The organism is Paracoccus salipaludis, from assembly GCF_002287065.1.
Classification (GTDB): Bacteria; Pseudomonadota; Alphaproteobacteria; order Rhodobacterales; family Rhodobacteraceae; genus Paracoccus; species Paracoccus salipaludis.
On the sequence record NZ_NSJZ01000001.1, the window covers coordinates 110,189 to 164,910 of the forward strand.

Consider the following 54,722-nt stretch of genomic DNA (forward strand, 5'->3'; position numbering starts at 1 on the left):
CAACCTGATCCCGCTGATGGCCGAGACGGCGGCCACGGGAACGGGCGTGCTGCCTTACCTCGACATTCCCTTCCAGCACGCCCACCCCGACGTGCTGAAGCGCATGGCCCGCCCTGCGGCGAGCGCCAGGACGCTGGACGAGATCGCCGCCTGGCGGGCGGCCGCACCGGGAATCACGCTGCGCTCCACCTTCATCGTCGGCTATCCCGGCGAGACCGAGGCCGAGTTCCAGCACCTGCTCGACTGGCTGGACGAGGCGCAACTGGATCGCGTCGGCTGCTTCCAGTACGAGAACGTGCAGGGCGCGCGGGCCAACGACCTGCCCGGCCACGTTCCGGACGAGGTCAAGCAGGACCGCTGGGACCGCTTCATGCAGAAGGCGCAGGCGATTTCCGCCGCGAAGCTGGCCGCCAAGGTCGGCACCCGCCAGCAGGTCATCGTGGACAGCATCGACGCCGACGGCGCCACCTGCCGCACCATGGCCGACGCCCCCGAGATCGACGGCAACCTGTTCATCGACGAGGGCTTCGAGGCCCTGACGCCCGGCGACATCGTGACGGTCACGGTGGACGAGGCCTCCGACTACGACCTGTGGGGGACACTGTGACCGACCTGCCCAAGTGGGACCCCGAGGGCGCGCCGAAGAAGCCGCAGATCGTCGGCATCGGCGCGCAGAAGGCCGGGACCACCTGGCTGGGGCAGATGATCTCGCAGCATCCGCAGGTCTGGCTGCCGCCCTTCAAGGAAGCGCAGTTCTTCAACCACCGCTTCGTGCCGGAACACCGGCAATGGCTGCCCTGGCATTTCAAGCGCGCCCGCCAGAACCAGGAAAAGCGCTATGCCGCGAAGGGCGAGGCAATGCCCCCCGCGCTTGACGCCTATCTCGACCGGATCACCCGGGGCGAGATGTTCACCAACCACTGGTACAAGCAGGTCTTCGCCCCGGCGCCCGAGGGCACGGCCCCCTGCGACATCACCCCGGAATATTCCACCCTGCCGGATGAAGGCGTCGAGTTCGTCACGGAGTTCCTGCCGCAGGCGCGCTTCATCTACATCATCCGCCATCCGGTCGATCGCGCGATCAGCCAGCTGAAGATGAACCTGACGCGCAAGAAGAAGACCCCGAAAGGAGTCGAGGCCTGGCTGGCCGAGATCGACGACCCGGTGCTGTATGACCGGGGCGACTATGCGACCTATGTGCCGCGCTGGACCTCGCGCCTGCCTGCGGATCGCCTGCTGATCCTGCCCTTCGGCCTGATCGCCAGGGACCCGGCCGGCGTCATGAGCCGGGTCGAATCCTTCTGCGGCCTTGCCCCCCACACCTATCGCGGCCTGAACGCCAAGGTCTTCGCCGCCAATGCCGAGCTTTCGGTGCCCTCCGAGGCGCGCGCGAAGATCCGCGAACGGCTCGAGCCGCAGTTCGCCTTCCTTGCCGCGACCTTTGACGCCGAGTTCAACCGCCTGATCAGGTGACGTTCCCGACACGCTGCTTCACCTCGGGCGGGCGATGGCCTACATGACCTGTCAAATCGACAGGAGCGGATCATGGCCTCGTATCAGTATGTCTATCACATGGACGGCGTGTCCAAGACCTATCCGGGCGGCAAGAAGACCTTCGAGAACATCCGCCTGAACTTCCTGCCGGGCGTCAAGATCGGCGTCGTCGGCGTCAACGGCGCGGGGAAATCCACCCTGCTGCGGATCATGGCCGGCATCGACAAGGACTTTTCCGGCGAGGCCTGGGCCGCCAAGGGCGCGACCGTCGGCTACCTGCCGCAGGAACCCCAGCTTGACCCGCAACTGAACGTGCGCGGCAACGTGATGGAGGGTGTCAAGGCCAAGCAGGCCAAGCTCGACCGCTACAACGAGCTTGCCATGAACTACTCGGACGAGACCGCCGAGGAGATGGCGAAGCTGCAGGACGAGATCGACGCCGAGAACCTGTGGGATCTGGATTCCCAGGTGGACGTCGCGATGGAGGCCCTGCGCTGCCCGCCCGACGACGCCGACGTGGAAACGCTTTCCGGGGGCGAGCGCCGCCGCGTGGCGCTGTGCAAGCTGCTGCTTGAGGCGCCCGACATGCTGCTGCTGGACGAACCCACCAACCACCTCGACGCCGAAACCATCGCCTGGCTGCAGAAGCACCTGATCGAATATCCCGGCACGATCCTGACTGTCACCCACGACCGCTATTTCCTGGATGACATCACGAGCTGGATCCTGGAACTCGACCGCGGCCGGGGCATCCCCTACGAGGGCAACTACTCCGCCTGGCTGGAACAGAAGGCCAAGCGGCTGGAACAGGAAGCCCGTGAGGACAAGGCGCGCCAGAAGCAGCTGGAACGCGAACTCGACTGGATCCGCGCGGGCGCCAAGGCGCGGCAGGCCAAGCAGAAGGCCCGGATCAACGCTTATAACGAGATGGCGTCCAAGTCCGAGCGCGAGAAGATCGCCAACGCCCAGATCATCGTCCCGAACGGCCCGCGCCTGGGCGGCCGCGTGATCGAGGTGGCGGGCCTGACCAAGGCCTTCGGGGACAAGCTTCTGATCGAGAATCTCGACTTCAACCTGCCGCCGGGCGGCATCGTCGGCGTGATCGGCCCGAACGGGGCGGGGAAATCCACCCTGTTCCGGATGCTGACGGGCCAGGAAAAGCCTGACGCGGGCGAGATCACCTTCGGCGACACCGTGCAACTCTCCTACGTGGACCAGAGCCGCGACGCGCTGGACCCCAACAAGACCGTGTGGGAGGAAATCTCGGGCGGCGCCGAGCAGATCGACCTGGGCGACGCGCAGATGAACAGCCGCGCCTATTGCTCGGCCTTCAACTTCAAGGGCGGCGACCAGCAGAAGAAGGTCGGCCTGCTCTCGGGCGGCGAGCGCAACCGCGTCCACATGGCGAAGCTGCTGAAGTCGGGCGGCAACGTCCTGCTGCTGGACGAACCGACCAACGACCTGGACGTGGAAACCCTGCAGGCGCTGGAAGCCGCGCTCGAGGATTTCGCCGGCTGCGCGGTCATCATCTCGCACGACCGCTTCTTCCTCGACCGCCTCTGCACGCATATCCTCGCCTTCGAGGGCGACGCGCATGTGGAATGGTTCGAGGGGAACTTCGAAGCCTACGAGGAAGACAAGGTCCGCCGCCTGGGCCCGGACTCGATCGAGCCGAAGCGGGTGAAGTACAAGAAGTTCGCCCGGTGAGCAAAAAGGGGCCTGCCGGCCCCTTTCTTCTTCGGATCAGGTTGTTGAACAGAAGAAGGCGGGCAAGCTGTGCGCTTCTCTTGATTGAGCGCAAGCGGCCAAGCCGTTGAAGCCTGCATAGAGTGCATGCTTCACAAGCACCCTCCTGAGTCGGATGCGATTCCGGATTACCGGCGAGGCACTTACCTCACGACATGACCTGCCGCGCCTTCATACCGCATCCGGTGCGGCCGGCGGGCTTGGCGGGCGTCGCGCCCTGGTCCGGGGTCGTGACCACCGGCTGGGGGGCGGGCGTCGTGGTGGCGGCGGATTGGGCCAGGACCGGCGAAGCGGCGAGGACGCAGGCCGAGGCGAAGCTGATGATCGTCAGGCGGGGCATGGCGGTTCCTTTCCGGCAGGAGAGGTCCGATGGTGCACCCGAATCACTCATTCTCCAAACGCTGAGCCGCGCAGGCGGGCAGGATGACGCGGCTGTGATGACGTCGCATGAGACGCGCCGATGACCCGGGCCGCATCATGCATGGGCTGAGGCCGCTTTTCCCAAGATCGCCCGCACACAGCACGACCTCCCACAAGGGCGGAACGGCGCGTGCCGGGCACGCAGCCTACGCCTCGCCTCCGTAGGGTGCGTGCCTGGCACGCACCGCCTCACCGCACCTTGCCCTTCCATCCCGGCGGGCGCTTTCCCACCCAGTCGAAGAAGCGCCGCAACTCGGGATGCCCGCGCAGGGCCTCGACTGTGGCGTAGTTCCGCGCCAGTTCCGTCTCGCCCAGGGTGCGGTGGATCGTGGAGTGGCAGACCTGGTGCAGCAGCACCGTCTCGCCGCCCTTGCCGCCGCGCAGCTTGGGGATCAGGTGATGGCGGCTCTGCGGTACGCCCGGCGGGATCGGGCGCAGGCAGAGCGGGCAGGTGGGCACCGCCTCGGGCTCTCGGATCGGGGGGGGCGGCGGATCGGCGCGGCATCTGTCCTCCGGGGCGCGGCCCCCGACACTGGAGGCTTCGTGATTTCCCTCTGCCCCCCAACGTTCCTAGCGTGGCGGCGGATCACGGAAAGGACGTTTCATGCCCAGCCGCCGCGCCACGATTGCCCTTCTTGCCGCCGCGGCGGCCTCGCCCGCCTTGGGGCAGGGGGCCGACCGGCCGAACCCGATGCCCGCCGAACTGCGCGAGGCGCTGGAGCGGGACCGCAATGCCGTCGTGCTGGGCAATCCGGACGGCAATGTCACGCTGACCGAGTTCTTCGATTACAACTGCCCCTTCTGCAAAAAGCTGGTCCCCGCGATGCAGCGGCTGATCGGCTCGGACCCGCAGTTGCGCGTCGTCTTCCGCGAATGGCCGGTCTTCGGCGAAGGCTCGGACTTCGCGGCGCGGGCGGCGCTGGCCGCGCGCGAGCAAGGGAAATACTGGCAGGTCCACGCCGGGCTGATGGCGATGAAGGACCGCGCGGCCGAGCCATCGGTGATGCGCGTGGTGCGCCGCCTGGGGCTGGACGAGGCGAAGCTGCGCGAAGCGATGCAGTCCGACCCGGTCGAGGATCACATCGCCCGCTCGTTCATGCTGGCCGATCACATGAGCCTGATCGGCACCCCGACGCTGATCGCGGGCGACGAGGCCCTGTTCGGGGACCAGAGCTTCGAGGACCTCACGGCTCTGGTGGCGCGGGCGCGCAAGACCCTGGGGGTGGCGGCAGGGTGACGAAGACCGGCCCCGCGGGCGTCGGCACGAAGGCGCCCGAGACGCCGAAGACCTGTTCCAGCCGCGCGGGCGTCAGCACGTCGGACGGGTGGCCGTCCGCGACCAGGCGTCCCCGGTCCATCAGCACCAGCCGGTGGCAGAAGCGCGCGGCCAGCGCGAGGTCGTGGATCGAGGCGATGACCGTGCGCCCCTGCTGTGCGAGGCGGGCGAAAAGCTCCATCACCGCAAACTGGTGCGAGGGGTCGAGCCCCGCCACCGGCTCGTCGGCCAGGATCAGCGGCGTGCGCTGCGCAAGCAGCCGGGCGATCAGCACGCGGGCCAGCTCACCGCCCGAAAGCTCGGTCGCGCGACGGCTTGCCAGATGGGTGACGTCCAGCGCGGCCATGGCTTCGGCCACGGCAGCCGCGTCGGCGCGACGGTCGGGATCGGCGCGGCGGCCCAGGCGCACCAGCGCCTCGACCGGGATGGGCCAGGCGATCTCGCGCGCCTGCGGCAGCCAGGCGGCACGGCGGGCGCGGCGAGCTGGCGGCAGGGTGGCGAGGTCCGACTGCCCCTCGGAGGGGATCAGCCCCAGCGCGGCCTGCATCAGCGTGGTCTTGCCCGCGCCGTTCGGGCCGATCAGCCCGACGAAGCTGCCCGCCGGCACCGACAGCGTCACGTGATCGACGGTCGGGCAGCCGTCCCGCCGCACTGTCAGGTCCTGAAGGATCAGGCTCATCGTCCGGCCTGCGTGCGCCAGATGAGATGCAGGAAGACCGGGGCGCCGACCAGCGCCATCATCACCCCCAGCTTGAGGTCGCGTTCGGGCAGGATCATCCGCACGGCCACGTCCGCCGCCAGCACCAGGGCCGCGCCTCCCAGGCCCGAGGCGGGCAGCAGGCGCGAGGGCATCGCCCCCACCGCGCCCCGCAGCAGATGCGGCACCACCAGTCCCACGAAGCCAATCGCCCCTACCACTGCGGTCGCCGCGCCCACCGCGGCGGCCGAGCCCAGCACCACTGCCAGCCGCAACCGTGGCAGGTTCACGCCCATCGAGGCCGCGGCTTCCTCGCCCAACGACAGCGCGTCGAGGTCGCGCCCCGTCCGCGCCAGCGCCAGCCATCCCGCCAGCATCAGCGGGGCCGCGGTCAGCACATGGCCCCAACTGCGGTCGGCCAGCGAACCCATTGTCCAGAACATGATGTCATAGGCCGCGAACGGGTTGGGCGACAGGTTCAGGACCAGCGCGGTCAGCGCCCCCGCCAGCGCCGAAACGGCGATGCCGCCCAGGATCAGGCCCAAGCCCCCGGCGCGGCGTCCTGCCAGCCCCAGGATCAGCGCGACGCCCCCCAGCGCGCCCCCCAGCGCCGCGAAGGGCACGCCCAGCGCCAGCGCCGAGACGCCTGCCTGGATCGCGATCACCGCCCCAAGCGCGGCCGAGGCGGAAATGCCGATCAGCCCCGGCTCGGCCAAGGGGTTCCGCAGATAGCCCTGGAGCGCCGCGCCGGAAAGGCCGAGGCTGGCGCCGACCATGATGGCCAGCACGGTGCGCGGTGCGCGGATCTCGCGCAGCACGATGCCCAGCGGTCCCTCGCCGGTCCACAGCGCCTGAAGCCCCGCGCGCGGTCCGGCGCCTGCGGGGCCTGTCAGCAGCGACGCCAGGGCCAGAGCCGCAACCAGCGCGGCGAGGACGACCAGAAGGCGCGCATCCCGCCTCATCGCAGCGCCTCGGCTTCGGCCGACAGCATCGCCAAGGCTTCCAGCGAGCGGGGCAGGGCGCAGGTCCACAGCGCGTCCGGCACGCGCAGGACACGGCCGTCCAACCTGTCCAGCGCGGGATGGTCCAGCACCTCCTCGGCCCGCGAGTTGCCGGGATAGGGGGTGCCGGTCACGATCAGGTCGGGCTGGGCCATGACCAGCACTTCCAGCGGGACATAACCCGAGGTGTCCATGCCCAGCCGGTCCGTCACCAGCGAAAACCCCGCCCGGCGCATGATGTCCCCCGCCAGCGTGTCCCCTGCGACCGAATAGCCGTTGGGACCCCAGGTCGCCGCAGTCGGCACATCGGGTCCCACGGGCCGGGAAAGTTCAGCCAGTTCCCGGTCGAACGCGGCGATCATCGCCGCCGCCTCCTCGCTGCGGCCCAGGGCCGCGCCGACCTGCGCGATCGCCTTGCGCGCCTCGTCCAGCGAAGTGGGAGGCGCGACCTCGACCACCGGGACGCCCAGCCGGTGCAGCATGGCGACGGCCGGTCCGCCGAAGCTGCCCGCCAGCACAAGGTCGGGATGCAGCAGATAGACTTCCTCGGCCCGCCCCCGGTTGACGGGGTAACGCAGGGCTTCCTCGACCATGGCCGAGGCGCGGGGATCGCGTGCGATGTAGGACACCGAGATCAGCTGCCCTGGCGCCGCCAGCGCCATCGCCAGCTGGTCGGTGCACAGGTTCATCGACACGACCCGCTTGGGCGGCTCGGCCCCGGCGGGCACCGCAAGTCCCGCCGCCAGCGCGAGCACCGTCAGGGCGCGCAGGCTTACCACCGCGTCTCGATCCCCAGCCAGGCCTCGCGGCCGGGGGCGGCATAGCCCCAGGTTTCGGAATACTCCTCGTCGAACAGGTTGGTGACGCGGGCGGACAGCCGCGCCTGGTCGGTCAGGTCATAGCTGGCGGCAAGGTTGACGCTGGTGAAGTCGGGCAGGTCCTCGATGGCGTAGCTGCCCCAGTACTGCGTGTCGGCAAGGTCGCGGACATGGCGCAGATCGGCCGCCACCCAGCCCCGCCCGCCGAAGGTCTGCAGGCTCACGTTCGCCGCAAGCTCGTGCCGGGGCCGGCGCACCTCGACCGAGCCGTCGGAATTGGTCGCATCCAGATAGGTATAGGCCGCGCCGAGTGTCAGCGTCTCTGTCACCTCTTGCCGCAAGGCCACCTCGACCCCCTCGCGCCGGCTGGTGCCGTCCTGGTTGTAATAGTTGGTCCCGTTGGGCAGCAGCACGCCGCTGAAGGTGATCTCGTCCTCCAGCCGCTCCTTGAACCAGGTCACGTCGATGACCCCGCGCCCGTCCGGCAGGCTGTATTCGAGGCCGAAGTCGATGCTGCGGTTCTCCTCGGGCTTCAGGTCCGGGTTGCCGATATAGCCATAGCCGCCGAGGATCTCGAAATACTGCGGGTTGCTGATGCCTGTCCCGGCCGAGGCGTGCAGGCGCAGGGGCGTGCCCTCGATCCGCCAGGACAGGCCCGCGTTCCAGGTGGTCTTGGATTCGAACTCCGAGCTGTCGTCGTGGCGCAGGCCCAGCTGGATATCGAGGCCGTTGGCATAAGCGCCCCGGTATTCCAGTGCCGTCGAGCGCGTCTCGCGCCGGTTGTCGGCCACGCCCGTGGCCTCGTCGGTGATCCAGTCCTGCGCCAGTGCGAGGGTCTGGTCCGCTTCGGCCACCGGGCCGTCAAGGCCAAAGGTCGCGCGATACTTCAGCGCCCGCGTCCGCGCGCGCGAGGTGGTGCCGTCATCCGATTCCAGCCGGTAGCGGGTGTCCTGCCAGGCCAGCCGGTGCTCGAGCCGCCCGTCAAGCGTGTCCAGGGTGGCCCAGACCGTGCCGATCCGCTCGTCGCGCTTTGCCTCGTCGTCGCTGTCGATCAGGTAGTCGTCGGGGCCGGTGGCGGCCCAGTTGGTGGCGTCGAAACCATAGCGTTCGTCGGAACGGCGGGCCGAAAAGCCGAAGGTCAGCGTCTCGGTCGCGCGGTAGTCGCCGGACAGCGCCAGGGTCCCCCGGCGGATGCCGTCGTCGTCGCCCCCATCGCCCGCCGAGACGTCGAAGCCCTTGTCGTCGCGCCACGACCAGTCGCCCTGCAGCCTCCAGCGATCGCCCACGATGGACTGCCCCAGGGCGATCGCCTGGCCATTGCCAAGCTCGGCGCGGGCGAGGCCCCCGGTCCTGTCGGCCTTGCGGGTGATGATGTTGACCACGCCCGAGGCGGCGTTGGAGCCGTAGAAGACCGACTGCGGCCCGCGCAGCACCTCGATGCGCTCGACATCGGCCAGCTCGAGGCCGGAAAGGAAGTAGGGCTGATCGCCCGCCGCCGCGCTGACCCCGTCGATCAGGACCAGCGTGTGCCGCGTTTCGCCGCCGCGGATGCGGATCGCGGTGATCGAGGCGCCGGTGCTGCTGACCGAAACGCCCGGCAGGCCGCGCAGCGCATCCTGGACGCTGCTGACGCCGCGCCGGCGCAGGTCCTCGGCATCCAGCACGGTCGCGGCACGGCCATATGCGTCGGCCTCGACCGACGAGAAGCCGCCCGACAGGATCACGGGGTCCAGCGTCAGGGTGTCCTGCGCAAGGGCAGGGGCGGAAAGGACCAATGCGGCGGCAACGGGCGCGGCGGTCAGGCAAAGGATGCGGACGGGCATGATCGGTCCCAAGGGGCGGGCAACGCCCGCGAGGTTGGCGTGGGTCCGGGGGCATGGCGGCCCCGCAGACGGCTGACGGATCACCGCTGCGGTCAGGCCGCTTCGCTGGCGCGCCCCGCACCATCGAAAGGGTGTCGCCGAGCAGGTCTCCTGGCTTGCGGGTCATCGCGTGCGCCGGCCTTCCCGGGGCCGGGGCCCCAGTGGCGTGTCGGCGCCGCTCTCCGCGCACAGTTGCGGGGGCAGCCACGGCCTCGGCCTGTTCCGGCCGTCCCGTGTTCCCTTTCAATCCGGCGGGGCCGGAACTCGGACAGCGGCACATACGCGCAGGGCCGGTGCCGCGTCAATGGCCGGGACAGGGCCGCCGCTGCCCGCCCTGCCGCCACAGCCCGCGAGACGAGGGACGCCCCCCGGACCGGCACTCGGCAGACCGCAATGCTCTTGCGCGCCTTTGTCGGTCGGCCCGGCGCTTTTCGGTGGGCCGATGCCTCCGTCGGGTCGCTTCGGGAAACCGCCCCGAGGATGCGGGGGAAGGCGAAGGGACCGCGCCCGCAGCGCAGGGCTGATCCCCAAGGCCCGGTTTCGTCCGGGTGCCTCCGGAGTATGTCCGTCGATGGGCGGTTCTGGCCCTTTCAGCAGGCGCCGCCCGGGCCCGATCCCTTAGGGCGTCAGGTCCATTCCCAGGGGACGGTGAACTCGCCCAGCCGCTTTGCCACCTCGGCCTCGTCAGTGCCCGGTGCCCGGCTGACGCGTGCGGTCAGGCCCTTCCTGCGATCCTCGGCCACCTCGGCGACCGAGACGCCGGTGCCCTCCAGCGCCGCCGACAGGACGCGGGCGATCGCCAGCTTGCGCAGGGCGGGCTTGAAGACCTTGCCCACCGCGGTCGTCGGCAGTTCGGGCAGGATCTCGATATGCTTGGGGACGGCGGCGCGTTCGTGGATATGCGCGCGGGCATGTTCGGCCAGCGCCCCGGGGGACACGCTCGCGCCGTCGCGCAACTGGACATAGACGCAGGGAAGCTCTCCGGCGAAGCTGTCGGGCTGGCCGATGGCGGCCGCGCCGACCACGTCGGGGTGCGACAGCATCCCTTCCTCGATCTCGGCCGGGTCGATGTTGTGGCCGCCCCGGATGATCAGGTCCTTGGCGCGCCCCGTGATCCACAGGTAGCCGTCCGAGTCGATCCGCCCGAGGTCGCCCGTCCGCAGGAAACGGTCCTCGGCGAACAGGTCGTGGTTCTTGTCCGTCTCGGTATAGGTCGACCCCTCGAAGACGCCGGGGTTGGCCACGCAGATCTCGCCCACCTCGTCGGTGCCGCAGTCCTTGAAGCCCTCGGGGGTGCGCCGCAGGATGCGGACATGGGTGTAGGGCAGGGGGATGCCGACCGAGCCCACCTTCTTCAGCCCGTCCACCGGGTTGCAGCTGACAAGGCAGGTGGCCTCGGTCAGGCCGTAGCCTTCGGCGATCTCGACGCCGGTCGCCTGCTTGAAGCGGTTGTAAAGCTCGATCGGCAGCGCGGCCGAACCCGAGATCGCCGTGCGGAGGCTGGACACGTCGGCGTTGACGGGGCGCTGCATCAGCGCGGCGATGGCCGTCGGCACGGTGATCAGGAAGGTCGCCTGCCAGCGTTCCACCAGCTTCCAGAAATTGTCCATCACGCCCTCGCCCCGGTATCCGGCGGGCGTCGGCATCACCATCATGGCGCCCGACTGGATGCAGGACATCAGGATCGGATAGGCCGCGAAGACGTGGAACAGCGGCAGCGGGCACATCAGCACGTCGCTTTCCCCAAACAGCAGCGAGCCGCCCAGGAAGCCGTTGTAGATCATGCCCGAATACTTGTGCTGGGCGATCTTGGGCATCCCCGTGGTGCCGCCCGTGTGGAAATAGGCGGCGACGCGGTCGGCCTGCACGTCCTCGAAGGTCAGCCGGTCATGGGGCTGGGCCGAGGCCGCCGCCTCGAAGTCCAGCACCCGCGCCTTGTGCTTCGCCACCACGCGCGGACGCAGGAAGCGCACGATCAGCCGCTTGAGCCCGCCAAGGTAGCGTGCCAGGTCGACCTCGAGCAGGGTCTGCACGTTGGGTGCCAGCTCCAGCGCCGCCGCCGCCTTCTGGGCCACGTCCGACTTGGGCATCGACTTCAGCGTGACCAGCACCTTGGCATTGGTTTCGCGCAGGATGCTGGCGATCTGTTCCGGTTCCAGCAGGGGGTTGATCGGGTTCACGATCCCCGCCGTCGCCCCCGCCAGCAGAACCACGGGCGTTTCCAGGCAGTTCGGCAGCAGATAGGCCACGGTGTCCGTGGGCCCCACGCCGAGGCTGCGGAACAGGTTGGCCGTCTCGGTCACGCGCTCGTGGAACTCGGTCCAGTTCAGCGTGCAGGCCCGGCTGCGGGGGTCGGACAGCAACTGGAATGCCAGGGCCGGACGCTGCGGGAAACGGTCGCGCGCGGCGGAAAGGAAGCCATGGATCGTCTTCGGCAGCGGCCGCTCGGCGTAAGGCATCTCGGCCTCGACCCGGTCACGATCCGCGATGCTGACAAAGCGCGACATCGGCTCCCCCTCCGTAATTCCCGCAAGGGGAAGATGGGCTGAAATCTGCCCAAGGGGCAAGTTTCCGGCGACGGACCCGCACAGGAACGCGGCGTCAGGCCTTGGATCAGGCGAAGGAATAACAATCTATGGTTGATTATGACAAGACGTGATGCCTGCTTGCGCGTGTGCGTGATCGGGCGGATCGCCAGCCAGTTCAGAGATCGGAAGCCAGGATGAAAACACGCCTTTCGCTCGCCGTCGCGGCCCTTGCACTGGCCCTGCCAGGGGCGGTCCTTTCGAATCCGCTGCGCGTGCAGGCGGCCGCACCCGGGGCCGCAAGCTGCCCGGCGACCAGCCGTGGCGAGAACGAGGCCGCCGCCCGCGTGACCAGCCAGCAGCGCGCGGCCGCCAACCTGCCCCCGGTCCGCGCCAATGCGCGCCTTGCCCAGGCGGCGGCGAAGCACGCCTGCGACATGGCCCGGCGCGGGGTCATGGCCCATCAGGGCAGCCGCACGCAGGGGCCTGCGCAGCGGGTCAAGGGCGTGGGCTATCGCCCCATCGTGACGGCCGAGAACATCGCTGCCGGTCCCTTCGACCTCGGACAGGTGCTGACGGTATGGAGCCGATCCTCGGGCCACGCGCAGAACATCATGCTGCCGCCCGTGGCCGACTTCGGCATCGGCCGGGCGATCGGGTCGGACGGCAAGACCGTCTTCTGGGCCGCCGTCTACGCCGCCCCCAAGGGCTGAGGCCCATCCCGGAAAAGACAGCGCCGCCCGGCAGGGGCGGCGTGGCAGGCGAGTGAATGGAAGTGGTGCCGCAGAAGGGACTCGAACCCCCGACCCCATCATTACGAATGACGTGCTCTACCAGCTGAGCTACTGCGGCGTGCGGGGCGGATTAGCACCATCCCGCGGGCAGGGGAAGGGGGTCAGCGCATTTCCTGCCCCGGTGACGTCACAGGTTCGACATCGGGCCGCACCGGGGGCTCGCCCGCCGCGGGTTCGATCACCTCGACGGTGACAACCGTGGGGGGCTCGGCCGCGCCGGGTGCCGGGTCCACCGGCGGCTGCGGACCGGCCTCGGCGACGGTTGCGGGACCCTCCGAAGCCGGCGCGGCTGCGCCGATCATTCCGGGCGCCGAGGGCTCGGCCCCCGAGGCGCCGCGCCGCGATTTCCTGCCCGAGGGCTTCTCGCGGTGGGTCACGGTCGAGGAGGGCTCGTAGTCCGAATCACGCTCGATCATGCCGGGCTGGACGGGACGAGGCGCCGGGCGCTGCGGCTTGGGCGCAGGCAGGGGCGGCGAGACGCCGGCCACGGCGGCGGCATCGGCATCCTCCGCCGCATGCTGCGGGCGGCCGACGATCAGGGGCAGCATCTCGATCCCGTTTCCGGCCGTCGCCATGCGCGAGGCCACGGGGGGCTCGCGCCAGGTCAGCGTGTCGAAGCTGTGGCAGCTGTCGCAGACGGGCGACCATTCGGGCATGATGTTGTGGCAGTTGTCGCAAACCCACTGCGGCCCGCGGCTCGCGTTCATGGCGCGCGCCAGCCAGCCGCGCACGACGCTGTCGTCGGCGCCCGAGCCGCGTTCCACCGCCGCCATGATCGCGATGGACCGCACGGTCGGATGCGTTTCGGCCAGGTCGCCCAGCGCGCGGCGGGCGGCGGGGAAGTCCTCGGCCGCCAGCGCAAGTTCCGCCCGCAGCAGGCGCGATTCCTCGTGGTCGGGGTTCTGGCGGATCAGGTCCTCGAAGCGGCGCATCCGCTGGGCGGGCGTCTCGTCGGGGACGATCTCGGCATAGGCCGCGGCCAGCGAGGGGTGGGGCTGCGCGCCCCAGGCCTTCTGCAGCAGGCGGCTGGCGTTGCGGGTGTCCTTCTGCGCCAGGTAGCTGCGGGCGGCCAGCACGGCGGCCGGCACCAGATCGGGCGAGGCCTTGTTGGCGCTGATCGCGGCCTCGCGCGCGCTGATGGAATTGCCGTGGGCCAGCACCTCGGACGCTTCCTGCAGGGCCAGAACGGCGTCGCGGCGGATCGCCACGTCCTTGGGCAGCGCGCCCTGCCGGCGCTTGTCCTTCAGGGTCGAGCGCGCCCCCTTCCAGTCATGGGCGCGGGTCTGCAGCGTCAGCAGCGTGTCCTGAAGGCCCGCGTTGGTGGGCTTGATCGCATAGGCCTTCTCGGCCAGCCGCAGCGCGGTCGAGGTGTCGCCCATGGCAAGGCGCTGCTGCATCAGCCCCCGGATGCCGACAAAGCGGGTGCGGTTGTCGGTCAGCATCTCGCGGTAGACCTGTTCCGCATGGGTGGCGTCGCCCGCCGTCTCGGCCGCCTGCGCGGCCAGCAGGTTGGTCAGGTGCGGCTGGTCCAGGTACCTGGCGGCGCGCTTGGCGTGGTCCTGCGCCAGGCGTCCCTCGCCCGAGGCGACGGCGAGCATCCCCTCGGCCAGTGCCTGGTAGCCGCGGCGTTCGCGCGTGCGGTCGAAATAGCGGTGGATCGCGGTGCGGTCGCCCGCGAGGAACCGCAGGAAGGCCAGCGCCAGACGCAGGATCTGGACCGCGAGCCAGGCCAGGAACAGCGCCACGAGGGCGGCGATGGCGGCCTGCACCGGCCCCAGCGTGTATTCGACGCCGTTGAACTGGATCAGCAGAGGCTCGCCATGTTCGGCCAGGTACATCGCCCCCAACGCCGCCGCCAGCACGACGGCGAAGAAGAACGTGACCTTGAGAAGCGTAAGCAGCATCGGCGGGAACCTCAGTTGGACGGGGCTGCGGCGCGGGCGTCGGCCGGCGGCGTTTCGGGTTGGTGCAGGGGCACGGTGGCCGTGATGACCGGCGGCGTGGGACGAAGTGCCGCGCCTGCCGCCGCCGGTTCGGCGGCGGGGGCGGAGGGTTCGGCGGGCGCGGGCGCTTCAGCGGCCCCGCCCTCGGGCGCAGGGGAAGCCTCGGCGGCAGCTTCAGCGGCGGCGGCCGGGGCAGGCTCGGCAGGTGCGGGCGCTTCAGCGGCCCCGCCCTCGGGCGCAGGGGAAGCCTCGGCGGCAGCTTCAGCAGCGGCGGCCGGGGCTGGCTCGGCGGGGGCAGCGGCCGCTGCGTCCCCGGCGGCAGGGGCAGGTTCCGGTGCGGGCGGCGCCTCGGGCGCGCCGGGGGCGGCGTTAGCCGCGTCTTCTGTCGCAGGGGCGGCCGGGGCGACCAGCGTGCCCAGGGCGGCCTGCGCCTGGACATAGGCCTGCGCCTGCGCGGTCCAGTCGGCCATCGCGGGGCGCGCGGCTTCGGGCAGGGCGGCCAGTTCGTCCAGCGCGGCCTGGATGTGGCCCCGCTCGACCGCCGCGCCCGAGCGCGACAGCACCGCGTCCGCGTCCGAGCCTTGCCGCGGCTCGACCGAGCGCGCGCCGGTCTGGGCGCGCAGGAAGTTCCCCAGGATGCTTCCTTCGCCCTGCGCCGATTCGGCCTGCAGGGACGCGCGCACACCGGCGCGGGCGGCAGGGGGGAAGGCCGCGACCAGCTCGTCCAGCGTGGGAACCCGGGCCGTCAGCGCGGGCGGCGGCGTCACGCCCGCCTCCTCGAGCTGCGCCAGCGCGGCCGTGGGGGGCGCGCCGCTTTGCAGCGCCTCGCCGATGGCCAGCGCGGCCGAGGCGGCCTGGGCGCGGCGCGCGGCGTCCTCGGCCGACTGCGCCAGCGTGGTGGCGCGCGTCTCCGCCTCGGCCAGCCGCGCTTGGGCCTCGTCGGCGGCAGTGGCGATGCGCTGGGACAGGGCATCCGCCTCGGCGGCCAGCGCGTTCAGCCGCTCGACCGCGGCGGGATCGACGGCGGGGCGCTGCGCCAGTTCGGCGATCCGGGCCGCTTGCGCGTCAAGCTGCTGCTGAAGCGGGGCCAGATCGACGGCCGGGGTGTCCCGCAGCGTGGCAGCCGCCTCTTCCAGCGCCGTGAGCCGCCCGGCCTGCTCGTCTGCCGCCGATTGGAGCGGGGCAAGATCCACGGTCTGCTGGGGCGCGCTGCGCAGGGCGGTCACGGCCTCGTCCAGCGTGGCAAGCTGCTGCGCCTGGGCCGCGAGCGTCGTCGCGACCGAGGGGTCTGCGCCCGGTGCCGCGGGTGCCTCGGCCAGCAGCTTGGCGGCCGCATCGGCGCCCGCCTGACGGGCCTGCTCGACCAGGGTTCCGCCTTGGCCGGCAAGGCTGGCGCTCGCGGCCTGGGTCGCGGCCTCCGACGCGGCCTGGCGGGCGGCCTCGACGGCGCGGGTCTCGATCTCGGCCGCCTGCCGCTCCATCTCGGCGCGCAGCGCGTCCGTGGCGGCGGTGCTGGCGACGGGGGCAGGCTGCCACGCGGGGGGCAGGCGCGGGACGGCCCACCAGGCGGCGCCTGCTCCCAGCGCCGCTGCGATGACCCCGCCCAGGAACAGGGGCATGAACCCGCCTCGCCGCCTTGGCGCGGGGGCGGGGGCGGGGGCGGGGGCCGAGGCGGGGGAGCGGGCGGCGGTGGACGCCGTGCCCGGCTCAGGCGACGCGGGGCGCGTCACCGTGGGGATCGCCGAGGGGGCTACGGTTTCCTCGGCCCGGGCGCCCGAGGGCCCGGCTGCATCCGCCTTGCCGCCGTCCGGCATGTCGATCGTGACCGGCCGCTCGGCGCTGCCCTCGTCGGGGGCGCGGCGCGACATGGCGGGTCGGTCGCCGTTCTCGCCCACCAGCGCGGATTCGATGGGCGGCGCGGGGGGCGCCTCGGCGCCTTCCGTGTCGGGCGCCGACGCCTCGCGCGAGGGGAGGGCCGTGCCGGGGGCCGCCGGCTCGGGGCGGCGGTGCGGTGCGGCGTCGTCGGGGCGGTCGGTCATGGCGCGGCGATCCCTTGAAGTTTCCGGCGGCAGGCCAGCCTCCGGTGCGGTCGAAAACCCTTGCAGAAGACACGCCGTTGGCAGCGGCGCGGTGGCGCCAACCCTAGACGGGCGCGTCGGCCTGCTCAACCCGCGCCGAGGGCCGCGCGTTCCCCATCCAGCAGGCGATGGATGGCGTGAACAATCCCTTCCGCATCAGGCCTGTCCGCGACCTCGGATCGCAGGAGCCCCCCGGTCCAGGCCGCAGCCCATGCGGCCTCGGCCGCAGGACTGATCGGCGCGATCCACAGCGGGGCGGCCGCGTCCCGCGCCGCCCCTGCCGCCAGCCTGGCCGAGCGGGGCGAAAACAGCGGCAGGATCACGGGTGCCGACCCCTGCAGCAGCGCGATGCCCTCGGCCGGAAGGGGCAGCGCCTGCTGGTCATAGACGACGACGCCCGGCATCGGCAGGCGCGCCGCCAGATGCGCGCCATGCGGATGCACCCAGCCCGGTCCGAGGTCCTGAAGCATCGGCATCAGCCCCGCCGCGTCGCCCGGCCCCTCGGCCACGACGAACCCCGCCGCCCGCGCGCGTTCCGCCGTCCGGGGGCCCACGCAGAAGGCCGGCCGGCCTGCCCCGGGACCGGCAAAGGGGACTGCGTTCTCCGAGGTGAAGACCAGTCCCTTCGCCGTCTCCAGCGCGCGCGCGTCATGGGGAACGGGCACGATCCGCTGCAGGGGTGCGACGACGCAGCGCAGGCCCAGCCCGGCGATCCGCGCGGCGAACCGGCGCCCCGCGGGTTCGGGACGCGTGATCAGGAGCGCGGGCGGCAGGGGGGCAGGCTCTCGCATGGCGTTTCCTTCGGGCCGGTGCTAACCCCCGATAAGCCGCAGCATCCCCGCGAATTCAACCATGCCCCTGACCGTCCTTGGCATCGAGAGCAGTTGCGACGACACCGCCGCCGCGGTCGTGACCGAGGACCGCCGCGTGCTGTCCTCGGTCGTCTCGGGCCAGGCGGCCCTGCACGCGGCCTTCGGCGGCGTCGTGCCGGAAATCGCCGCCCGCGCCCATGCCGAGCGGCTGGACCTTTGCGTCGAGGCCGCGCTGGAGCAGGCGGGGGTCGGCTTGCGCGATCTCGACGCCATCGCCGTGACGGCGGGGCCGGGGCTGATCGGGGGGGTCATGGCCGGCGTGATGCTGGCCAAGGGGCTTTCCGCCGGGACCGGCCTGCCGCTGGTGGGGGTGAACCACCTTGCCGGTCATGCGCTGACGCCCCGGCTGACGGACGGGATCGGCTTTCCCTACCTGATGCTGCTGGTGTCCGGCGGTCATTGCCAGTTCCTGCGGGTGTCGGGGCCCGAAGAGTTCACCCGCCTTGGCGGCACCATCGACGACGCGCCCGGCGAGGCCTTCGACAAGGTGGCCAAGCTTCTGGGCCTGCCCCAGCCCGGCGGTCCCGTGGTGGAAGCCGAGGCGGCCAAGGGTGACGCCGCTGCCATCCCCCTGCCGCGTCCGCTGCTGGACCGCCCGGGCTGCGACATGAGCTTTTCCGGCCTCAAGACCGCCGTCCTGCGCGTCCGCGACCAGGCGGTGGCGGCCGAGGGCGGGTTGCGCGAAAGCCTGCGCGCTGACATCTGCGCCTCGTTCCAGGCGGCCGTGGCCGAGGTGCTGGCCGAGAAGACCCGCCGTGCCCTGGCGCAGGCCGATGTGCCCGTGGTTGCCGTTGCCGGAGGGGTCGCGGCCAACCGCACCATCCGCGCGGCGCTGGAACGCGTGGCGGCAGAGGCCGGCGTCCGTTTCCTTGCGCCGCCCCTGCCGCTGTGCACCGACAATGCCGCGATGATCGCCTGGGCCGGGATCGAGCGCTTCCGCCTCGGCCACCGCGACGGCATGGACCTCGCCGCGCGGCCCCGCTGGCCGCTGGACCAGAGCGCCGCGCCGATGCTGGGCGCGGGCAAGCGCGGGGCCAAGGCATGAACATCGCCGTTCTGGGCGCAGGCGCCTTCGGCACGGCGCTGGCCGTCACCCTGTCGGCCAGGGGGCCGGTGTCGCTGTGGGGCCGCCGCATCGGCTGGCAGGGGGAAAACCCGCTGCTGCCCGGTGTCACGCTGCCCGGAAGCGTGGACGTGACTGAAACCCTGCCCGAGGCCGAGATCCTGCTGGTCGCCATTCCCGCGCAGGCCACGGGCGCCTTCCTGTCGGATCACGGGGCACGGCTCGACGGCCGCGCGCTGGTCAGCTGCGCCAAGGGGATCGACCTCGCCACGGGGCGCTCGCCCGCGCGGATGCTGGCCGAGGCCTGCCCCGGCTCGACCGTGGCCGTCCTCACCGGTCCCAGCTTCGCCGCCGACATCGCGCGGGGACTGCCGACCGCATTGACGCTCGCCTGCGCGGACGGCCAGGCGGGGCACCGGTTGCAGCACGCGCTGTCCACCCCGGTCCTGCGGCTTTACCGCACGACCGATGTGACGGGGGCAGAGCTGGGGGGCGCGCTGAAGAACGTCATCGCCATCGCGGCGGGCGTCGCCATCGGCGCGGGCCTGGGCGATTCCGCACGCGCCGCCATCATCACGCGGGGCTTCGCCGAGATGACCCGCTTCGCTGCCGCCAAGGGTGCCGACCCCGAGACGCTGACCGGCCTGTCGGGCCTGGGCGACCTGATCCTGACAGCCACCTCGGAACAGTCGCGCAACTTCCGCTATGGCTTGGCGCTGGGCCGGGCCGAGGCCTTCGACCCCCATGTCACCGTGGAAGGTGCCGCCACCGCCCGCGCCGTCGCCGCCATTGCCGCAAGGACCGGGATCGAGATGCCCGTCTCGACCCTGATCGCCGGGCTTGCCGGGGGCCGCGTCGGCGTTAAACAGGCGGTGGAGCTTCTGCTCGCACGCCCGCTCAAGGAGGAATGATGCCGCTGTTCGCCGTGATCTGCCGGGACAAGCCCGGACGCCTGAATGCCCGCATGACCACGCGCGAGGCGCATCTCGCCTGGCTGAACGGATCGGGCCGGGTGCAGCTGGCCGGGCCCTTCCTTGAGGACGGCAACCCCTGCGGCTCGCTGCTGATCATCGAGGCGGACGATCTGGACGCGGCAAAGGCCTGGGTGGCCGAGGACCCCTATGCGGCGGCCGACGTGTTCGACTCGGTCGAGGTCATGGCCTGGCGCAAGGCCATCGGATGACCCGCTGGCTTTTCAAGTCCGAGCCGGATGTGTTTTCCTGGGACGACCTCGTCGCGAAGGGAAACGCGGGCGAGGAATGGGACGGTGTCCGCAGCCATCAGGCCCGCAACCTGATGCGCGAGATGAAGGTCGGGGACCGGGGCTTCTTCTACCATTCCAACCTCGGCAAGGCGGTCGTCGGCATCGTCGAGGTGATCGCCGAGGCCCATCCCGACTCGACCGCAGAGGACCCGAGATGGGAATGCGTGGACCTGCGCGCGGTCGAGGCCCTGCCCCGGGCGGTGGGCCTGGCCGAGATCAAGGCCGACTCGCGCTTTGCCGAGATGGTGCTGGTCAGGAACTCGCGCCTGTCGGTCCAGCCGGTGACGGCCGAGGAATGGGACGCGGTGCTGGCGCTTGCGGGCGCGAAGGGGTGATCCGATGGAACTGATGATCGTCATTGCCGCCGCCATCCTGGCCTGGGTGATCGGCGCGATCTGGTATCGGCTGAACGACAGGGTCTACAGCAATGCCTCGGGCCTGCAGGTGCAGAACATCGGCCACCCGCTGTCGCGGTCGGTCACGCCCTACCTGCTGGCCGGCGTCGCGCTGGTCGCCATCGCGGCGATGATCCGCATCCTTTACGTGCGCGCGGGCATCGACGGGGTCGTCGCGGGGCTGGGCTGGGGCGCAGGCATCGGCGCGGCCATCGTGGCGCCCTGGTTCTTCATCACCAACACCTATTCACCCCGCCCCATGGTGATGACGCTGATCGACATGGGCTATGCGGTGCTGGCCTGCGCGGTGATCGGCGCGATCATGGGCGGCGTCTGAAGCAGGCCCCTGCACGGGACGCCACAACGGGCGGCCCTGCGGTCAGGATGCCGCAGGGCTTCGGGTTGCCCCAGGGCGGCCCAATGCCTACACCATCCCGGACCCAGCGCCGGAGCAAGCCCTTGGCCCGCCAACCCAAGCCGACGATCGACCGCCCGACCACCCGCCGCATCGGCGCGCTGAGGGCGCTGTGGCCCTTCCTGCGTCCCTATCGCGCGATGATGGCCGGGGCGTTCGTGGCGCTGCTGGCCACCTCGGCCGTCAGCCTGGTCCTGCCTGTCGCCGTGCGCCGCATCGTGGACGGCTTCGGCCAAGGGGCGAGGCTCCTCGACCAGTATTTCCTCGCGGCCCTCGGAATCGCGGCCGCCCTCGCCCTGGGCACGGCACTGCGCTACGCCCTTGTCACGCGGCTGGGCGAGCGTGTCGTGGCCGACATCCGCCGCGCCGTCTTCGACCGGGTGATCGGCCTGTCTCCCGCCTTCTTCGAACGGGTGATGACGGGCGAGATCATCAGCCGCATCACCACCGACACGACGCTGATCCTGTCGGTGATCTCCAGCTCCGTCTCGCTGGCGCTGCGCCAGACCATCGTGGTGATCGGCGGGCTGGTCATGCTGCTCATCACCTCGCCCAAGCTGACGGGCCTTCTGTTCCTGCTGGTGCCGGTGGTGATCGTGCCGATCATCGTGCTGGGCCGCCGCCTGCGGGCCCTGTCGCGCGAGAACCAGGACTGGATCGCCAGTTCGTCCGGCACCGCCTCCGAGGCCCTGCTGGCCGCGCAGACCGTCCAGGCCTTCACCGCCGAGGAACCCACGCGCGCCGCCTTCGCCCGCGTGACCGAAACCGCCTTCGGTTCGGCCGAGCGGCGCATCCGCATCCGCGCGATGATGACGGCACTGGTGATCTTCCTGATCTTCGCGGGCGTCGTGGGCGTGCTGTGGGTGGGCGCGCGCGACGTGCGCGCGGGCACCATGACGGTGGGCGAGCTGGTGCAGTTCGTGATCTACGCCGTCCTTGTCGCCGGTTCCCTGGGGGCGCTGTCGGAAATCTGGGGCGAGCTTCAGCGCGCCGCCGGCGCCACCGAGCGCCTGGGCGACCTGCTGGCGACCGAGGACACGCTGCGCGATCCCGCAAGGCCCGTGCCGCTGCCGCGTCCGGTCGCGGGACGCATCGACTTCGAGGCGGTCGGCTTCCGCTATCCGACCCGCCCCGACATCTCGGCGCTGGACGATGTCACGCTGGCGATCCGCCCCGGCGAGACGGTCGCGCTGGTCGGCCCCTCGGGCGCGGGCAAGACCACCGTGGTGCAGCTGATCCAGCGCTTCTGGGACCCCGACCGGGGGACCGTCCGCATCGACGGGATCGACCTGCGCGACATGGCCCGCGCCGATTTCCGGCAGGCCATCGCGCTGGTCCCGCAGGACCCGGTGATCTTCGCCACCACCGCGCGCGAGAACATCCGCTTCGGCCAGGCCCATGCCACCGACGCGCAGATCGAGGCCGCCGCCCGCGCGGCCAACGCGCATGACTTCATCATGTCGCTGCCGCAGGGTTACGACACCGAACTGGGCGAGCGCGGCGTGATGCTGTCGGGCGGGCAGAAGCAGCGCATCGCCATCGCCCGCGCGATCCTGCGGGACGCGCCGATCCTGCTGCTGGACGAGGCGACGAGCGCGCTGGACGCCCAGTCCGAGCGGCTGGTTCAGGACGCCATCGACGCCCTGGCGCAGGGCCGCACGACGATCATCGTGGCCCACCGCCTTGCCACCGTGAAGAAGGCCGACCGGATCGTGGTGATGGAAGGCGGCCGCATCGTTCAGCAGGGCACGCACGAGGAACTGGTGGCGCAGGGCGGCCTTTACGCCCGCCTCGCGCGGCTTCAGTTCACCGACGGGCCGGTCGAGGCGCCGGCACCCGCGCTGGCGTGAACCGGCCGGGCGGGGCGATGCGCTGAAACTTCGGCGCGCCGGATGCATTGAGCCAGTCCCCTCGCAAGGAAAGGCTGGCCATGTCCTATCGTCGCAATGTCAAGACCGGCCTCAAGGTCGCGCGCTTCGTCCTGCGCAACCGCAAGACCGTTGCGCTGGCCGTGACCACCCTTGCCGGGCTTGCGGCCAGAGGTGCGGTCAAGCTGGCCAGGGGCACCCGGCGCTGAGCGGGCTCAGATCGCCGGGAAATACCTGCCTGCGGGCGAAAGGGTGAAGATCTCGCAGCCGTCGGCGGTCACGCCCACGGCATGTTCGAACTGCGCGGACAGGGACTTGTCGCGGGTGACGGCGGTCCAGTCGTCGGCCAGCACCTTGGTCTCGGGACGGCCGAGGTTGATCATCGGCTCGATGGTGAAGAACATCCCTTCCTCGAGCTTCGGACCCTTGCCGGGCCGGCCGAAGTGCAGGACGTTCGGCGGCGCGTGGAAGACGCGGCCGATCCCGTGGCCGCAGAAGTCGCGCACGACCGACATGCGGTGGCCTTCCGCATAGGCTTGGATCGCCGCGCCGATGTCGCCGAAGGTGGCGCCGGGGCGCACGGCCTCGATCCCCTTCATCAGCGCGTCATGGGTGACCTGGATCAGGCGCTTCGCCTTCACCGAGGGCGTGCCCGCGACATACATCCGGCTGGAATCGCCGAACCAGCCGTCGAGGATCACGGTGACGTCGATGTTCAGGATGTCGCCGTCGACCAGCCGCTTGTCGCCCGGAATGCCGTGGCAGACGACGTGGTTCACGCTGATGCAGCTGGCGTGCTGATAGCCGCGATAGCCGATGGTGGCGCTTGTCGCGCCCAGTTCCTCGACGCGGCTGCGGATGAAGTCGTCGATCTCGCCCGTGGTGGCGCCGGGAAAGACCCGCTCGCCCACCTCGTCCAGGATCTGCGCGGTCAGCCGGCCGGCAGCATGCATGCCCTCGAAGTCCTCGGCGGCATGGATGCGGATTCCCTCGGGGGTGACGCGGGCTTCGTTCATCGGGCAGTCCTTTCGCTTGACTTGCCAGATAGTCCCCGCGGCCCACTTGTTCCAGCCCTGCCGCCTGTCATTATGGCGCGCGAACAGAAAGGCAGCCCCATGCAGTCCGACAATCCCACCGCCGCCATCCTGCTGATCGGGGACGAGATCCTGTCCGGCCGCACCCGCGACGCGAATGCCCATCACCTTGCCGGCATCCTGAACGCGGTGGGCATCGACCTGCGGGAAATCCGGGTGGTGGCCGACGACCACGACGCGATCGTCGCGGCGATCCGGGCGCTTGACCGGCACCTGGGCGGGGCATGGGACATGGTCTTCAGCTCGGGCGGGATCGGGCCCACGCATGACGACATCACCGCCGATGCGGTCGCCGACGCCTACGGCGTGCCGCTGGAGATGAACGCCGAGGCCAGGCGCGTGATGGAGGAACGCTGGAACCGGCTGGGCACCCCCGTCACCGAAAGCCGCCTGCGCATGGCCCGCATCCCCGTGGGGGCCAGGCTGATCGAGAACGCCGAATCGGCTGCGCCCGGCTTTTCCATCGGCGGGCTGCATGTCATGGCGGGGGTTCCCTCCGTCTTCCGCAGCATGGTCGAGGCGCTGCTGCCGCGCCTGACCCCCGGCCGCCCCCCGGTGTCCGAGACGATCCGCGTGGACCGCCCCGAATCCGAGATCGCCGACGGGCTGCGAGAGGTCGCGGGCGCCTATCCCCGCCTGTCACTGGGCAGCTATCCCTTTGCCGAGGGCGGGCGCTACGGCACGAACCTGGTGATCCGGGGACTGGACGCCGAGGAGGTGGCGCAGGCCCGCGCCGCGCTGGTCGCCCGGCTGGCCCTGTGATCCCGCCCGAGTTCGAGGCGGCCTGGACGGCCACATGGCCCGCCGTCGACTACGCGCACGAGGGCGGATTCCTGATCGCGCGCGGCGAGGGTGGGGGCGGCCGCGTCAGCGCCGCCCGCGCCGTGGCGGACTGGACAGACGCCGACATCGACGACGCCGAGACCCGGCACCGCGCCTGGGGCCAGCCGCTTCTGTTCTCGGTAGATTCGGGCGATCGTGACCTGTCCGGGGCGCTGGCGGCGCGCGGCTACCGGGAAACCGATCCCACGCTGATCCTCGTTGCGCCGGCAACCCGCTTGGCCGAGCCGCCGATCCCTCCCGTCACGGCCATGGACTGCTGGCCGCCGCTGGCCATCCAGCGCGACCTGTGGGCGCAGGCCGGCATCGGCCCCGAACGGCAGGCGATCATCGAGAGGGCTAGGCATCCCAAGGCCGCGATCCTCGGGCGCAGCAGGGACCGCGCGGCGGGCGTGGCTTTCGTCGCGGTCCACGGGGGCGTCGCCATGCTGCACGCGCTGGCGGTGCTGCCGGAATGGCGGGGCAGGGGCCTGGGCGCGTGGATGGTCCGCCGCGCCGCCCGTTTCGGGCTTGACCACGGGGCACAGGACCTGGCGCTGGCCGTGACCGTGGCGAATGCGCCGGCGAGGACGATGTATGAACGGCTGGGTTTCACCCAGGCGGGCGCCTACGCCTATTGGCAGCGGGACTGAGCCTTCAGTCGGTGGCCAGCCGCCTGAACTCGCGCTTGAGCAGGTCCAGCTCGGCCCGCAGCAGGTCGATCTCGGCCCGCAGGTCGCCGTCCAGCCCCTCGCCCGCCAGCACGGGCAGATAGCCGACCCGCCGGGCGCCCGGCCGGGGGGGCTCCAGCCCCACGCCGTCGTCGGCGATCAGCATGTAGGTCTGCATCCCCTCGGCCAGGGTCTCGGCGGGGACACGCGCGCGGATGCGCCACAGGCCCTCGGCCTCGGGCTCGACCTCGGCCAGCCCGATGATGTGGCCGCTGAGGGTCAGGGCGATGCGGGCCGGCACCTTGTCGACGTGCAGCGCGCCTTCCCAGACGCCGCCCTTCAGGCCCAGCGAAGCGAAATTCCCGATCATCTTGTCCTCTATACATCCGCGCGCAGGTGGCGCGACAGGAACAGGTCCCGGATGCGGACCGAGTTCATCTGCGGCGCCTCGAAGATCAGGTCGAGCCACATCCGCTCGAGCCGCCGTTCGTTGATGTCGAGGTAATGCAGGTCGAACTCGATCACGCGGGTCGTGGGCATCCCAGGCAGCAGGTCGCCCAGGTGGCGCAGCAGCTCGTCGGTGTTGGGCCCGTGGCCGATGTTCAGCCGGGCATAGATGCTCATGGGGCGCTCGACGCCCAGCGTGGCGTCCAGCCGGACGATATGGGACCGGGTCAGCCCGTCCAGGCTGTCCGGCGGCAGGTTGATCGCCACCGACAGATAGCTGCCCGTGAATCCCAGCGTTTCCAGCTGCAATCCATGGGGCGCGAGGTCGGCGGCGTTGCGGTTGGGCATCTGGCGCAGGATCAGCGCGCGGGCCGAACAGTCGTGCCAGACCGCGGCCTCCTCGCCCAGCCGCTCGCCGCTGACCGGCGCGGCGATGCCTGCGGGCGTGATCCGGGACGACAGGAACGAGGGGCGCCAGCGCCAGTCGGTGCCGGCGGGCAGGTTCAGCACGTCGGCGGATCGCGCCGCGCCCTCCAGCCGCAGCTGCGCCCGCGACAGGAAGCGGTCAAGGCTGCGCCGGAGATCCTGCGCCTCGGACTGAAGCGAGCGGAGGGCGTGCCGGCTCAGGCCGCCGGCCTGAACCGCCATGTCGGACCACTGTGCGGCAGCCCGACGCCGCACCCGGTTTGCAACCCACCTGCGAGGACGGAACGCCATGCCGGGCCCTCTGCCGTCACTGGTCCATGTAGATATGGGTTTCCGCCTCGGCGCCCGGATGCGTCACCGCACCGTAGCGGGCCGAGCCGACCAGCCGCGCGTATTTCCACAGCGCCCCCGAGGCATAGTCGGTCCTGCGCGGACCCTTCCATTCCGCGCGGCGGCGTTCCAGTTCCTCGTCCGACAGATCCACCGAGATGGTGCCGTCGATGGCGTTCAGCGTGATCATGTCGCCGGTCCTGACCAGCGCGATGGGGCCGCCATGCGCCGCTTCGGGGCCGACATGGCCCACGCAGAAGCCGCGCGTCGCCCCCGAGAAGCGCCCGTCGGTGATCAGCGCGACCTTCTTGCCCATGCCCTGCCCGGACAGCGCGGCGGTCGTGGCCAGCATCTCGCGCATCCCCGGGCCGCCTGCGGGGCCTTCGTTGCGGATCACGAAGACGCAGCCTTCCTGATAGTTGCGGGACTGGACGGCCTCGAAGGCGTCTTCCTCGCATTCGAAGACAAGGGCGGGGCCGGTGAAGACCTGGTCCGCCTCGCTCATCCCCGCGACCTTCACGATGGCTCCGTCGGGGGCGAGGTTGCCGCGCAGGCCCACCACGCCGCCCGTGGGGGTCAGGGGCGTGGCGACGGGGTGGATCACCTTGCCGTCGGGCTCGCCGCGGATTTCGTCCAGTTCCTCGCCCAGGGTGCGGCCCGAGGCGGTGATGCAGTCGAGATGCAGCAGGCCCGCCTTGGCCAGTTCCTTCATCACGACCGGGATGCCGCCGACCTCGTAAAGGTCCTTCGCCACGTATTCGCCGCCCGGACGCAGGTTCACGAAATAGGGGGTGTCGTGGAAGATGTCGCAAACGTCGAACAGGTCGAAGTCGATCCCCGCCTCATGCGCGATGGCGGGCAGGTGCAGGCCCCCGTTGGTCGAGCCGCCGGTGCAGGCCACGACGCGGGCCGCGTTTTCCAGCGACTTGCGGGTGACGATGTCGCGGGCGCGGATGTTCTTCTCGATCAGGTTCATGACCGCCACGCCCGAGGCGTCGCAGAACTGGTCGCGGGATTCGTAGGGGGCAGGGGCGCCCGAGGAGTTCAGCAGCGCCAGCCCGATCGCCTCGGACACGCAGGCCATGGTGTTGGCGGTGTACTGCGCGCCGCAGGCGCCCGAGGACGGGCAGGCCACCCGTTCCATGATGTCCAGTTCCGCGTCCGAGATCAGGCCCGCCGCGTGCTTGCCCGCCGCCTCGAACATGTCCTGCACGGTGATGTCGCGGCCCTGATACCGGCCGGGCAGGATCGAGCCGCCGTAGATGAAGACCGAAGGCACGTTCAGCCGCACCATCGCCATCATCATCCCCGGCAGCGACTTGTCGCAGCCCGCAAGGCCCACCAGCGCGTCATAGCAATGCCCGCGCATGGTCAGTTCCACCGTGTCCGCGATGGCGTCGCGCGATGCCAGCGACGAGCGCATCCCCTCGTGCCCCATGGCGATGCCGTCGGTCACGGTGATGGTGGTGAATTCACGCGGCGTGCCGCCGCCCTTCTTGACGCCCATCTTCACCGACTGCGCCTGGCGGTTCAGCGCGATGTTGCAGGGCGCGGCCTCGTTCCAGCAGGTGGCGACGCCGACCAGGGGCTGATGGATCTCCTCCTCGGACAGGCCCATCGCGTAAAGATAGCTGCGGTGCGCGGCACGCGCCGGCCCCTCGGTCACATGACGGCTGGGCAGTTTCGACTTGTCGAAGCGCGTGTTGTGCATGGCTATCCCCCTTGGCGTGCATCCGGGAATAGTCGCGCGCGGCAGGGCGGGCAAGGGCAACGGGCGCTCAGACAGACAACCAGTAGGCGACAACGCCCGCCACGGTGGCCAGTCCCGCGTCCCGCCGCCACAGCATCATCGCCGCCGCCGCGCCCGAGCCCAGCGCGAAGGGGCCCAGGCTGCCTTCGGCCCAGGCGCCCCGCGCCTCGGGCAGCAGGACCGCCACGGCGATGGCGGCGAGGATGCAGGGGCCCAGCGCATCCAGCCATGCGGGCGGAGGCGCGTCGGCCGTCCCGCTGCGCTCGCGCAGCAGGGGCAGGGCGCGGGTGAGATAGGTCACCGCGCCGATCACGACAAAGGCGACCCACAGCCCCGGCGTCATCGGAACCACCGCGCGGAAAGGCAGGCGAGCGCCCCGCCGGGGATCGCCAGCCTGTCGTGGCCGGTCAGCACGGCCAGCGCGGCGATGGCCGCCGCCAGCGCAACCGGCACCGCGACCTCGCGCCGGACGGACCCGAGCATCAGGCCGATGAACAGCGCGGGCAGGGCGAAGCCCATCGCCGCTGCGGCCGATTCGCTCGTCTGCCGCAGGGCGTCGCCCGCGGCCGCGCCGATGAGGCTGCCGCCCGTCCAGGCGGCCCAGGCGGTCAGCGCCAGCCCGATCAGCCAGCGCCCGCCCGGCCTCCAGCCGTTGGCGGTCGCCGCCAGGGCGGTCGCGAAGACCTCGTCGGTCAGGCCGATGGCGAAGACCGCGCGCCGGGTGCGATCCGCCGCGATGCGGCTGCGCAGGACAAGGCCGTAAAGCAGGTGGCGCAGGCTCGCCGCGCCCGTCAGCAGGATCATCAGCGGAAGCGACATCCCGGCCGGGATCGCCGCCAGCAGGAAGGCCTGGTTCGCGCCGGAGAAGACAATGGCCGACATGGCCCCCACCTCGGCCACGCCCAGCCCGATGCCCGTCGCCGCCGCCCCGAAGGCGAAGGCCGCGGGCAGGTAGCCGAGGGCGATGGGCATTGCCGCGCGAAGTCCCGCGCGAAAGCTGTCAGGTGGCGCTTCGGGTGTCATGGCGGGCTTCTGCCAGCCCGAGGCGCGATGTTCCAGCGCCGCTCAAAGCAGCGGCGCGGCCAGTGCCAGGACGTTGTTGCGCAGCCGCCGCCACCAGGGCCAGCGCCGCACCTCGGCCAGCGTCAGCAGGCGCGAGCGGGCCACGTAGCTGCGCTGGCGCTCGTCCAGTTCGGCGCTCAGGCCCTCGTCCACGACCATCAGGTTCAGTTCGTAGTTCAGCTCGAAGCTGCGGCGGTCGAGGTTGGCGCTGCCCAGCATCGCCATCTGCCCGTCCACGGTGATGATCTTGGAATGGATCAGCCCGCCCCTGAACAGCCGCATCTCGACCCCGGCCGACAGAAGCCCGTGCCACAGCCCCTCGCTGGTGGCGTTGACGAACAGCGAATCGTTCCGTTCCGGCAGGATCAGCGTGACCCGCACGCCGCGCCGCGCGACGGTGCGGATGGCGGCATCCAGCGGCTGTTCGGGGACGTAATAGGGCGTGGTGATCGTCAGCCGGTCACGGGCCGAGTGGATCAGCGTCGTGATGGTGTCCGACATGGACGCCTGCCGACGGTCGGGGCCCGTGGCGATCACCTGCGCGATGGCGCCGGGGCAGGCGCGGGCGCCCCCGCCGTCCAGCATGTGGCTGAGGTCATGGCCCGTGTAGCTCATCCAGTCGGCCAGGAAGGCGGTCTGCAACTGGCGCACGACCGGCCCCTCGATCCGCACGAGGATGTCGATCCAGGGGGCGAAGCGCGGCTTGATGGCAAAGGCCGTGTCGGCGCAGTTGCGGCTGCCGGTAAAGGCCACGCGGTTGTCGATCACGACGATCTTGCGGTGGTTGCGCAGGTCAATCCGCTGGAACAGCACCTGCAGGAAGGGATAGACCACCGGATAGGCTGCCCGGCATTCCACCCCCGCGGCCTTCATCCGCGCCCAGTGGTCCGACCGCAGCAGCAGGCGCGAGCCCACCGCATCCACGATCACCCGCACGGCGACGCCGCGCCCGGCCGCGCGGATCGCCGCCTCGACCATGCGGACCCCCGAGCGGTCGGGCAGCCAGATGTAGAACAGCAGATGCGCGTGGTCGCGCGCGGCATCGACCTCGGCCACCAACGCCTCGATGGCGCGGTCGTCCTCGGGCAGCAGATGCAGTTCGTTGCCGTCCACGGCCGGAAAACCGCCCACCGCGCCGCCCGACCGCAGCACCGGCTCGGCCTGGTCGGGCAGGGCCGTCAGGTCGTGGGGACCGCGCCGCCAGCGCCCGCTCAGCCGCTCGCGCACGTGACGCCGCGTCTGCAGATATCCCCGGCGCAGGCGGATCTCTCCGAACAGGACATAGGCCGCGATGCCCACCAGCGGCACCACGACGATCATCAGCACCCACGCCAGCCTGACCGGAGGTTCCAGCCGGGGCCGCATCAGCACGCGGGCCGACACGGCCAGCGCCGCCGCGGCATGAAGGATGATCGGCACGTCCGCCCACATGGTCCGGCAGCTTGCCGAGACTGCGCCCGATTGCAATAGCGCGGCCCCCGGCCTATCTCGGCGCGACGCCGACATCGGAGGCCGCCATGAACTGGATCACCAACTACGTCCGCCCGCGCATCAACTCGCTGTTCTCGCGGCGGGAGGTGCCCGAGAACCTGTGGACCAAGTGCCCCGAATGCGGGACGATGCTGTTCCACCGCGAACTGGCCGACAACCTGAACGTCTGCACGAACTGCGACCACCACCTTGCGATCAGCCCGCGCGCGCGCTTCACCGCGCTGTTCGACGCCGGCGCCTTCGTCGAGGTGAAGGTGCCCGAGCCGTTGGCCGACCCGCTGGGCTTCAAGGACCAGAAGAAATATCCCGAGCGGCTGAAGGCCGCGCAGAAGTCCTCGGGCGAAAAGGACGCAATGCTGGTGGCCGAGGGCGAGATGGGGCGCACCCCCATCGTGGCGGCAGCGCAGAACTTCGACTTCATGGCCGGATCGATGGGCATGTATGTCGGCAACGCCATCATCGCGGCGGCGAAGCGCGCGGTCGAACTCAAGCGGCCGCTGGTGCTGTTCTCGGCCTCGGGCGGGGCGCGGATGCAGGAAGGCATTCTGTCTTTGATGCAGATGCCCCGCACCACCGTCGCCGTGCAGATGCTGAAGGAAGCGCGGCTGCCCTATATCGTCGTGCTGACCCATCCGACGACCGGCGGCGTGACCGCCAGCTACGCGATGCTGGGCGACATCCAGATCGCCGAGCCCAATGCCCTGATCTGCTTCGCAGGCCCCCGCGTGATCGAGCAGACCATCCGCGAGAAGCTGCCCGAAGGCTTCCAGCGCGCCGAATACCTGCTGGAACACGGGATGCTGGACCGCGTCACGCACCGCAAGAAGCTGCGCGAGGAACTGATCTCGATCCTGCGGATGCTGACGGGCCAGTCCGCGCCCGTGGTGGCCGACCTGCCGGCGCCGGGCGTGCTGCCCTCGGCCCTTCCCGAGACGCCCGAAGCGTCGGACCCGCCCGCCGGTTCGCTTGCCCCGGAGGCCGAGCCGTCGCCCGAAGCGGTCCCCGCGCGGGACTGACGTGAGCGGGGCGACCGACGCGATCCTGCAGCGGCTGACGGCGCTGCATCCCAAGGTCATCGACCTGTCGCTGGACCGGATGCGGCGGCTTCTGGCCGATCTCGGCGATCCGCAGGACCGGATTCCCCCGGTTGTCCATGTGGCGGGGACGAACGGCAAGGGCTCGACCCAGGCCTATATCCGCGCGGGCCTGGAAGCGGCGGGGCTGCGCGTCCACGCCTATACCTCGCCGCATCTCGCCTTCTTCAACGAACGCATCCGCCTGGCGGGGCAGCTGATCGGCGACGAGATGCTGGCCGAGACGCTGGCCGAGGTCGAAATGGTAAACGCGGGCCAGCCCATCACCTTCTTCGAGGTGACGACCGCAGCCGCCTTCCTCGCCTTCTCGCGCGTGCCCGCCGATTACACGCTGCTGGAAGTGGGCCTGGGCGGACGTCTGGACGCCACCAACGTGGTCGAGGCGCCGCTCCTGACCGTCATCACCCCCGTCAGCATCGACCACACGCAGTACCTGGGCGAGACGCTGGCCCAGATCGCGGGCGAGAAGGCGGGCATCCTCAAGCGCCGGGTGCCCTGCGTGGTCGCCCGCCAGCCCGACGCGGCGCTGGAGGTGATCGAGGCCCGCGCTGCCCGCCTCGGCTGCCCCCTGTCCGTCGCGGGCCAGCACTGGACCGTCGCGCGCGAAGGGGATGCGCTGGTATGGCAGGACGAACGCGGGCTTCTGGACCTGCCGCTGCCCGCGCTGCCGGGGCCGCATCAGGTTGACAACGCGGGCACGGCCATCGCCGCGCTGCGCGAACTGGGCTTCGGCCAGGCCGAGGCCTCGGCCGCCATGAGGCGCGTCGAATGGCCTGCCCGGATGCAGCGGCTGACGCGCGGTCCGCTGGTGCAGGCAGCGCAGGGTTGCGAACTTTGGCTCGACGGCGGCCACAACCCGGCCGGGGGCGAGGCGGTCGCAGCGACGCTGGCCCTGATGCCGCGCAAGCCGACGCACCTGGTCTGCGGGATGCTGAACACCAAGGACGTGACCGGCTACATGCGCCCGCTCGCCCCCCGGGTCGAAACCCTGACCGCCGTCACCATCGAGGGCGAGGCCGCGACCCTGCCCGCCGAGGACACCGCCGCCGCCGCCGAAGGCGCGGGCATCCCGGCCACGACCGCGCCCGGCGTGACCGAGGCGGTCACGGCCCTTGCCCGGCAGCATCCGGGCGCGCGCATCCTGATCTGCGGCTCGCTGTATCTCGCGGGCCGCGTGCTGCGCGAGAACGGCTGAGCCTCGCGCCGGTCAACCCGGGGCTCCTCCACCGAGGACCGGCCAAGGGATTTCTTCCTGACCCAAATACCCATGCCGGCCGCGACGGCAGGACAGCGGCTGCACGTGAGAAGCGGCCTCTAGGACGCCCTGCCCCAGCCCGCGCCCTGCATCTCGCGCAGGCGGCTTGCGGTGCGCTCGAACTCGAAGGCGCCGGTGCCTGTCGGGTAAAGCGCCTCGGGCTCGGCGGCGGCGCTGGCGTAAAGACGCACCTTCGCCTCGTAAAGCGCGTCGATCAGCGTGACGAAACGCTTGGCGCGGTCGTGGTTCGCGGGGCCGAGCGTCGGGATGCCGTCGATCAGCAGCGCGTCGAAGGCCTCGGCCATGGCGAGGTAATCGGCAGGGCCCAGCGGCTTGCCGCATAGGTCCTCGAAGCCCGCGCGCGCGACCCGGCCCGCGGCGGCGGGGATCGTGACGCTGCGCCCGTTCACGGCCAGGTCGCGCGGCTGCGGATCGGCCTCGCCCGTCAGCTCGGCCCAGGTCTCGTCCAGCGCCTCGCGGGCATCGGCATCGGCGGGGGTGAACCAGACGTCGCCACCGGCGCGCCGCCCCTGCCGGTGGTCGCGCGGGGATTCGAGATGCAGCACCTGCATCCGCTCGCGGATCAGCGCGATGAAGGGCAGGAACAACTGCCGGTTCAGCCCGTCCTTGTACAAGTCCTCCGGCACCCGGTTCGAGGTCGTGACCACGATCACGCCCCGGTCGAACAGGACCTGGAACAGCCGCCCCACGATCATGGCATCCGCGATGTCGGTGATCTGCATCTCGTCGAAGCAGAACAGCCGGGTGCGGGCGGCGATGGCCTCGGCCACGGGGCGCACGACGTCCTGGTCGCCCCGCGCGCGGGCCTCGTTCAGGCCGGCCTGCACCTCCTGCATGAACTCGTGGAAATGGACGCGGCGCTTTTCCGGGATCGAGGCCGTCTCCATCACCAGGTCCATCAGCATCGACTTGCCGCGACCGACGCCGCCCCACAGGTAGATGCCCCGGCGCGACGGGTCGGGCGGCGGGTTGGCCTTGGCCCCGAAGATGCGGCCCAGAAGACCGCCCGGCTTGCTGGCCGGATGCGGCCGCGCCAGCGCCGCCGCCAGCCGGTCCAGCGCGGGCAGCACGGCGCGCTGGGCGGCATCGTCCTTGATGGCGCCCTCGGCGACGCGGCGGTCATAGGCGGCGGTGACGGGATGCGAGACGGGATCGGCCATGGCCCGAGCCGTGCCAAAGATCGGGGGCGCCCGCAAGGCCGCCTGTCATGCGGGCGGCGCGGAAGAAACGCGGGGAGCTGCCCATGGTCGGGACCCCATCCCCGCTCGTCTCGGGATATTCAGACGAAGAAAAAGCCTGATGCCCGCGCCACGCGGCAAGGTCGTGCAGCCCGTCCGGCCTTCTTCAGGTGGCGGCCTTCAAGTTGGACCTCAGGGCTCCACGCTGACCATCGCGGCTTCGATCCGCCGCAGGACCCCGCGCTTTTCCTCGTCGCTCATCCGGCTCCAGCGGGCGATCTCGTCCAGCGTCCGCAGGCAGCCGGCGCAGACCCGCGTGGCGGGGTCCAGGGCGCAGAGCTTGCGGCAGGGGCTTTCGACGCTCATGAAAGGTGGCGCAGGCGGTCCAGCGCACCTTGCAGGATATAGCCCGCCGCCACCTGGTCGATGACCTCGGCCCGCTTGCGGCGCGAAGCGTCGGCTTCCAGCAGGGCGCGCTCGGCGGCGACGGTGGACAGGCGCTCGTCCCAGAAGGACAGGGGCAGGGGGGTCAGCCGCTCGAGGTTGCGGGCGAAGGCGCGGGTGGACTGGACGCGGGGGCCTTCGCTGCCGTCCATGTTCAGGGGCAGGCCCAGCACCAGCCCGACAAGGCCCCGGTCGGCCGCGATCCGCAGCAGTTCGGCCGCGTCCAGCGTGAACTTCTGACGCCGGATCACCGTCAGGGGCGAGGCGACCTGCCGCAGGCCGTCGCTGACGGCGACCCCGATGGTCTTGGTGCCCAGGTCCAGCCCGGCGATGGCGCCGGTGCGGGGAAGGGCGGCGGCAAAATCCTCGAAGGCGGCGCAGATCATGGGGCGGACACCCCGACTTCGGCGGCGGCAGCCTCGATCACGGCGCTCGCCTCGGGCATCGCGCCGAAGCGGGTGCGCGCCTCGGCCAGGATCTCGCGCGCGTGGGATTCGTTGTCGATGCGGACCAGCGAGGTGATGAGCCGCGCCCATTCCTCGGGGGTGCCGCCCTCGGTCGCAAGGCGGGCTTCCAGGTTCCGGACCATGCCCGCGATCATCTCCTGGCGTTCCTCGGGCGTCATGTCGCCTGCCGCCGCCATCGCCCCGGCATCGGGGCCGGGCAGGGCGGGAGCGGAGGGAGCCTCGGGCGGGACATAGTCAGGCTGCCCGGCCAGCCAGGCAAGGTCGGGGATCAGCTGACGGATGGGTCCCACCCACGGCGCAGCGGGGGGGCTGCTTTCCAGAAGGTCGCGCCAGATCCCGAAGGCGATGTCGGGCCGGTCGTTCTGGGCATACATCAGACCCTGAAGATAGCGCGCCTGCCCGTTGGCGGGGTCGATCCGCAGGGCCGCCTCGATCTGCCCGCGCGCCTCGGTCGAGACGAGACCGCCCGCCGCCTCGATCATCAGCGCGGCGAGACGGGTGTGATCCGCCGCCTGCGCGTCCGTGCCCCGCACGGCGATCAGCCGTTCCTGCGCCTGCCGCGCGGCGGCGGTGTTGCCCAGCCGCGCCTCATGCTCGGCCAGCAGCGCGAGGCCCTGCGGATCGTCGGGACGCTGCGCCACGGCGGCGCGAAGCTGCTCGATCAGGCGCAGGTAGTCGGGGTCGGGCTGGGGCTTCGGCCGCTCGGGGGCGCGGGCCTCGGCATCGGCCTGCAAGGGCAGGTCGCGCAAGCGTTCGTCGGCGGCGGCGATGCGCGCACCCAGCGGCAGGTCGGGCATCGCCGGGGCGCCGAGCCGCCAGTAGACGGCGGCGCTGGCCACAAGCGCGGCACCCAGCAGCACGGCCGCGATCCAGGGGCGCGACACCTTCCCGGACGGTGCAGCCTGCCGTGCCATCGCCCGGTCGGCGTCGAGGATCTTGCGCCCGATCTCGGTCCGCAGCCGCTCGGCCTCGGTCTGGGTCAGCACGCCCCGGGTGACGTCGCGGTCCACCTCGCGCAGCTGGTCGCGGTAGACGCCCAGATCATAGGCCGCGGCCGGCTCTGCCGTGCCGGCGGAGCCCCGGAAGAAGGGCCGCAGGATCGCCGCCGCCACCATCGCCGTCATTGCCGCCGTCAGGATCCAGAACATCGCCGCCTCGCTTTCCTGACGGAGCAGATAAGGACAAAGCCGGCCGGGCGAAAGCGGCCGGACGCCGCAGAGGGTCCCCGAAGGCCGTCCTGCGACCCGCGGGCACCCTGCCCGGACATGCGGCCCGCCCCGGACTTGCGACGAACCGCCTCGCCGCGCGGCGTTTCAGCGACGAAGGGGCGATGGTCGAGAGGGCGCATCGGATCTGGCCGGGAAACCCGCGCGGGGCGGCATGCGTTCGAAAAGCGTCAAGGAGAGTCGGTCATGGCAGCCCGCAACCCGTCGAACAGGAACCTCTGGATCATCGCGGCCCTCGTGGTGCTCAGCGCGGCGATGCTCGCCTGGCTGGTCGGTTCGGGTGGCCTGCCGGGCGCCAGTGTCGCGGATGTCAGCGTGGCCCCGCCGCCCGGCCAGAGCGCAGTGCAGGCCGGCAGCACCTGACCGGAGCGTCAGGCTGAATGAAATCATGCCGCGTCCTGCAGGATGGTTTGCAGGGCACGGTCGGGGCCGGAACGTTCCGGCGGTCAACGTCCAGTATGCGGAGGTCTTTTCATGGCAAATCCCGGAAATTCGCGGTCCGGCAGCGGCGGCATCAGTCCCTGGACGCTGGTCATCATCGCGGCGGCCGTCATCCTGGCGATTGTGCTGTTCTTCCTGTGGGCCCCCCTGCAGGCGCCGGTCCCGAGCCCCGACAGCCCCGTCGCGACCGGCACCGTGGGCGCCCCGGCCGGAACCACCGGCCAGACCAGCGACGCCCAGCCCGGCGCGCCTGGCGCGGCGCCCGCGAACCCGGACCTCGCGCCCGGGTCCGGCACCGACATCACGCGCGGAAACAACTGACGCGCCTGCGGCCGCCCGGTTGGTGCCGGGCGGCCCTGCGACCGGGCCATGGACTCGCGGGCCGCGTCGGCGGCGGGGGCTTTGCCCCCCGGCCCCTGCGGGTCGTTCCCCCCCGGGATAGTTGGGCGAAGAAGAACGCGCGTGGCACCGATGCCGACCGGCGCAAAGGAAAAGGCCCGCCGGATGGCGGGCCCTCGTCGTTCGGTGGCCGTCCGCGGCTTACATGCGCGAGGCGACGTTTTCCCAGTTCACGAGGTTTTCCAGGAAGTTCTCCAGGTACTTCGGCCGGGCGTTGCGGAAGTCGATGTAATAGGAATGTTCCCACACGTCGCAGCCCAGCAGCGCCGTCTGGCCCTTGCAGAGCGGGTTCACGCCGTTTTCCGTCTTGGTGATCTCCAGCCCGCCCTGGCTGTTGCGGACCAGCCAGGCCCAGCCCGAGCCGAACTGACCGACACCGGCTTCGGTGAACTTCTTCTTGAAGTCCGCGACCGAGCCGAAGGATTCGATCAGCGCGGCTTCCAGGTTGCCGGGGATCTTGCCGGGGTTCGGGCCCATCATCTCCCAGAACTGGGTGTGGTTCCAGTGCTGGCTGGCGTTGTTGAAGATGCCGTTCTGGGCCACCGCGCCGTCCTGGTAGGTGCCCTTGACGATTTCCTCGAGCGAGGCGTTTTCCCACTCGGTTCCCGCGATCAGCTCGTTCAGCTTGTCCACATAGGCCTTGTGGTGCTTGTCGTGGTGGAACTCCAGCGTCTCCCTCGACATCCCGCCGCTCGACAGCGCGTCGTGGGAATAAGGCAGGTCGGGCAGGGTGAAAGCCATGTTCGCAGTCCTTTCAGGGATTTGTCTGATGCGTCGGGACGCACTCTCGCCGCCGCGAAAACGCCTTGCAAGAGGAAGCGGTTCCTTTGGTCCGTTTTGGACGGCGCCCGTGCGGGCGTTGGCAAACCGGCGCGCGCATGTGTAGAAGGGCGGGAACACGACCAAGGGCAGGGGCGCAGGCGCGCATGGCGAACCAGAACGACCGTTTCATCGACGAGGTCACCGAGGATCTGCGCCGCGACCGGCTGTTCCTGATGCTGCGCCGCTATGGCTGGATCGCGGTCCTGCTGATCCTGGCCCTGGTGGCGGGGGCCGCCTGGCGCGAATATGCCTCGTCGCGCGACCGCGCGGCCGCGCGCGCCTTCGGCGACGCGATCCTTGCGGCCGAGGCCGAAACGGACGCCGCCGCGCGTGCCGACGCCCTTGCCGCGGTGCCGGCCGCCAACCCGCGGCAGGCGGGACTGCGAGACCTGTTGTCGGCGAACGCCCTGGTCGAGGCGGACAACCCGTCCGCTGCCGCCCAGCGCTATGACGCGGTGTCGACGGCGGCGGGGGACAACACCGTCGTGCGCGACCTCGCGGCGCTCAAGGCCGTGATCGCGCAGGGCCGCGAGATGAACCCGGCCGAGCGCGACGCCGTGCTGGCCCAGCTGTCCGCCCCCGGCGCGCCCTTCGAACTGATCGCGCTGGAACTGAAGGCCGTCGCGCTGTCGGGCGCAGGCCGCAAGGACGATGCCGTGACGCTGATCCGCCAGATCCAGCAGAAGGACGGGCTGACCCAGACCATGCGCCAGCGCCTGGCCGAGCACCTCATCACCCTGGGTGTCGATCCCGAGCCCGAGACCGACAGCCAGACCGCCCCCGACTCGACCCTCGCGGCCGAGGTGATGCCGCCCGCGACGGGCGGTTGAGACCGCACGTTCCCGCCCGCGCCGCACCGGAGCCCGCCATGACCAGACTGACCACGCTGCTGCCCCTGATCGCCCTGTCCGCACTGGCGGCCTGCCAGCAGCGCGATGAGATCCTGCCCGGCACGCGGCTTGACCCGCGCGAGATCGTCTCGCCCGAAGGACCCGCGGTCGAGGGGCCCGCGGGGGTGACCTCGACGGCGCTGAACCTGTCCGCACCGGTGTCGGTGGAATGGACCACGCGGGCGGGCAACCCGGCGCACCGCATTCCCCATGCCGCGCTTGCGGGCAACGGCCAGCAGCGCCTGTGGTCGGCGCCCATCGGCGAGGGCTCGGCCCGGCGCTATCGCATCACCGCCGACCCGGTGGTCGCGGGCGGGCGGGTCTTCACGCTGGACAGCCGCGCGCAGGTGATCGCGACGGCGCTGAACGGCGCGACGGCCTGGCGGCGCGACCTGACGCCCGCGGCCGAAAGCGGCGACAGCGCCTCGGGCGGCGGCATCGCCTTTGAGGGCGGGCGGGTCTTCGTGACCACGGGCTATGGCGAACTGGTCGCGCTGGACGCGGGCACGGGCGCGGTGCTGTGGCGCCAAAGGGTGGACGCGCCCATCGGCGGGGCGCCCACCGTGCAGAACGGCGTGGTCTATGTGGTCGGCCGCGATGCGACCGGCTGGGCCGTGCGCGCGGCCGACGGGCGCGTGCTGTGGACGGTGGCGGGCATCCGCGCGCAGTCGGGCGCAACCGGCGTCGCGGCCCCCGCAGTGGACGGCGACCTCGTGATCTTCCCCTTCGCCTCGGGCCAGCTGCTGGCCGTGGACAGCGCCACCGGCACCGAGCGCTGGAGCGCGCAGGTCGCGGGCAGCCGGCGCGGCCGCGCCATCGCCTTCATCCGCGACCTGACCGGCGATCCTGTGATCGCGGGCGACGTGGTGCTGGCGGGGTCGTCCTCGGGGCGGATCTATGCCTTCGACCGCGCGACCGGCACCGAGATCTGGACCGACAAGGACGGGGCGAACAGCCCGGTGCTGCTTGCGGGCGGCTCGGTCTTCGCGGTCAACGACCAGGCGCAGCTGGTGCGGCTGGACGCGGCCACCGGCGGGCGCATCTTCGCGGTCAACCTGCCCTATTACACCGACAGGCGCGAGCGGCGGCAGGATTCGATCCATGCCCATTACGGCCCGGTGCTGGCGGGCGGGCGGCTGTTCGTCGCCTCGTCGGACGGCATCCTTCGCAGTTTCGATCCCCGGTCCGGTGCGCTGGTCGGGCAGGCGCCGATCCCCGGGGGCGCGGCAACCGCGCCAGTCGTGTCGGGCGGCACCTTGTATGTCACCGGCCGCGATGGCCAGCTTCACGCGTACAGGTAATGACCTTCACACTCGCCATCGTCGGACGGCCCAATGTCGGCAAGTCCACCCTGTTCAACCGCCTCGTGGGCAAGCGGCTGGCGCTGGTCGATGACCAGCCGGGCGTCACCCGCGACCTGCGCGAGGGCGACGCGCGCCTGGGCGACCTGCGCTTCGTCGTGATCGACTCGGCCGGCCTCGAGATGGTCGAGGACGATTCGCTGCAGGGCCGGATGCGGCGGCTGACCGAGCGCGCCGTGGACGAGGCCGACATCTGCCTGTTCGTCATCGACGCCCGCGCGGGCGTCACGGCGGCGGACGAGTATTTCGCCGACATCCTGCGCAAGCGCGCCAAGCACGTCATCCTGGCCGCCAACAAGGCCGAGGGGGCCGCGGGCGAGGCCGGCGCGACCGAAGCCTGGTCGCTGGGGCTGGGCGAGCCGCTGCGCATCTCGGCCGAGCATGGCGAGGGGCTCGAGGACATCTACCGTGTCCTGAAGCCCCTGTCCGAGATCGTCGAGGCCGAGCGCCCCGCGCCCATCGCGCCGGAAACCGACGTCACCCTGACCGACGAGCAGGCGGAATCGGGCGAGGGTGCCGAGGACTGGCGCCCCAGCGCCGCCCGTCCCTTGCAGATCGCCGTGATCGGGCGGCCGAACGCGGGCAAGTCCACGCTGATCAACAAGATCATCGGCGAGGACCGGCTGCTGACCGGCCCCGAGGCGGGGATCACGCGCGACTCGATCTCGGTCAGGTCCGACTTCATGGGCACTCCGGTCCGCATCTTCGACACCGCGGGGATGCGGAAGAAGGCGCGGATCACCGACAAGGTGGAAAGGCTTTCCGTCGCGGACGGGTTGCGCGCGGTGCGCTTCGCCGAGGTCGTGGTGGTCCTGCTGGACGTGGCCATCCCCTTCGAGCAGCAGGACCTGCGCATCGCCGATTTCGCCGAAACCGAGGGCCGGGCGGTCGTGGTCGCCGCGAACAAGTGGGACCTCGAGGAAGACAAGCCGCAGAAGCTGAATGAGCTGCGCGAGGCCTTCGAGCGGCTGCTGCCGCAGCTCAAGGGCGCGCCCCTGGTCACCGTCTCGGCCCGCACGGGCAAGGGGCTGGACCGGCTGCACAATGCGATCCTGAAGGCGCATGAGGTCTGGAACCGCCGGATCAGCACGGCGCGGCTGAACCAGTGGCTGATCGCCATGACCGAGGCGCATCCGCCGCCCGCGCCGGGCGGCCGCCGCATCCGGCTGCGCTACATGACGCAGGTGAAGACGCGCCCGCCGGGTTTCGTCGTCATGGCCACGCACACAGACCAGATCCCCGAAAGCTATCGCCGCTATCTGGTCAACGGGCTGCGGCAGGATTTCGACCTGCCGGGAACGCCGATCCGGCTGACCTTCCGCGACCAGGGAACCAAGAACCCCTACAAGGACAAGTCGAACAAGCGGCAGACCGGGGCGCTGGCCAAGCACAAGGACCGGCAGAAGCCCAGGGAAGCGTGAGCTTCGGCGCCGGACCGGGGCGCTGCCCCATCGTCGTATACGACGATCCCGGGATATTTGCCTCCGGCCCGAGGACCGCGGCTTGCGTCAGTCGAGGCCCGCCATCGCCTGCATGACCCGGACAAGCTCAGCCGCGATGCGGGGCTCGGTCAGGGCATGGCCCGAGGCGGGGATCATGCGCAGTTCGGCCCTTGCCCAGCCTTGGGCCAGCGTCCAGGCGCTGAGCGGCGGGCAGACCATGTCGTAGCGGCCCTGCACGATCACGGCGGGCAGGTGCTCGATCCGGCGGCGGTCGCGCAGAAGCTGGCCTTCGTCCAGGAAGCAGGCATGGACGAAATAATGGTTTTCCAGCCGGGCGAAGGCGCGCGCATAGGCAGGCGGCGCATGGCCGGGCGAGCCGTTGTCCAGTCCCGCCAGCGCATTTTCCCAGGCGAGCCAGGGCATGGCATAGCGCGTCTCGATCGCCGGGTCCCCGCTGAACAGGCGCCGGTGATAGGCCGCGACCAAGTCGCCCCGCTCGGGTTCCGGGATCACGTCGCGGAAGCGCTGCCAGAGTTCCGGCCAGAAGCGGCCCGCGCCGCCGCCGTAGAACCAGTCGAGTTCCGATTGCTGGCCGAGGAAGACCCCGCGCAGCACCAGCGCCGACACGGCGTCCGGCCGGGCCTCGGCATAGGCGAGCGCCAGCGTCGCGCCCCAGGAGCCGCCGAACAGCACCGCCGGGGGCAGGCGAAGCTCGGCCCGGATCGCGTCGATGTCCGACAGAAGATGCCCGGTGGTGTTGGCCATCACCGAGGCATGGGGCTGCGAGCGTCCGCAGCCCCGCTGGTCGAACAGCACGATCCGCCAGTGCCCGGGGTCGAAGAAGCGCCGCATCATCGGGCTGCAGCCGCCGCCGGGGCCGCCGTGCAGGACCATGACGGGGCGGCCCTGCGGGTTGCCGCATTGCTCGACATAGATGCGGTGGCCGTCGCCCCGGTCGATCATGCGCGCGTCAAAGGGCTCGATCGGCGGGTAAAGCCGCCCGTGCGAGGGTGACGCGGCGTTTCGGTCTGCCATGCGGTCCATGTCCAAGATATATACCGCCCCGCGGCAGGACGCCAACCGGCGCAGAACGAGGGACTTGAGATGGACGCAACCGGACCCAGCAGCATCGACGCGGCCGAGGTCGCCAAGTTCCAGGCGATGGCCGCCGAATGGTGGGACCCGGCGGGCAAGTTCAAGCCGCTGCACATGCTGAACCCGGTTCGGCTGGACTATATCACGGGCCAGATCGCCGCCGAGTTCGGGCGCGACCGCAGGTCCCTGCGGCCCTTCGAGGGTCTGCGCCTGCTGGACATCGGCTGCGGCGGCGGGCTGGTGGCCGAGCCCATGGCGCGGCTGGGGGCCACCGTCACGGGCGCGGATGCGGCGGCCGAGAACATCGAGGTCGCGCGCGTCCATGCCGCCCAGTCGGACCTGCCCATCGACTATCGCGCGACCACCGCCGAGGCGATCCTGGCCGAAGGCGCCCGCTTCGACGTGGTGCTGGCGCTGGAGATCGTCGAGCACGTGGCCGACCCGCAGGCCTTTGTCGCCACCTGTGCGCGGCTTCTGCGGCCGGGGGGGCTGCTAATCGCCTCGACGCTGAACCGCACGCCGCAAAGCTTCGCCGCCGCCATCGTCGGGGCCGAATGGATCATGCGCTGGCTGCCGCGCGGCACGCATGAATGGTCGCGCTTCATCCGCCCCGACGAACTGGCGGGCATGTTCGAGGCGGCGGGCGTCGGCGTGGTGGACCGCAGCGGGATGGTCTTCAACCCGCTCGGCTGGTCATGGTCGCTGTCCAAGCGCGACCTGTCGGTGAACTACCTGGTGACGGGGGTGAGGCAGTAAGGCTTACGCCTCTTCCTCAAGCCGCTCGCGCAACCGGCGCAGGACGGGCAGGGCGCGGCGGACCTCGGACGGGCCGATGTCGCGGACGACCTCGGTCAGGCGCGGCAGAAAGGCCGCCAGCGCCGCGTCGCGCGCCACCCGCCCCGAGGGGCTGATGCCCACCCACTTGCGTCGCGCGTCGTCCCAGTCGGGCCGGACATGGACATGGCCCGCCCATTCGAGGCGACTGATGGTGTTGGTCATGGCGCTGCGGTTGACGTGGAAGGCCTCGGCCAACTGCGCGGGCGTGCGTTCCTCGTTCAGGTGGGCAAGCAGGTTCAGCACCGAGAAATGCGACAGCTGCATCCCCTTGGGCAGGGCGCGTGTGACCATCGCGCGGGCCATCTGTTCGCTGATGATGACCTCGGCGAATAGGCTGGCCGCCAGCGAGGCGGTGGATTCGCCGTCGTCGCTCATGGCCCCCAGACCACGGGATCGTGGCGCCAGGCGGGAACGCGGCTGCGGGCGTCGTCCACGAGGGCCATGTCCAGATCGACGGGCGTGACGCCGGGCTCAGTGCCCGCGTCGGCCAGCACCTCGCCCCAGGGTGCCACGGCCAGCGAACGGCCATAGCTTTCGCGGGGCTTCTTGCCGGGGCTGTGGGGCGCGGGGTGGGTGCCGGTCTGGGCGGCGGCCAGCACGAAGCAGCCCGTCTCGATGGCGCGGGCGCGCAGAAGCACGTCCCAATGCGCCTCGCCCGTCTGGGGATGGAAGGCCGAGGGAACGATAAGGACCCGCGCGCCGGCCTTGGCGAGCCTGCGGTAAAGCGCGGGAAAGCGCAGGTCGTAGCAGACCGTCATCCCGATGGGCTCGGGGCCCTGCGCCAGCACTGCCTGGTCGCCGGGCCGGAAGGTGCGGCTTTCGCAGAAGCTCTCGCCTTCCGAGATGGTGGCGTCGAACATGTGGATCTTGTCGTAACGCGCGGCGATTTCCCCGTCGGGCGCGAGAAGAAAGCTGCGGTTGACGAAACGGTCCTCGGCCGGGTCGTCCTGGCGCAGGGACAGCGATCCGACCGACAGCCAGACGCCAAGCTCGCGCGCGGCGTCGCGCAGGGCGGCCAGCGTGGGGTCCTCGCTTTCGGGGACCAGCAGCGCGCGCTGGCGGTCGCGGTCGGGGGTCAGGATGTTCGTGGCTTCGGGCGTCAGCAGCAGGGTCGCGCCGCCCGCCGCCGCCTGGCGCACGAAGTCCAGCGTCACGGGCAGGTTGGCCGCCGGATCGTCGCCGACGTTCAACTGGATCAGGGCGGCGCGCATGGATTACAGGCCCAGCAGCGCGTCCAGCTTTCCCTGCCGGTCCAGCGCGTGGATGTCATCCGAGCCGCCCACGTGCGTCCCGTCGATGAAGATCTGCGGCACGGTGCGGCGGCCGTGGGCGCGCTGGGTCATCTCGACCCGGCGCCCGGGCTCGCGGCCGACGTCGATCAGTTCGTAATCCACGCCCTTCTTCTGCAGAAGCCCGCGCGCGGCGTGGCAGTAGGGGCAGCTCTGGGTGGCGTAGATCTCGACGCGGGCGGTCATGGCAAGGCTCCTGTCAGGCGATGGTGATGATCTAGGGGCGAACACCCCGGCGCACCAGATGGGCGAGCGCCCCGGCGCGACGCAACCGCAACGCGGCGGGCGCGGGCCCGTTCCCCGGGCAGCGGCTGTCACGCGGGCGTCGCAGTTGCTTGTCAGGCAGGGCCCACGCCCCTATATGCCCGGTTTCCCTTTGCCGCCCGAGGCTTCCGCCCATGACCGAACCGCAGACGCCCTTCTACCTGATCGACCGCGCCAAGCTGCAGGCGAACATGGACAAGATGGCGCGGCTGCGCGAGCGGTCCGGCGCCAAGACCCTGCTGGCCCTGAAATGCTTCGCCACCTGGGGCGTCTTCGACCAGATGTCGCAGTTCATGGACGGCACCACCTCGTCTTCGCTGAACGAATTGCGGCTGGGGCGCGAGAAGTTCGGCGGCGAGACCCACGCCTATTCCGTCGCCTGGGCCGATCACGAGATCGACGAGGCGGTGGGCTACGCCGACAAGATCATCTTCAACTCGCTCGGCCAGCTCGACCGCTTCGCCGACAGGGCGCAGGGGATCGCGCGCGGGCTGCGGCTGAACCCGCGCTTCTCGACCAGCGGCTTCGACCTGGCCGACCCGGCGCGCCAGTTCTCGCGCCTGGGCGAATGGGACATGGCGCGGCTGGAACAGGCGCTGGACCGGATCACCGGCGTCATGATCCACTACAACTGCGAGAACCGGGACTTCGATCTCTTTTCGGGCCAGCTCGACCGGATCGAGGCCGAGTTCGGCGGCTTCCTGGAAAAGCTGAAATGGGTCAGCCTCGGCGGCGGCATCCATTTCACCGGCGAGGGCTATCCGCTGGACGCCCTGGCAGACCGGCTCAGGGCGTTTGCGGACCGCTTCGGCGTGCAGGTCTACCTGGAACCGGGCGAGGCGAGCATCACCGGCACCACGACGCTGGAACTCACGGTGCTGGACATCCTGAACAACGGGAAAGAGGTCGCGGTCGTGGACAGCTCGATCGAGGCGCACATGCTCGACCTGCTGATCTACCGCGAGAACGCGAAGCTGCCGCAGGACGGCGCGCATGAATACCAGATCGCGGGCAAGTCCTGCCTTGCGGGCGACATCTTCGGCGACGGGCGCTTTCCCGCGCCGCTGAAGGTCGGCGACCGCATCAGCGTGCAGGACGCGGCCGGCTACACCATGGTCAAGAAGAACTGGTTCAACGGCGTCGCCATGCCCGCCATCTGCATCCGCGAGCTTGACGGCCGCATCACGACCGTCCGCTCGTTCGGTTACGACGACTACCGGGACTCGCTGTCCTGACCCCAACCTCGAAAGGAGATCGCTGCGGTGGCTAAACCCAACGTCCTCATCATCGGCGCCGGCGGCGTCGCCCAGGTCGTGGCCCACAAGGTCGCGCAATGGTCGGGCGAGTTCGGCGAGATCCACATGGCGAACCGGACCCAGTCCAAGGCCGACGCCATTGTCGAGGGGATCAGGACGAAGGGCCACGCGAAAGGCCGCACGATCACGACCCACGCGCTGGACGCGATGGACAGCGCCGCGGTCGCCGACCTGATCCGCAGGACCGGCGCGAAGATCGTCATCAACGTGGGCTCGTCCTTCGTGAACATGACGGTGCTGCAGGGCTGCATCGACGCCGGCGCGGCCTATATCGACACCGCGATCCACGAGGACCCGGCGAAGATCTGCGAAACGCCGCCGTGGTACGGCAACTACGAATGGAAGCGGCGCGAGGCCGTCGAGGCGGCCGGCATCACCGCCGTCTTGGGCGCGGGCTTCGATCCCGGCGTCGTCAACGCCTATGCCCGGCTGGCCGAGGACGAGTATTTCGACACGGTCGAGTCGATCGACATCGTGGACATCAACGCGGGTTCGCACGGCCGCTATTTCGCCACGAACTTCGACCCCGAGATCAACTTCCGCGAATTCACCGGCACCGTCTATTCCTGGCAGGGCGGCGAGTGGCGCGAGAACGCGATGTTCGAGGTCGGGCGCGAGTGGGACCTGCCGGTGGTCGGCAAGCAGACCGCCTATCTCTCGGGCCATGACGAGGTCCACAGCCTGTCCGCGCGCTATCCGCAGGCCGACGTGCGCTTCTGGATGGGATTCGGGCCGCATTACATCAACGTCTTCACCGTGCTGAAGAACCTCGGCCTTCTGTCCGAGCAGCCCGTCCGCACCGCCGAGGGGCAGGAGGTCGTGCCGCTCAAGCTCGTCAAGGCCGTGCTGCCCGACCCGGCGAGCCTCGCGCCGGACTATACCGGCAAGACCTGCATCGGCGACCTTGTGAAGGGCACCCGCGACGGCCAGTCGGGCGAGGTCTTCATCTACAACGTGGCCGACCATCGGGAAGCCTACGAGGAAGTCGGCAGCCAGGGCATCAGCTACACGGCGGGCGTGCCCCCGGTCGCGGCCGCGATCCTGATCGCGCGCGGCCCCTGGGACGTGAAGCGCATGGCCAATGTGGAGGACCTGCCCGCCCGTCCCTTCCTGGAACTGCTGGGCGAGATGGGCCTGCCCACCCGCGTGATCGACGCGGATGGCGACCGCCCGATCTGAGACGGGGCAGGGGCGGGCCGTTCGGGTCCGCCACCTTGCCGGCCCGGAAAAGGCCGCCCGACAGGCGTGCCCGTCGCGGGTCGTGTCGCGGGCCTTGCATTCGGGGTGATCTTCCCCTATCTAGACCTCACAGCGGCGCGGGGGTCCAAACTTCGCCCACCGGATGCTTGCACGGGCCGCCTGACGGCCCGTTTTTCATTTTCAGGATCGGACAATGACCGACCTCATCGCCAAGACCGCCATCGACCGGCGCCTGGCCGAGATCATCCAGCCGGTGATCGAGGGCATGGGCTTCGAACTCGTGCGCATCCGCCTGCAGGGCGGCAAGACCGCCACGCTGCAGATCATGGCCGACCGCCCCGAGGGCGGCATCAACGTCGAGGACTGCGCCGAGATCTCGACCGCGGTCAGCGCCACGCTGGATGTCGAGGACCCGCTCGAGGACGCCTATCATCTGGAAGTCTCCAGCCCCGGCATCGACCGGCCGCTGACGCGCCTCAAGGACTTCGCCACCTTCGAGGGCTATGACGCGCGGCTGGAAACCAACCAGCCCATCGACGGCCGCAAGCGCTTCAAGGGCGTGCTGGCGGGCGTCGAGGGGGACGAGGTCCTGCTGAACATCGAGGAGCAGGGCCAGACCCATACCATCGGCCTGAACTTCGACCTTCTGGCCGACGCCAAGCTTCTGCTGACCGACGAGCTGATCGCGCTGATGCTGAAGCAGCGGAAAGAGGCGGGCACGCTGCCCCCCGGCGCCGAAGCGGGCGCGGGCATCGGCGACGGCCGCGCGATCGACCCGGACGACGCGGGCTTCGACGAGATCGAAATGGATGACGAGGGGCTGGACCCCGAAACCGAACAGGGCGGCCGTGATGCCGCGACCAAGGAGTGATTGATGGCCATCACCTCTGCCAACCAGCTTGAACTGCTGCAGACCGCCGAGGCGGTCGCGCGCGAGAAGATGATCGACCCGGGCCTCGTCATCGAGGCGATGGAGGACAGCCTCGCCCGCGCGGCCAAGTCGCGTTACGGTGCGGAAATGGACATCCGGGTCGTGATCGACCGCAAGACCGGCAACGCGCGCTTCACCCGCGTCCGCACCGTGGTCGAGGATGATGCGGTCGAGAACTACCAGGCGCAGTTCACCGCCCGCGACGCCAAGCCCTATTTCGAGGTCCGCAAGGACGCCCGCTGGCTGCGCGACGGCGCGCCGGTCGAGGCTTTCTCGGGCGGCCCGCAGGTCGGCGACATCTTCGAGGAGCAGGTGCCCCCGGTCGAGCTGGGCCGCATCGCCGCGCAATCGGCCAAGCAGGTGATCCTGCAGCGCGTCCGCGAGGCCGAGCGCGACCGCCAGTACGAGGAATTCAAGGACCGCGCCGGCACCATCATCAACGGTGTCGTCAAGCGCGAGGAATACGGCAACATCATCGTGGACGTGGGCCGCGGCGAGGCCATCCTGCGCCGCAACGAGAAGATCGGCCGCGAAAGCTATCGCCCGAACGACCGCATCCGCGCCTATGTCAAGGACGTGCGGCGCGAGGCCCGTGGCCCGCAGATCTTCCTGTCGCGCACCGACCCGCAGTTCATGGCCGAGCTGTTCAAGATGGAAGTGCCGGAAATCTACGACGGCGTCATCGAGATCAAGGCCGTGGCCCGCGACCCCGGCTCGCGCGCGAAGATCGCCGTGATCTCGTATGACAACTCGATCGACCCGGTCGGCGCCTGCGTCGGCATGCGCGGCAGCCGCGTGCAGGCCGTGGTGGGCGAGCTTCAGGGCGAGAAGATCGATATCATCCCGTGGTCCGAGGACCAGGCGACGTTCCTGGTGAACGCGCTGCAGCCCGCCGAGGTCGCCAAGGTCGTCCTGGACGAGGAGGGCGGCAACCGCATCGAGGTCGTGGTCCCCGAAGAGCAGCTTTCGCTGGCCATCGGACGGCGCGGCCAGAACGTGCGCCTTGCCTCGCAGTTGACCGGCCTCGACATCGACATCCTCACCGAGGAAGAGGAATCCAAGCGCCGCCAGGCCGAGTTCAACGCCCGCACCCAGCTGTTCATGGACACGCTGGACCTGGACGAGTTCTTCGCGCAACTGCTGGTGGCCGAAGGCTTCACCAACCTCGAGGAAGTGGCCTACGTCGAGCTGGACGAGCTTCTGTCCATCGAGGGCGTGGACGAGGGCACGGCCGAGGAACTCCAGGCCCGCGCCCGCGACCACCTGGAAGCGGCCAACCGCGCCGCGCTTGAAAAGGCGCGCGAACTGGGGGCCGAGGACAGCCTGATCGAGTTCGAGGGCCTGACCCCGCAGATGGTCGAGGCGCTGGCCAAGGACGGCATCAAGACGCTGGAGGACTTCGCCACCTGCGCCGACTGGGAACTGGCCGGCGGCTGGACCACGCAGAACGGCCAGCGGACCAAGGACGACGGCATCTTGGAACCCTTCGGCGTGTCGCTGGAGCAGGCGCAGGACATGGTGATGACCGCCCGCGTCATGCTGGGCTGGGTGGACCCCGATGAACTGCACCCGGCCTCGGACGAGAACGAGGACGAGGCCGAAGCCGAGGAGGCCGGGGTGTAACGCCCCGGGTCACGCCGCTTGACGCGCGGGGGTCGGGACAAGGATCGCGAGGCGGCGCCGGAACGGCGCTGCCTTGTCACGGGCGAGGTGCAGCCCAAGGCCGGGCTGGTCCGCTTTGTCGCGGGGCCGGACGGAACGGTTGTGCCCGATCTTGCCGAGAAACTGCCGGGCCGGGGCTTCTGGGTCACGGCCGACAGGGCTGCACTGCAAAAAGCTGCCGAGAAGGGACTGTTTTCCCGCGGCGCGAAGGCCCATGTAAGGGCAGAGCCGGATCTCGTGGACGGGATCGAGGCGGCGCTGGCACGCCGGGTGGTCGAGTTGATCTCGCTGTCCCGCAAGGCCGGCGACGCGGTGGCGGGATTCGAGAAGGTCAAGGGCTGGCTGGCTGACGGAAAGGCGAAGGTGCTGTTTCAGGCCAGCGACGGCTCGGACCGGGGCAAGGGCAAGCTGTGGACGCCGACCGGCGGCCGCTGGTTCGGGTGTCTCACGGCATCGGAATTGGGTTTGGCTTTTGGGCGCGATCATGTCATACACAGCGCGCTCGCGCCGGGGGGCCTGACCGACAAGGTGATCAGGGACGCCAGCAGACTGAACGGTCTGCGCGGGCATATCGGCAGTTCGGCTGCCGGGAAGGATTCGAGAGCGGATGAACGATAGAGACGGAAAGAAGCCCCTGGGTCTGGGCGGCGGCGCGGGCGGGCGGTCCGGCCAGGTGAAGCAGAGCTTCAGCCACGGGCGCACGCATAACGTGGTGGTCGAGACCAAGCGCAAGCGCGTCGTGACGCCCAAGCCGGTGTCGGGCCCGAACCCGGCGCTGCGGCCGAATTCGCCTGCGTCCGTGGCCTCGGATCCGTCCAAGCGCCCGGCCGGGATCACCGAAGCGGAAATGGAACGCCGCCTCAAGGCCCTTGCCGCCGCCAAGGCGCGCGAGGCCGAGGACAACGCGCGCCGCGCCGCCGAGGAAAAGGCCCGCGAGGAAGAGCGCGAGCGTCGCCGCGCCGAGATCGAGGCGAAGGAACGCGAGGAGCGCGAGCGCGAGGAAGCCCTGCGGCTGAAGGCCGAGGAGGACGCCCGCAAGCTGCGCGAAGCCGAGTTGCGCGCCCAGAAGAAGGCCGAGGTCACGGCGAAGCCCGCCGAGCGTCCCGCTGCCCCTGACCGCGCCGCGGCCGAGGCCGCTGCCGCGCGTGCCGAGAAGCCGGGCGTGGCCGCAGGCCCGCGCCGCACGGACCGCGACCGTCGCGACGCCGGCGGCGACAGCGATGCCAAGGCCAAGGCGAAGGCCGAGGAAAGCCGCCGCACGGGCCGCCTGTCGCTGACCCAGGCCCTGGCCGGGGGCGAGGGCGGGCGTCAGCGCAGCCTTGCTGCGATGAAGCGCAAGCAGGAAAAGGCACGCGCAAAGGCGATGGGCCAGATGCAGCGTGCCGAAAAGCAGGTGCGCGACGTGCAGCTGCCCGAAACCATCGTCGTCAGCGAGCTGGCGAACCGCATGGCGGAACGCGCGGCCGATGTCATCAAGTCGCTGATGAAGATGGGCATGATGGTCACGGCCAACCAGACCATCGACGCCGACACCGCCGAACTGGTGATCGAGGAATTCGGCCACCGCGCCGTCCGCGTGTCGGACGCCGACGTGGAACAGGTCATCCATACCGTCGAGGACAAGGCCGAGGACCTGCAGCCGCGCCCGCCGATCGTCACGATCATGGGCCACGTGGACCACGGCAAGACCTCGCTTCTGGACCGTATCCGTCAGGCGAACGTCGTGGCGGGCGAGGCCGGCGGCATCACCCAGCACATCGGCGCCTATCAGGTGACGACCGACTCGGGTGCGGTGCTGACCTTCCTGGACACGCCCGGTCACGCCGCCTTCACCTCGATGCGTGCGCGCGGTGCGAACGTGACCGACATCGTTGTGCTGGTGGTGGCCGCCGATGACGCGGTGATGCCGCAGACGGTCGAGGCCATCAACCACGCGAAGGCCGCCGGCGTCCCGATGATCGTGGCGATCAACAAGATCGACAAGCCCACGGCCAACCCGCAGAAGGTCCGCACGGACCTGCTGCAGCACGAGGTCGTGGTCGAGGCGATGTCGGGCGACGTGCAGGATGTCGAGGTGTCGGCCCACACCGGGCAGGGCATCGACGAACTGCTGGAAGCCATCGCATTGCAGGCCGAGATCCTCGAACTGCGCGCCAACCCCCACCGGGCGGCGCTGGGCGCGGTGATTGAGGCCAAGCTGGACGTGGGCCGCGGCCCCGTCGCGACGGTCCTGGTGCAGAACGGCACGCTGAAGCAGGGCGACATCTTCGTCGTGGGCGAGCAGTGGGGCAAGGTCCGCGCGCTCATCAACGACAAGGGCGAGCGCGTGTCCGAGGCCGGGCCGTCGGTCCCGGTCGAGGTGCTGGGCATCAACGGCACGCCCGAGGCGGGCGACGTCCTGAACGTCGTCGAGACCGAGGCGCAGGCCCGCGAGATCGCCGACTACCGCATCCAGGCGGCCAAGGACAAACGCGCCGCCGCCGGTGCCGCGACCACGCTGCAGGAGCTGATGGCCAAGGCCAAGGCCGACGAAAGCGTGGCCGAGCTGCCGGTCGTGGTGAAGGCCGACGTGCAGGGCTCTGCCGAGGCCATCGTCCAGGCGCTGGAAAAGGTCGGCAACGACGAGGTGCGCGTCCGCGTCCTGCATTACGGCGTGGGTGCGATCACCGAATCGGACGTGGGTCTTGCCGAGGCGTCGAAGGCTCCGGTGATCGGCTTCAACGTCCGGGCAAACGCCCCGGCGCGGAACGCTGCGAACCAGAAGGGCGTCGAGATCCGGTATTACTCGATCATCTACGACCTCATCGACGACATCAAGGCGGCGGCCTCGGGCCTGCTGTCGGCCGAGGTGCGCGAGAACTTCATCGGCTATGCCGAGATCAAGGAAGTCTTCCGCGTCACCGGCGTCGGCAATGTCGCGGGCTGCCTTGTCACCGAGGGCGTGGCGCGCCGTTCGGCGGGCGTGCGCCTGCTGCGCGACAACGTCGTCATCCACGAGGGCACGCTCAAGACGCTCAAGCGCTTCAAGGACGAGGTCAAGGAAGTGCAGTCGGGCCAGGAATGCGGCATGGCCTTCGAGAACTACGACGACATCCGCAAGGGTGACATCATCGAGATCTTCGAACGCGAAGAGGTCGAGCGGCGGCTGTAAGCGGACACCGGGAAATCAGAACGGCGCGTCCCGTCGGGGCGCGCCGTTTCCTTTTGGGGCGAAGGCTTGATGTGGAGAGGGCAGGACGCAGCAGGCTGAGGCGCAAGCTTTGGTTCAGCCCGGTAACCGACGGCCCTGCGGTCCGGCCCGAAAAAAGGAAGGCCGGGCAAGCTGCCCGGCCTTTCTCATCCTCCGCGTGACGCCCAGATGACCAGGCTGCCGGTTTTTCAGCGTGCAACCGGCTTTCCGACGTAGGTCTGCTCGCCCACGCGAACGGCGATCTGGCCATTCCCCAGATCCCGTTCGAACATGCCTTGTACCGAGATGCAGCTTCCCACGGTGATCGTCCGAATCATTTCCTTCTCCCCTCCGAATATCCGCCCTGACTTGAGGTTCCCTCAGGTTGCGGAAAAATGGTTTATGAAAAGTTAGCGATCCCGTCAGGATTTGCCAGTATGACGGTTGAGTGACGCAACGGCGCCACACCCGGATGCGACGATTGTCGCAGTTACAGCCAGTCCCGCAGGATCGGCACCAGCGGAAGGTCTGCGGGCGGCATGGGATAGCGGGCCAGGTCGGCCGCGCGCACCCAGGCAAGTTCCTGCCCCTCGCGCGGCTGCGGCGTGCCCTGCCACCGCCGGCAGGCGTAAAGCGGCATCAGCAGGTGGAAGCCTGCATAGGCATGGCTGGCGAAGGTCAGCGGCGCGAGGCAGGAGTTCCAGGTCTGGATGCCCAGTTCCTCGTCAAGCTCGCGGATCAGGGCGGCCTCGGGGGTTTCTCCGGGATCGACCTTGCCGCCCGGGAACTCCCACAGGCCGGCCATGGACTTGCCGGGCGGGCGGCGCGCCAGCAGCACCCGCCCGTCCGCGTCGATCAGCGCGACCGCCGCGACCAGAAGCAGACGCACGCCATCGGGCGGCGTCTCCGGGGCGGCCGCGTCCAGGGTCACGACCGATAGTCCGCGTTGATGTCGATGTAGCGGTGCGTCAGGTCGCAGGTCCAGACGGTGCGCCTGCCGCGTCCCATCCCCAGATCGACGCCGATCACCAGGTGGTCGCCCTTCATGTAGGCGCTGGCTGCGGCTTCGTCATAGCCCGGCGCGCGCCAGCCGTTCTCGGCCAGCACCATGTCGCCGAAGCGGATCGACAGCCGGTCGCGGTCGGCCAGTGCGCCCGACTTGCCGACGGCGGCCACGACGCGGCCCCAGTTGGCGTCCTCGCCCGCGATGGCGGTCTTGACCAGCGGGCTGTTGGCGATGGCCATGGCGACCTTGTGGGCGTCCCCGTCGCTGGCCGCGCCCGTCACCTGCACCTCGA

57 protein-coding genes, 1 tRNA gene and 1 riboswitch (2 of these 59 running past the window's edge) are annotated in these 54,722 nt (G+C 70.5%); of the genes, 28 read left to right on the forward strand and 30 right to left on the reverse strand.

Features of this window, described 5'->3' with window-relative positions:
• From rimO to ettA, 3 genes are all read left to right on the forward strand, one after another.
• A protein-coding gene (gene rimO / locus CK240_RS00535; protein WP_095638388.1) for a 30S ribosomal protein S12 methylthiotransferase RimO crosses the window boundary here: on the forward strand, window positions 1–607 show its 3' portion. The gene continues 794 nt to the left of window position 1, outside the view; 607 of the gene's 1,401 nt are visible here — the last part of the coding sequence; the start codon falls outside the window, past its left edge; the stop codon is at window positions 605–607.
• Window positions 604–1,473 (forward strand): sulfotransferase family protein, encoded by an 870-nt coding sequence (locus CK240_RS00540; RefSeq protein ID WP_240517222.1) that lies wholly within the window; start codon window positions 604–606, stop codon window positions 1,471–1,473. The genes rimO and CK240_RS00540 overlap by 4 nt, the downstream gene beginning before the upstream one ends.
• A gap of 72 nt (window positions 1,474–1,545) precedes the next feature.
• Window positions 1,546–3,201 carry an energy-dependent translational throttle protein EttA gene (ettA, locus tag CK240_RS00545; RefSeq protein ID WP_095638389.1) on the forward strand — a complete coding sequence of 552 codons (1,656 nt, stop codon included), beginning with the start codon at window positions 1,546–1,548 and terminating at the stop codon, window positions 3,199–3,201.
• A 187-nt stretch (window positions 3,202–3,388) separates the two neighbouring features.
• Here the strand turns inward: ettA and CK240_RS00550 are convergent, their stop codons facing one another.
• Window positions 3,389–3,580: a hypothetical protein gene (locus tag CK240_RS00550; RefSeq protein WP_095638390.1), complete on the reverse strand. Its 192-nt coding sequence runs from the start codon at window positions 3,578–3,580 to the stop codon at window positions 3,389–3,391.
• A gap of 269 nt (window positions 3,581–3,849) precedes the next feature.
• Window positions 3,850–4,119 (reverse strand): HNH endonuclease family protein, encoded by a 270-nt coding sequence (locus CK240_RS00555; RefSeq protein WP_338048835.1) that lies wholly within the window; start codon window positions 4,117–4,119, stop codon window positions 3,850–3,852.
• A 145-nt stretch (window positions 4,120–4,264) separates the two neighbouring features.
• On the opposite strand from CK240_RS00555, the gene CK240_RS00560 reads away from it, so the two are divergent.
• Window positions 4,265–4,897, forward strand: a complete 633-nt coding sequence (locus CK240_RS00560) for a DsbA family protein (RefSeq protein WP_095638392.1) — start codon at window positions 4,265–4,267, stop codon at window positions 4,895–4,897.
• Here CK240_RS00560 and CK240_RS00565 read toward each other — a convergent pair.
• The 5 genes from CK240_RS00565 to CK240_RS00585 all read right to left on the reverse strand — a co-directional run bounded on the left by CK240_RS00565 (window position 4,845) and on the right by CK240_RS00585 (window position 11,821).
• Window positions 4,845–5,615: an ABC transporter ATP-binding protein gene (locus CK240_RS00565; protein WP_095638393.1), complete on the reverse strand. Its 771-nt coding sequence runs from the start codon at window positions 5,613–5,615 to the stop codon at window positions 4,845–4,847. The two genes, CK240_RS00560 and CK240_RS00565, sit on opposite strands and share 53 nt — an antisense overlap.
• Entirely contained in the window at window positions 5,612–6,595 is a 984-nt protein-coding gene (locus tag CK240_RS00570; protein WP_095638394.1) for a FecCD family ABC transporter permease, read from the reverse strand. The genes CK240_RS00565 and CK240_RS00570 overlap by 4 nt, the downstream gene beginning before the upstream one ends.
• Window positions 6,592–7,413: an ABC transporter substrate-binding protein gene (locus CK240_RS00575; RefSeq protein ID WP_240517223.1), complete on the reverse strand. Its 822-nt coding sequence runs from the start codon at window positions 7,411–7,413 to the stop codon at window positions 6,592–6,594. The genes CK240_RS00570 and CK240_RS00575 overlap by 4 nt, the downstream gene beginning before the upstream one ends.
• Window positions 7,407–9,275, reverse strand: coding sequence for a TonB-dependent receptor plug domain-containing protein (locus CK240_RS00580; protein WP_095638772.1), 1,869 nt, complete (start codon window positions 9,273–9,275; stop codon window positions 7,407–7,409). The genes CK240_RS00575 and CK240_RS00580 overlap by 7 nt, the downstream gene beginning before the upstream one ends.
• 123 nt (window positions 9,276–9,398) lie before the next feature.
• Window positions 9,399–9,595: riboswitch (cobalamin riboswitch) on the reverse strand.
• Window positions 9,596–9,940: 345 nt separating this feature from the next.
• Window positions 9,941–11,821, reverse strand: a complete 1,881-nt coding sequence (locus CK240_RS00585; protein WP_095638395.1) for an acyl-CoA synthetase — start codon at window positions 11,819–11,821, stop codon at window positions 9,941–9,943.
• A 215-nt stretch (window positions 11,822–12,036) separates the two neighbouring features.
• Here CK240_RS00585 and CK240_RS00590 point away from each other — a divergent pair, with 215 nt between their 5' ends.
• A complete protein-coding gene (locus CK240_RS00590; protein ID WP_095638396.1) occupies window positions 12,037–12,552 on the forward strand; it encodes a CAP domain-containing protein in 516 nt (171 codons plus the stop codon).
• Window positions 12,553–12,615: 63 nt separating this feature from the next.
• On the opposite strand, the gene CK240_RS00595 is transcribed toward CK240_RS00590, so the two are convergent.
• The 4 genes from CK240_RS00595 to CK240_RS00610 all read right to left on the reverse strand — a co-directional run bounded on the left by CK240_RS00595 (window position 12,616) and on the right by CK240_RS00610 (window position 17,445).
• Window positions 12,616–12,691, reverse strand: a tRNA-Thr gene (locus CK240_RS00595).
• A 43-nt stretch (window positions 12,692–12,734) separates the two neighbouring features.
• Window positions 12,735–14,537 carry a heme biosynthesis protein HemY gene (locus tag CK240_RS00600; RefSeq protein ID WP_095638397.1) on the reverse strand — a complete coding sequence of 601 codons (1,803 nt, stop codon included), beginning with the start codon at window positions 14,535–14,537 and terminating at the stop codon, window positions 12,735–12,737.
• Between the two features lie 11 nt (window positions 14,538–14,548).
• On the reverse strand, window positions 14,549–16,615 hold the full coding sequence (locus tag CK240_RS00605) for a COG4223 family protein (RefSeq protein WP_095638398.1): 2,067 nt from the start codon (window positions 16,613–16,615) through the stop codon (window positions 14,549–14,551).
• A gap of 125 nt (window positions 16,616–16,740) precedes the next feature.
• Window positions 16,741–17,445 carry a uroporphyrinogen-III synthase gene (locus CK240_RS00610; protein WP_095638399.1) on the reverse strand — a complete coding sequence of 235 codons (705 nt, stop codon included), beginning with the start codon at window positions 17,443–17,445 and terminating at the stop codon, window positions 16,741–16,743.
• Window positions 17,446–17,506: 61 nt separating this feature from the next.
• On the opposite strand from CK240_RS00610, the gene tsaD reads away from it, so the two are divergent.
• The 7 genes from tsaD (at window position 17,507) to CK240_RS18550 (ending at window position 22,740) form a co-directional block, all read left to right on the forward strand.
• Window positions 17,507–18,571 carry a tRNA (adenosine(37)-N6)-threonylcarbamoyltransferase complex transferase subunit TsaD gene (gene tsaD, locus CK240_RS00615; protein WP_095638400.1) on the forward strand — a complete coding sequence of 355 codons (1,065 nt, stop codon included), beginning with the start codon at window positions 17,507–17,509 and terminating at the stop codon, window positions 18,569–18,571.
• Window positions 18,568–19,500: an NAD(P)H-dependent glycerol-3-phosphate dehydrogenase gene (locus CK240_RS00620; protein WP_095638401.1), complete on the forward strand. Its 933-nt coding sequence runs from the start codon at window positions 18,568–18,570 to the stop codon at window positions 19,498–19,500. The genes tsaD and CK240_RS00620 overlap by 4 nt, the downstream gene beginning before the upstream one ends.
• Entirely contained in the window at window positions 19,500–19,772 is a 273-nt protein-coding gene (locus tag CK240_RS00625) for a YciI family protein (protein ID WP_095638402.1), read from the forward strand. The genes CK240_RS00620 and CK240_RS00625 overlap by 1 nt, the downstream gene beginning before the upstream one ends.
• Window positions 19,769–20,188, forward strand: a complete 420-nt coding sequence (locus tag CK240_RS00630) for an EVE domain-containing protein (protein ID WP_095638403.1) — start codon at window positions 19,769–19,771, stop codon at window positions 20,186–20,188. Before CK240_RS00625 ends, CK240_RS00630 begins: the two co-directional genes overlap by 4 nt.
• Window positions 20,189–20,192: 4 nt before the next feature.
• Complete coding sequence (locus tag CK240_RS00635; RefSeq protein ID WP_095638404.1) at window positions 20,193–20,585, forward strand: DUF1761 domain-containing protein; 393 nt, start codon at window positions 20,193–20,195, stop codon at window positions 20,583–20,585.
• Between the two features lie 122 nt (window positions 20,586–20,707).
• Window positions 20,708–22,513 (forward strand): ABC transporter transmembrane domain-containing protein, encoded by a 1,806-nt coding sequence (locus tag CK240_RS00640; protein ID WP_240517224.1) that lies wholly within the window; start codon window positions 20,708–20,710, stop codon window positions 22,511–22,513.
• Between the two features lie 80 nt (window positions 22,514–22,593).
• Window positions 22,594–22,740, forward strand: a complete 147-nt coding sequence (locus tag CK240_RS18550; RefSeq protein ID WP_167649934.1) for a hypothetical protein — start codon at window positions 22,594–22,596, stop codon at window positions 22,738–22,740.
• Window positions 22,741–22,746: 6 nt separating this feature from the next.
• Here the strand turns inward: CK240_RS18550 and map are convergent, their stop codons facing one another.
• Window positions 22,747–23,547 (reverse strand): type I methionyl aminopeptidase, encoded by an 801-nt coding sequence (gene map / locus CK240_RS00645; protein ID WP_095638406.1) that lies wholly within the window; start codon window positions 23,545–23,547, stop codon window positions 22,747–22,749.
• Window positions 23,548–23,646: 99 nt separating this feature from the next.
• On the opposite strand from map, the gene CK240_RS00650 reads away from it, so the two are divergent.
• Window positions 23,647–24,387: a competence/damage-inducible protein A gene (locus CK240_RS00650; protein ID WP_095638407.1), complete on the forward strand. Its 741-nt coding sequence runs from the start codon at window positions 23,647–23,649 to the stop codon at window positions 24,385–24,387.
• On the forward strand, window positions 24,384–25,097 hold the full coding sequence (locus CK240_RS00655; RefSeq protein WP_095638408.1) for a GNAT family N-acetyltransferase: 714 nt from the start codon (window positions 24,384–24,386) through the stop codon (window positions 25,095–25,097). Before CK240_RS00650 ends, CK240_RS00655 begins: the two co-directional genes overlap by 4 nt.
• A gap of 4 nt (window positions 25,098–25,101) precedes the next feature.
• On the opposite strand, the gene CK240_RS00660 is transcribed toward CK240_RS00655, so the two are convergent.
• From CK240_RS00660 to cls, 6 genes are all read right to left on the reverse strand, one after another.
• Window positions 25,102–25,485, reverse strand: a complete 384-nt coding sequence (locus tag CK240_RS00660) for a hypothetical protein (RefSeq protein WP_095638409.1) — start codon at window positions 25,483–25,485, stop codon at window positions 25,102–25,104.
• Window positions 25,486–25,493: 8 nt separating this feature from the next.
• A complete protein-coding gene (locus CK240_RS00665) occupies window positions 25,494–26,279 on the reverse strand; it encodes a DUF6478 family protein (protein ID WP_095638410.1) in 786 nt (261 codons plus the stop codon).
• Window positions 26,280–26,295: 16 nt separating this feature from the next.
• A complete protein-coding gene (gene ilvD / locus CK240_RS00670; protein ID WP_095638411.1) occupies window positions 26,296–28,029 on the reverse strand; it encodes a dihydroxy-acid dehydratase in 1,734 nt (577 codons plus the stop codon).
• A 67-nt stretch (window positions 28,030–28,096) separates the two neighbouring features.
• Window positions 28,097–28,411: an AzlD domain-containing protein gene (locus CK240_RS00675; RefSeq protein WP_095638412.1), complete on the reverse strand. Its 315-nt coding sequence runs from the start codon at window positions 28,409–28,411 to the stop codon at window positions 28,097–28,099.
• The gene (locus CK240_RS00680; RefSeq protein ID WP_095638413.1) at window positions 28,408–29,091 is read right to left on the reverse strand and encodes an AzlC family ABC transporter permease; all 684 of its coding nucleotides are present in this window, start codon (window positions 29,089–29,091) and stop codon (window positions 28,408–28,410) included. Before CK240_RS00680 ends, CK240_RS00675 begins: the two co-directional genes overlap by 4 nt.
• 42 nt (window positions 29,092–29,133) lie before the next feature.
• Window positions 29,134–30,561 (reverse strand): cardiolipin synthase, encoded by a 1,428-nt coding sequence (gene cls, locus CK240_RS00685; RefSeq protein ID WP_095638414.1) that lies wholly within the window; start codon window positions 30,559–30,561, stop codon window positions 29,134–29,136.
• Between the two features lie 86 nt (window positions 30,562–30,647).
• On the opposite strand from cls, the gene accD reads away from it, so the two are divergent.
• Together accD and CK240_RS00695 are read left to right on the forward strand one after the other, a co-directional pair.
• Window positions 30,648–31,637: an acetyl-CoA carboxylase, carboxyltransferase subunit beta gene (gene accD, locus CK240_RS00690; protein WP_095638415.1), complete on the forward strand. Its 990-nt coding sequence runs from the start codon at window positions 30,648–30,650 to the stop codon at window positions 31,635–31,637.
• A 1-nt stretch (window position 31,638) separates the two neighbouring features.
• Entirely contained in the window at window positions 31,639–32,910 is a 1,272-nt protein-coding gene (locus tag CK240_RS00695) for a bifunctional folylpolyglutamate synthase/dihydrofolate synthase (protein ID WP_095638416.1), read from the forward strand.
• A 119-nt stretch (window positions 32,911–33,029) separates the two neighbouring features.
• On the opposite strand, the gene zapE is transcribed toward CK240_RS00695, so the two are convergent.
• From zapE to ccmI, 4 genes are all read right to left on the reverse strand, one after another.
• On the reverse strand, window positions 33,030–34,151 hold the full coding sequence (zapE, locus tag CK240_RS00700) for a cell division protein ZapE (protein ID WP_095638417.1): 1,122 nt from the start codon (window positions 34,149–34,151) through the stop codon (window positions 33,030–33,032).
• A gap of 210 nt (window positions 34,152–34,361) precedes the next feature.
• Complete coding sequence (locus tag CK240_RS00705; protein WP_095638418.1) at window positions 34,362–34,535, reverse strand: DUF1289 domain-containing protein; 174 nt, start codon at window positions 34,533–34,535, stop codon at window positions 34,362–34,364.
• Entirely contained in the window at window positions 34,532–34,999 is a 468-nt protein-coding gene (ruvX, locus tag CK240_RS00710; RefSeq protein WP_095638419.1) for a Holliday junction resolvase RuvX, read from the reverse strand. Before ruvX ends, CK240_RS00705 begins: the two co-directional genes overlap by 4 nt.
• Complete coding sequence (gene ccmI, locus CK240_RS00715) at window positions 34,996–36,228, reverse strand: c-type cytochrome biogenesis protein CcmI (protein ID WP_095638420.1); 1,233 nt, start codon at window positions 36,226–36,228, stop codon at window positions 34,996–34,998. The genes ruvX and ccmI overlap by 4 nt, the downstream gene beginning before the upstream one ends.
• Before the next feature lie 264 nt (window positions 36,229–36,492).
• Here ccmI and CK240_RS18555 point away from each other — a divergent pair, with 264 nt between their 5' ends.
• Both CK240_RS18555 and CK240_RS00720 read left to right on the forward strand, forming a co-directional pair.
• A complete protein-coding gene (locus tag CK240_RS18555; protein WP_167649935.1) occupies window positions 36,493–36,669 on the forward strand; it encodes a hypothetical protein in 177 nt (58 codons plus the stop codon).
• Between the two features lie 111 nt (window positions 36,670–36,780).
• The gene (locus CK240_RS00720) at window positions 36,781–37,068 is read left to right on the forward strand and encodes a hypothetical protein (protein WP_095638421.1); all 288 of its coding nucleotides are present in this window, start codon (window positions 36,781–36,783) and stop codon (window positions 37,066–37,068) included.
• A 219-nt stretch (window positions 37,069–37,287) separates the two neighbouring features.
• Here CK240_RS00720 and CK240_RS00725 read toward each other — a convergent pair whose 3' ends face one another.
• Window positions 37,288–37,887, reverse strand: coding sequence for a superoxide dismutase (locus CK240_RS00725; RefSeq protein WP_095638422.1), 600 nt, complete (start codon window positions 37,885–37,887; stop codon window positions 37,288–37,290).
• A gap of 185 nt (window positions 37,888–38,072) precedes the next feature.
• On the opposite strand from CK240_RS00725, the gene CK240_RS00730 reads away from it, so the two are divergent.
• The 3 genes from CK240_RS00730 to der are packed head-to-tail and all read left to right on the forward strand — an operon-like array spanning window position 38,073 to window position 41,640.
• A complete protein-coding gene (locus CK240_RS00730; protein WP_095638423.1) occupies window positions 38,073–38,798 on the forward strand; it encodes a hypothetical protein in 726 nt (241 codons plus the stop codon).
• A gap of 38 nt (window positions 38,799–38,836) precedes the next feature.
• The gene (locus CK240_RS00735) at window positions 38,837–40,159 is read left to right on the forward strand and encodes an outer membrane protein assembly factor BamB family protein (RefSeq protein WP_095638424.1); all 1,323 of its coding nucleotides are present in this window, start codon (window positions 38,837–38,839) and stop codon (window positions 40,157–40,159) included.
• Entirely contained in the window at window positions 40,159–41,640 is a 1,482-nt protein-coding gene (gene der, locus CK240_RS00740) for a ribosome biogenesis GTPase Der (RefSeq protein WP_095638425.1), read from the forward strand. The genes CK240_RS00735 and der overlap by 1 nt, the downstream gene beginning before the upstream one ends.
• An 87-nt stretch (window positions 41,641–41,727) precedes the next feature.
• Here der and pip read toward each other — a convergent pair whose 3' ends face one another.
• The gene (gene pip / locus CK240_RS00745) at window positions 41,728–42,705 is read right to left on the reverse strand and encodes a prolyl aminopeptidase (protein ID WP_095638426.1); all 978 of its coding nucleotides are present in this window, start codon (window positions 42,703–42,705) and stop codon (window positions 41,728–41,730) included.
• 60 nt (window positions 42,706–42,765) lie between these two features.
• Here pip and ubiG point away from each other — a divergent pair, with 60 nt between their 5' ends.
• Entirely contained in the window at window positions 42,766–43,512 is a 747-nt protein-coding gene (gene ubiG, locus CK240_RS00750; RefSeq protein ID WP_095638427.1) for a bifunctional 2-polyprenyl-6-hydroxyphenol methylase/3-demethylubiquinol 3-O-methyltransferase UbiG, read from the forward strand.
• A gap of 3 nt (window positions 43,513–43,515) precedes the next feature.
• Here the strand turns inward: ubiG and CK240_RS00755 are convergent, their stop codons facing one another.
• Genes CK240_RS00755 through grxC form a run of 3 tightly spaced genes read right to left on the reverse strand, consistent with a single transcriptional unit; the run spans window position 43,516 to window position 45,068 of the window.
• Window positions 43,516–43,968, reverse strand: coding sequence for a MarR family winged helix-turn-helix transcriptional regulator (locus CK240_RS00755; RefSeq protein WP_095638428.1), 453 nt, complete (start codon window positions 43,966–43,968; stop codon window positions 43,516–43,518).
• Entirely contained in the window at window positions 43,965–44,804 is an 840-nt protein-coding gene (locus CK240_RS00760; RefSeq protein WP_095638429.1) for a carbon-nitrogen hydrolase family protein, read from the reverse strand. Before CK240_RS00760 ends, CK240_RS00755 begins: the two co-directional genes overlap by 4 nt.
• A 3-nt stretch (window positions 44,805–44,807) precedes the next feature.
• Entirely contained in the window at window positions 44,808–45,068 is a 261-nt protein-coding gene (grxC, locus tag CK240_RS00765) for a glutaredoxin 3 (protein ID WP_095638430.1), read from the reverse strand.
• Window positions 45,069–45,280: 212 nt separating this feature from the next.
• On the opposite strand from grxC, the gene CK240_RS00770 reads away from it, so the two are divergent.
• The 6 genes from CK240_RS00770 (at window position 45,281) to infB (ending at window position 53,406) form a co-directional block, all read left to right on the forward strand.
• Window positions 45,281–46,381, forward strand: coding sequence for a carboxynorspermidine decarboxylase (locus CK240_RS00770; RefSeq protein WP_095638431.1), 1,101 nt, complete (start codon window positions 45,281–45,283; stop codon window positions 46,379–46,381).
• A 27-nt stretch (window positions 46,382–46,408) separates the two neighbouring features.
• A complete protein-coding gene (locus CK240_RS00775) occupies window positions 46,409–47,641 on the forward strand; it encodes a saccharopine dehydrogenase family protein (protein WP_095638432.1) in 1,233 nt (410 codons plus the stop codon).
• Between the two features lie 214 nt (window positions 47,642–47,855).
• Window positions 47,856–48,533: a ribosome maturation factor RimP gene (gene rimP / locus CK240_RS00780; RefSeq protein WP_095638433.1), complete on the forward strand. Its 678-nt coding sequence runs from the start codon at window positions 47,856–47,858 to the stop codon at window positions 48,531–48,533.
• Window positions 48,534–48,536: 3 nt separating this feature from the next.
• Window positions 48,537–50,216, forward strand: coding sequence for a transcription termination factor NusA (gene nusA / locus CK240_RS00785; RefSeq protein ID WP_095638434.1), 1,680 nt, complete (start codon window positions 48,537–48,539; stop codon window positions 50,214–50,216).
• Window positions 50,217–50,234: 18 nt separating this feature from the next.
• Window positions 50,235–50,873 carry an RNA-binding protein gene (locus tag CK240_RS00790; protein WP_095638435.1) on the forward strand — a complete coding sequence of 213 codons (639 nt, stop codon included), beginning with the start codon at window positions 50,235–50,237 and terminating at the stop codon, window positions 50,871–50,873.
• Window positions 50,863–53,406, forward strand: coding sequence for a translation initiation factor IF-2 (infB, locus tag CK240_RS00795; RefSeq protein WP_095638436.1), 2,544 nt, complete (start codon window positions 50,863–50,865; stop codon window positions 53,404–53,406). The genes CK240_RS00790 and infB overlap by 11 nt, the downstream gene beginning before the upstream one ends.
• 227 nt (window positions 53,407–53,633) lie before the next feature.
• Here infB and CK240_RS19430 read toward each other — a convergent pair whose 3' ends face one another.
• From CK240_RS19430 to argJ, 3 genes are all read right to left on the reverse strand, one after another.
• Window positions 53,634–53,762, reverse strand: coding sequence for a hypothetical protein (locus CK240_RS19430; protein ID WP_090755004.1), 129 nt, complete (start codon window positions 53,760–53,762; stop codon window positions 53,634–53,636).
• Between the two features lie 152 nt (window positions 53,763–53,914).
• Window positions 53,915–54,313, reverse strand: a complete 399-nt coding sequence (gene mutT, locus CK240_RS00805; RefSeq protein WP_095638773.1) for an 8-oxo-dGTP diphosphatase MutT — start codon at window positions 54,311–54,313, stop codon at window positions 53,915–53,917.
• A 38-nt stretch (window positions 54,314–54,351) separates the two neighbouring features.
• Window positions 54,352–54,722, reverse strand: the end of a protein-coding gene (gene argJ / locus CK240_RS00810) for a bifunctional glutamate N-acetyltransferase/amino-acid acetyltransferase ArgJ (protein ID WP_095638437.1). It continues 961 nt past the right edge of the window; the window shows 371 of its 1,332 coding nt (coding positions 962–1,332); its start codon lies off the right edge, out of view — the gene reads right to left on this strand; its stop codon occupies window positions 54,352–54,354.

Coding starts and splice junctions, on each gene's coding strand:
- CK240_RS00635 (WP_095638404.1), top strand. CDS start 20,193: ATGGAACTGATGATCGTCATTGCCGCCGCCATCCTGGCCTGGGTGATC.
- CK240_RS00610 (WP_095638399.1), bottom strand. CDS start 17,445: ATGCGAGAGCCTGCCCCCCTGCCGCCCGCGCTCCTGATCACGCGTCCC.
- CK240_RS00650 (WP_095638407.1), top strand. CDS start 23,647: ATGCAGTCCGACAATCCCACCGCCGCCATCCTGCTGATCGGGGACGAG.
- CK240_RS00560 (WP_095638392.1), top strand. CDS start 4,265: ATGCCCAGCCGCCGCGCCACGATTGCCCTTCTTGCCGCCGCGGCGGCC.
- CK240_RS00630 (WP_095638403.1), top strand. CDS start 19,769: ATGACCCGCTGGCTTTTCAAGTCCGAGCCGGATGTGTTTTCCTGGGAC.
- CK240_RS00570 (WP_095638394.1), bottom strand. CDS start 6,595: ATGAGGCGGGATGCGCGCCTTCTGGTCGTCCTCGCCGCGCTGGTTGCG.
- CK240_RS00605 (WP_095638398.1), bottom strand. CDS start 16,615: ATGACCGACCGCCCCGACGACGCCGCACCGCACCGCCGCCCCGAGCCG.
- CK240_RS00675 (WP_095638412.1), bottom strand. CDS start 28,411: ATGACGCCGGGGCTGTGGGTCGCCTTTGTCGTGATCGGCGCGGTGACC.
- CK240_RS00565 (WP_095638393.1), bottom strand. CDS start 5,615: ATGAGCCTGATCCTTCAGGACCTGACAGTGCGGCGGGACGGCTGCCCG.
- CK240_RS18550 (WP_167649934.1), top strand. CDS start 22,594: ATGTCCTATCGTCGCAATGTCAAGACCGGCCTCAAGGTCGCGCGCTTC.
- CK240_RS00600 (WP_095638397.1), bottom strand. CDS start 14,537: ATGCTGCTTACGCTTCTCAAGGTCACGTTCTTCTTCGCCGTCGTGCTG.
- CK240_RS00585 (WP_095638395.1), bottom strand. CDS start 11,821: ATGTCGCGCTTTGTCAGCATCGCGGATCGTGACCGGGTCGAGGCCGAG.
- ettA (WP_095638389.1), top strand. CDS start 1,546: ATGGCCTCGTATCAGTATGTCTATCACATGGACGGCGTGTCCAAGACC.
- zapE (WP_095638417.1), bottom strand. CDS start 34,151: ATGGCCGATCCCGTCTCGCATCCCGTCACCGCCGCCTATGACCGCCGC.
- ruvX (WP_095638419.1), bottom strand. CDS start 34,999: ATGATCTGCGCCGCCTTCGAGGATTTTGCCGCCGCCCTTCCCCGCACC.
- CK240_RS00770 (WP_095638431.1), top strand. CDS start 45,281: ATGACCGAACCGCAGACGCCCTTCTACCTGATCGACCGCGCCAAGCTG.
- pip (WP_095638426.1), bottom strand. CDS start 42,705: ATGGACCGCATGGCAGACCGAAACGCCGCGTCACCCTCGCACGGGCGG.
- cls (WP_095638414.1), bottom strand. CDS start 30,561: ATGTGGGCGGACGTGCCGATCATCCTTCATGCCGCGGCGGCGCTGGCC.
- CK240_RS19430 (WP_090755004.1), bottom strand. CDS start 53,762: ATGATTCGGACGATCACCGTGGGAAGCTGCATCTCGGTACAAGGCATG.
- nusA (WP_095638434.1), top strand. CDS start 48,537: ATGGCCATCACCTCTGCCAACCAGCTTGAACTGCTGCAGACCGCCGAG.
- CK240_RS00755 (WP_095638428.1), bottom strand. CDS start 43,968: ATGAGCGACGACGGCGAATCCACCGCCTCGCTGGCGGCCAGCCTATTC.
- tsaD (WP_095638400.1), top strand. CDS start 17,507: ATGCCCCTGACCGTCCTTGGCATCGAGAGCAGTTGCGACGACACCGCC.
- CK240_RS18555 (WP_167649935.1), top strand. CDS start 36,493: ATGGCAGCCCGCAACCCGTCGAACAGGAACCTCTGGATCATCGCGGCC.
- CK240_RS00550 (WP_095638390.1), bottom strand. CDS start 3,580: ATGCCCCGCCTGACGATCATCAGCTTCGCCTCGGCCTGCGTCCTCGCC.
- CK240_RS00720 (WP_095638421.1), top strand. CDS start 36,781: ATGGCAAATCCCGGAAATTCGCGGTCCGGCAGCGGCGGCATCAGTCCC.
- ubiG (WP_095638427.1), top strand. CDS start 42,766: ATGGACGCAACCGGACCCAGCAGCATCGACGCGGCCGAGGTCGCCAAG.
- CK240_RS00735 (WP_095638424.1), top strand. CDS start 38,837: ATGACCAGACTGACCACGCTGCTGCCCCTGATCGCCCTGTCCGCACTG.
- ilvD (WP_095638411.1), bottom strand. CDS start 28,029: ATGCACAACACGCGCTTCGACAAGTCGAAACTGCCCAGCCGTCATGTG.
- grxC (WP_095638430.1), bottom strand. CDS start 45,068: ATGACCGCCCGCGTCGAGATCTACGCCACCCAGAGCTGCCCCTACTGC.
- CK240_RS00620 (WP_095638401.1), top strand. CDS start 18,568: ATGAACATCGCCGTTCTGGGCGCAGGCGCCTTCGGCACGGCGCTGGCC.
- rimP (WP_095638433.1), top strand. CDS start 47,856: ATGACCGACCTCATCGCCAAGACCGCCATCGACCGGCGCCTGGCCGAG.
- CK240_RS00705 (WP_095638418.1), bottom strand. CDS start 34,535: ATGAGCGTCGAAAGCCCCTGCCGCAAGCTCTGCGCCCTGGACCCCGCC.
- CK240_RS00580 (WP_095638772.1), bottom strand. CDS start 9,275: ATGCCCGTCCGCATCCTTTGCCTGACCGCCGCGCCCGTTGCCGCCGCA.
- CK240_RS00730 (WP_095638423.1), top strand. CDS start 38,073: ATGGCGAACCAGAACGACCGTTTCATCGACGAGGTCACCGAGGATCTG.
- map (WP_095638406.1), bottom strand. CDS start 23,547: ATGAACGAAGCCCGCGTCACCCCCGAGGGAATCCGCATCCATGCCGCC.
- CK240_RS00725 (WP_095638422.1), bottom strand. CDS start 37,887: ATGGCTTTCACCCTGCCCGACCTGCCTTATTCCCACGACGCGCTGTCG.
- CK240_RS00665 (WP_095638410.1), bottom strand. CDS start 26,279: ATGGCGTTCCGTCCTCGCAGGTGGGTTGCAAACCGGGTGCGGCGTCGG.
- CK240_RS00625 (WP_095638402.1), top strand. CDS start 19,500: ATGCCGCTGTTCGCCGTGATCTGCCGGGACAAGCCCGGACGCCTGAAT.
- CK240_RS00590 (WP_095638396.1), top strand. CDS start 12,037: ATGAAAACACGCCTTTCGCTCGCCGTCGCGGCCCTTGCACTGGCCCTG.
- CK240_RS00660 (WP_095638409.1), bottom strand. CDS start 25,485: ATGATCGGGAATTTCGCTTCGCTGGGCCTGAAGGGCGGCGTCTGGGAA.
- ccmI (WP_095638420.1), bottom strand. CDS start 36,228: ATGTTCTGGATCCTGACGGCGGCAATGACGGCGATGGTGGCGGCGGCG.
- accD (WP_095638415.1), top strand. CDS start 30,648: ATGAACTGGATCACCAACTACGTCCGCCCGCGCATCAACTCGCTGTTC.
- CK240_RS00760 (WP_095638429.1), bottom strand. CDS start 44,804: ATGCGCGCCGCCCTGATCCAGTTGAACGTCGGCGACGATCCGGCGGCC.
- CK240_RS00680 (WP_095638413.1), bottom strand. CDS start 29,091: ATGACACCCGAAGCGCCACCTGACAGCTTTCGCGCGGGACTTCGCGCG.
- der (WP_095638425.1), top strand. CDS start 40,159: ATGACCTTCACACTCGCCATCGTCGGACGGCCCAATGTCGGCAAGTCC.
- infB (WP_095638436.1), top strand. CDS start 50,863: ATGAACGATAGAGACGGAAAGAAGCCCCTGGGTCTGGGCGGCGGCGCG.